At 69.3% G+C, this 57453-nt stretch carries 49 protein-coding genes, 1 tRNA gene, 1 pseudogene and 1 riboswitch (2 of these 52 only partly in view); of the genes and pseudogenes, 17 read left to right on the top strand and 34 right to left on the bottom strand.

Features of this window, described 5'->3' with window-relative positions; translation table 11 throughout:
* From FDZ84_RS15790 to FDZ84_RS15770, 5 genes are all read right to left on the bottom strand, one after another.
* Positions 1 to 471, bottom strand: the start of a protein-coding gene (locus FDZ84_RS15790) for an ABC transporter permease (RefSeq protein ID WP_168586529.1). The gene continues 489 nt to the left of window position 1, outside the view; the window shows 471 of its 960 coding nt (coding positions 1–471); its start codon is at positions 469 to 471; the stop codon falls past the left edge of the window.
* Positions 464 to 1390, bottom strand: coding sequence for an ABC transporter permease (locus tag FDZ84_RS15785; protein ID WP_168586528.1), 927 nt, complete (start codon positions 1388 to 1390; stop codon positions 464 to 466). The genes FDZ84_RS15790 and FDZ84_RS15785 overlap by 8 nt, the downstream gene beginning before the upstream one ends.
* 73 nt (positions 1391 to 1463) lie before the next feature.
* A complete protein-coding gene (locus FDZ84_RS15780; RefSeq protein ID WP_210435583.1) occupies positions 1464 to 3095 on the bottom strand; it encodes an ABC transporter substrate-binding protein in 1632 nt (543 codons plus the stop codon).
* Between the two features lie 206 nt (positions 3096 to 3301).
* Positions 3302 to 4255: a Ppx/GppA phosphatase family protein gene (locus tag FDZ84_RS15775; protein WP_168586527.1), complete on the bottom strand. Its 954-nt coding sequence runs from the start codon at positions 4253 to 4255 to the stop codon at positions 3302 to 3304.
* 206 nt (positions 4256 to 4461) lie between these two features.
* Positions 4462 to 6225, bottom strand: coding sequence for a lytic murein transglycosylase (locus tag FDZ84_RS15770; RefSeq protein WP_246869035.1), 1764 nt, complete (start codon positions 6223 to 6225; stop codon positions 4462 to 4464).
* A 312-nt stretch (positions 6226 to 6537) separates the two neighbouring features.
* On the opposite strand from FDZ84_RS15770, the pseudogene FDZ84_RS39995 reads away from it, so the two are divergent.
* Positions 6538 to 6690 (top strand): annotated as a pseudogene (locus tag FDZ84_RS39995) (acyl-CoA dehydrogenase family protein); the annotation flags it as partial.
* Positions 6691 to 6883: 193 nt separating this feature from the next.
* The gene (locus FDZ84_RS15760) at positions 6884 to 7720 is read left to right on the top strand and encodes a transposase family protein (protein WP_168584616.1); all 837 of its coding nucleotides are present in this window, start codon (positions 6884 to 6886) and stop codon (positions 7718 to 7720) included.
* 142 nt (positions 7721 to 7862) lie between these two features.
* Here FDZ84_RS15760 and FDZ84_RS15755 read toward each other — a convergent pair whose 3' ends face one another.
* The 3 genes from FDZ84_RS15755 to eno are packed head-to-tail and all read right to left on the bottom strand — an operon-like array spanning position 7863 to position 10192.
* Entirely contained in the window at positions 7863 to 8363 is a 501-nt protein-coding gene (locus tag FDZ84_RS15755) for a DUF501 domain-containing protein (protein WP_168590090.1), read from the bottom strand.
* A gap of 2 nt (positions 8364 to 8365) precedes the next feature.
* Positions 8366 to 8902, bottom strand: coding sequence for a septum formation initiator family protein (locus FDZ84_RS15750; protein WP_168586525.1), 537 nt, complete (start codon positions 8900 to 8902; stop codon positions 8366 to 8368).
* A gap of 3 nt (positions 8903 to 8905) precedes the next feature.
* Positions 8906 to 10192, bottom strand: coding sequence for a phosphopyruvate hydratase (eno, locus tag FDZ84_RS15745; protein ID WP_168586524.1), 1287 nt, complete (start codon positions 10190 to 10192; stop codon positions 8906 to 8908).
* A 275-nt stretch (positions 10193 to 10467) separates the two neighbouring features.
* Here eno and FDZ84_RS15740 point away from each other — a divergent pair, with 275 nt between their 5' ends.
* Positions 10468 to 10845 carry a tetratricopeptide repeat protein gene (locus FDZ84_RS15740; RefSeq protein ID WP_168586523.1) on the top strand — a complete coding sequence of 126 codons (378 nt, stop codon included), beginning with the start codon at positions 10468 to 10470 and terminating at the stop codon, positions 10843 to 10845.
* Between the two features lie 66 nt (positions 10846 to 10911).
* Here FDZ84_RS15740 and FDZ84_RS15735 read toward each other — a convergent pair whose 3' ends face one another.
* The 7 genes from FDZ84_RS15735 to mfd form a co-directional block, all read right to left on the bottom strand.
* Entirely contained in the window at positions 10912 to 11067 is a 156-nt protein-coding gene (locus FDZ84_RS15735) for a hypothetical protein (RefSeq protein ID WP_210435581.1), read from the bottom strand.
* 267 nt (positions 11068 to 11334) lie between these two features.
* A complete protein-coding gene (locus tag FDZ84_RS15730) occupies positions 11335 to 12120 on the bottom strand; it encodes a lytic transglycosylase domain-containing protein (protein ID WP_246869034.1) in 786 nt (261 codons plus the stop codon).
* Positions 12121 to 12238: 118 nt separating this feature from the next.
* Entirely contained in the window at positions 12239 to 13255 is a 1017-nt protein-coding gene (locus FDZ84_RS15725) for a MazG family protein (protein ID WP_168586521.1), read from the bottom strand.
* Positions 13256 to 13393: 138 nt separating this feature from the next.
* A complete protein-coding gene (locus FDZ84_RS15720) occupies positions 13394 to 14341 on the bottom strand; it encodes a SurA N-terminal domain-containing protein (RefSeq protein WP_168586520.1) in 948 nt (315 codons plus the stop codon).
* 92 nt (positions 14342 to 14433) lie between these two features.
* Complete coding sequence (locus FDZ84_RS15715) at positions 14434 to 14979, bottom strand: hypothetical protein (protein ID WP_168586519.1); 546 nt, start codon at positions 14977 to 14979, stop codon at positions 14434 to 14436.
* 181 nt (positions 14980 to 15160) lie between these two features.
* Positions 15161 to 16852: a BCCT family transporter gene (locus FDZ84_RS15710; protein WP_168586518.1), complete on the bottom strand. Its 1692-nt coding sequence runs from the start codon at positions 16850 to 16852 to the stop codon at positions 15161 to 15163.
* 139 nt (positions 16853 to 16991) lie between these two features.
* Positions 16992 to 20582 carry a transcription-repair coupling factor gene (mfd, locus tag FDZ84_RS15705; RefSeq protein ID WP_168586517.1) on the bottom strand — a complete coding sequence of 1197 codons (3591 nt, stop codon included), beginning with the start codon at positions 20580 to 20582 and terminating at the stop codon, positions 16992 to 16994.
* 155 nt (positions 20583 to 20737) lie between these two features.
* Between mfd and FDZ84_RS15700 the strand changes: the two genes are divergently transcribed.
* The gene (locus FDZ84_RS15700) at positions 20738 to 21934 is read left to right on the top strand and encodes a sorbosone dehydrogenase family protein (RefSeq protein ID WP_210435706.1); all 1197 of its coding nucleotides are present in this window, start codon (positions 20738 to 20740) and stop codon (positions 21932 to 21934) included.
* Positions 21935 to 22144: 210 nt separating this feature from the next.
* Here FDZ84_RS15700 and FDZ84_RS15695 read toward each other — a convergent pair whose 3' ends face one another.
* Both FDZ84_RS15695 and FDZ84_RS15690 read right to left on the bottom strand, forming a co-directional pair.
* Positions 22145 to 22738 (bottom strand): TetR/AcrR family transcriptional regulator, encoded by a 594-nt coding sequence (locus FDZ84_RS15695; protein WP_168586516.1) that lies wholly within the window; start codon positions 22736 to 22738, stop codon positions 22145 to 22147.
* Between the two features lie 173 nt (positions 22739 to 22911).
* Positions 22912 to 23880, bottom strand: coding sequence for an acyl-CoA desaturase (locus FDZ84_RS15690; protein WP_168586515.1), 969 nt, complete (start codon positions 23878 to 23880; stop codon positions 22912 to 22914).
* A gap of 417 nt (positions 23881 to 24297) precedes the next feature.
* Between FDZ84_RS15690 and FDZ84_RS15685 the strand changes: the two genes are divergently transcribed.
* The 4 genes from FDZ84_RS15685 (at position 24298) to FDZ84_RS15670 (ending at position 29087) form a co-directional block, all read left to right on the top strand.
* Positions 24298 to 24368, top strand: a tRNA-Gln gene (locus FDZ84_RS15685).
* Positions 24369 to 24445: 77 nt separating this feature from the next.
* Positions 24446 to 26206: a tetratricopeptide repeat-containing diguanylate cyclase gene (locus FDZ84_RS15680; RefSeq protein WP_210435580.1), complete on the top strand. Its 1761-nt coding sequence runs from the start codon at positions 24446 to 24448 to the stop codon at positions 26204 to 26206.
* A gap of 353 nt (positions 26207 to 26559) precedes the next feature.
* Positions 26560 to 28077 (top strand): bifunctional UDP-N-acetylglucosamine diphosphorylase/glucosamine-1-phosphate N-acetyltransferase GlmU, encoded by a 1518-nt coding sequence (glmU, locus tag FDZ84_RS15675; RefSeq protein ID WP_168586514.1) that lies wholly within the window; start codon positions 26560 to 26562, stop codon positions 28075 to 28077.
* Between the two features lie 38 nt (positions 28078 to 28115).
* Positions 28116 to 29087: a ribose-phosphate diphosphokinase gene (locus tag FDZ84_RS15670; protein WP_223840360.1), complete on the top strand. Its 972-nt coding sequence runs from the start codon at positions 28116 to 28118 to the stop codon at positions 29085 to 29087.
* A 152-nt stretch (positions 29088 to 29239) separates the two neighbouring features.
* On the opposite strand, the gene FDZ84_RS15665 is transcribed toward FDZ84_RS15670, so the two are convergent.
* Together FDZ84_RS15665 and FDZ84_RS15660 are read right to left on the bottom strand one after the other, a co-directional pair.
* Positions 29240 to 29854 carry a malonic semialdehyde reductase gene (locus tag FDZ84_RS15665; protein ID WP_168586512.1) on the bottom strand — a complete coding sequence of 205 codons (615 nt, stop codon included), beginning with the start codon at positions 29852 to 29854 and terminating at the stop codon, positions 29240 to 29242.
* A gap of 137 nt (positions 29855 to 29991) precedes the next feature.
* Entirely contained in the window at positions 29992 to 30627 is a 636-nt protein-coding gene (locus FDZ84_RS15660; protein WP_168586511.1) for an NAD(P)-dependent oxidoreductase, read from the bottom strand.
* 387 nt (positions 30628 to 31014) lie between these two features.
* On the opposite strand from FDZ84_RS15660, the gene FDZ84_RS15655 reads away from it, so the two are divergent.
* Together FDZ84_RS15655 and pth are read left to right on the top strand one after the other, a co-directional pair.
* Positions 31015 to 31617: a 50S ribosomal protein L25/general stress protein Ctc gene (locus FDZ84_RS15655; protein WP_168586510.1), complete on the top strand. Its 603-nt coding sequence runs from the start codon at positions 31015 to 31017 to the stop codon at positions 31615 to 31617.
* Between the two features lie 88 nt (positions 31618 to 31705).
* Positions 31706 to 32281 carry an aminoacyl-tRNA hydrolase gene (gene pth / locus FDZ84_RS15650; protein ID WP_168586509.1) on the top strand — a complete coding sequence of 192 codons (576 nt, stop codon included), beginning with the start codon at positions 31706 to 31708 and terminating at the stop codon, positions 32279 to 32281.
* Between the two features lie 254 nt (positions 32282 to 32535).
* On the opposite strand, the gene FDZ84_RS15645 is transcribed toward pth, so the two are convergent.
* Positions 32536 to 32817 (bottom strand): alpha/beta fold hydrolase, encoded by a 282-nt coding sequence (locus FDZ84_RS15645; RefSeq protein WP_371812859.1) that lies wholly within the window; start codon positions 32815 to 32817, stop codon positions 32536 to 32538.
* Between the two features lie 665 nt (positions 32818 to 33482).
* Here FDZ84_RS15645 and istA point away from each other — a divergent pair.
* The 5 genes from istA (at position 33483) to FDZ84_RS15620 (ending at position 36965) form a co-directional block, all read left to right on the top strand.
* Positions 33483 to 35126 carry an IS21 family transposase gene (gene istA, locus FDZ84_RS15640; RefSeq protein WP_246869033.1) on the top strand — a complete coding sequence of 548 codons (1644 nt, stop codon included), beginning with the start codon at positions 33483 to 33485 and terminating at the stop codon, positions 35124 to 35126.
* The gene (gene istB / locus FDZ84_RS15635; protein ID WP_246869018.1) at positions 35123 to 35938 is read left to right on the top strand and encodes an IS21-like element helper ATPase IstB; all 816 of its coding nucleotides are present in this window, start codon (positions 35123 to 35125) and stop codon (positions 35936 to 35938) included. The genes istA and istB overlap by 4 nt, the downstream gene beginning before the upstream one ends.
* A gap of 416 nt (positions 35939 to 36354) precedes the next feature.
* Positions 36355 to 36594, top strand: a complete 240-nt coding sequence (locus tag FDZ84_RS15630; protein WP_168586508.1) for a hypothetical protein — start codon at positions 36355 to 36357, stop codon at positions 36592 to 36594.
* The gene (locus FDZ84_RS15625; protein ID WP_168586507.1) at positions 36591 to 36758 is read left to right on the top strand and encodes a hypothetical protein; all 168 of its coding nucleotides are present in this window, start codon (positions 36591 to 36593) and stop codon (positions 36756 to 36758) included. Before FDZ84_RS15630 ends, FDZ84_RS15625 begins: the two co-directional genes overlap by 4 nt.
* A gap of 24 nt (positions 36759 to 36782) precedes the next feature.
* Complete coding sequence (locus FDZ84_RS15620; protein WP_168586506.1) at positions 36783 to 36965, top strand: DUF397 domain-containing protein; 183 nt, start codon at positions 36783 to 36785, stop codon at positions 36963 to 36965.
* A 303-nt stretch (positions 36966 to 37268) separates the two neighbouring features.
* Here the strand turns inward: FDZ84_RS15620 and FDZ84_RS15615 are convergent, their stop codons facing one another.
* The 12 genes from FDZ84_RS15615 to FDZ84_RS15560 all read right to left on the bottom strand — a co-directional run bounded on the left by FDZ84_RS15615 (position 37269) and on the right by FDZ84_RS15560 (position 52753).
* On the bottom strand, positions 37269 to 38921 hold the full coding sequence (locus tag FDZ84_RS15615) for a fatty acyl-AMP ligase (RefSeq protein ID WP_168586505.1): 1653 nt from the start codon (positions 38919 to 38921) through the stop codon (positions 37269 to 37271).
* Between the two features lie 77 nt (positions 38922 to 38998).
* Complete coding sequence (locus tag FDZ84_RS15610) at positions 38999 to 40780, bottom strand: ABC-F family ATP-binding cassette domain-containing protein (protein WP_168586504.1); 1782 nt, start codon at positions 40778 to 40780, stop codon at positions 38999 to 39001.
* A gap of 137 nt (positions 40781 to 40917) precedes the next feature.
* Positions 40918 to 41874 carry a 4-(cytidine 5'-diphospho)-2-C-methyl-D-erythritol kinase gene (locus tag FDZ84_RS15605; protein WP_210435579.1) on the bottom strand — a complete coding sequence of 319 codons (957 nt, stop codon included), beginning with the start codon at positions 41872 to 41874 and terminating at the stop codon, positions 40918 to 40920.
* Positions 41875 to 42105: 231 nt separating this feature from the next.
* Positions 42106 to 42918 (bottom strand): MetQ/NlpA family ABC transporter substrate-binding protein, encoded by an 813-nt coding sequence (locus FDZ84_RS15600; protein WP_168586502.1) that lies wholly within the window; start codon positions 42916 to 42918, stop codon positions 42106 to 42108.
* A gap of 62 nt (positions 42919 to 42980) precedes the next feature.
* Positions 42981 to 43664, bottom strand: a complete 684-nt coding sequence (locus FDZ84_RS15595; protein WP_168586501.1) for a methionine ABC transporter permease — start codon at positions 43662 to 43664, stop codon at positions 42981 to 42983.
* Positions 43661 to 44683, bottom strand: a complete 1023-nt coding sequence (locus FDZ84_RS15590; protein WP_168586500.1) for a methionine ABC transporter ATP-binding protein — start codon at positions 44681 to 44683, stop codon at positions 43661 to 43663. The genes FDZ84_RS15595 and FDZ84_RS15590 overlap by 4 nt, the downstream gene beginning before the upstream one ends.
* 244 nt (positions 44684 to 44927) lie before the next feature.
* Positions 44928 to 45015: riboswitch (SAM riboswitch) on the bottom strand.
* Positions 45016 to 45191: 176 nt separating this feature from the next.
* On the bottom strand, positions 45192 to 46061 hold the full coding sequence (gene rsmA, locus FDZ84_RS15585; protein WP_246869032.1) for a 16S rRNA (adenine(1518)-N(6)/adenine(1519)-N(6))-dimethyltransferase RsmA: 870 nt from the start codon (positions 46059 to 46061) through the stop codon (positions 45192 to 45194).
* Between the two features lie 123 nt (positions 46062 to 46184).
* A complete protein-coding gene (locus FDZ84_RS15580) occupies positions 46185 to 47681 on the bottom strand; it encodes a resuscitation-promoting factor (RefSeq protein ID WP_168586499.1) in 1497 nt (498 codons plus the stop codon).
* 576 nt (positions 47682 to 48257) lie between these two features.
* The gene (locus FDZ84_RS15575) at positions 48258 to 48614 is read right to left on the bottom strand and encodes a transglycosylase family protein (RefSeq protein WP_168586498.1); all 357 of its coding nucleotides are present in this window, start codon (positions 48612 to 48614) and stop codon (positions 48258 to 48260) included.
* A gap of 177 nt (positions 48615 to 48791) precedes the next feature.
* Positions 48792 to 49625, bottom strand: a complete 834-nt coding sequence (locus tag FDZ84_RS15570; protein WP_168586497.1) for a TatD family hydrolase — start codon at positions 49623 to 49625, stop codon at positions 48792 to 48794.
* 104 nt (positions 49626 to 49729) lie between these two features.
* Positions 49730 to 51523 carry a methionine--tRNA ligase gene (metG, locus tag FDZ84_RS15565; protein WP_168586496.1) on the bottom strand — a complete coding sequence of 598 codons (1794 nt, stop codon included), beginning with the start codon at positions 51521 to 51523 and terminating at the stop codon, positions 49730 to 49732.
* Between the two features lie 204 nt (positions 51524 to 51727).
* On the bottom strand, positions 51728 to 52753 hold the full coding sequence (locus tag FDZ84_RS15560) for a DUF4185 domain-containing protein (protein WP_168586495.1): 1026 nt from the start codon (positions 52751 to 52753) through the stop codon (positions 51728 to 51730).
* Between the two features lie 158 nt (positions 52754 to 52911).
* Here FDZ84_RS15560 and FDZ84_RS15555 point away from each other — a divergent pair, with 158 nt between their 5' ends.
* Positions 52912 to 54219 carry an aminodeoxychorismate synthase component I gene (locus FDZ84_RS15555; protein ID WP_210435578.1) on the top strand — a complete coding sequence of 436 codons (1308 nt, stop codon included), beginning with the start codon at positions 52912 to 52914 and terminating at the stop codon, positions 54217 to 54219.
* A gap of 128 nt (positions 54220 to 54347) precedes the next feature.
* Here FDZ84_RS15555 and rsmI read toward each other — a convergent pair whose 3' ends face one another.
* Positions 54348 to 55184: a 16S rRNA (cytidine(1402)-2'-O)-methyltransferase gene (gene rsmI, locus FDZ84_RS15550; RefSeq protein ID WP_168586494.1), complete on the bottom strand. Its 837-nt coding sequence runs from the start codon at positions 55182 to 55184 to the stop codon at positions 54348 to 54350.
* Between the two features lie 94 nt (positions 55185 to 55278).
* Between rsmI and FDZ84_RS15545 the strand changes: the two genes are divergently transcribed.
* Positions 55279 to 56853: a dolichyl-phosphate-mannose--protein mannosyltransferase gene (locus tag FDZ84_RS15545; protein WP_168586493.1), complete on the top strand. Its 1575-nt coding sequence runs from the start codon at positions 55279 to 55281 to the stop codon at positions 56851 to 56853.
* A gap of 204 nt (positions 56854 to 57057) precedes the next feature.
* Here the strand turns inward: FDZ84_RS15545 and lat are convergent, their stop codons facing one another.
* Positions 57058 to 57453 carry the end of an L-lysine 6-transaminase gene (lat, locus tag FDZ84_RS15540; protein WP_168586492.1) on the bottom strand. It continues 972 nt past the right edge of the window, so the window shows 396 of its 1368 coding nt (coding positions 973–1368); the start codon falls outside the window, past its right edge; it ends in the stop codon at positions 57058 to 57060.

Here is a 57453-nt window from a genome sequence, read left to right as displayed (position 1 = left end):
GAACGGCAGGCCCAGGAAGATCTCGGAGAACCGGGACAGCAGGTTGTCCACCCAACCGCCGAAGAAGCCGGCGATGATGCCGACGGCACCGCCGAACAGCACGGTCAGCAGCGTCGCCAGCACACCCACCGCGATTGATGCGCGGGTGCCGTAGATCGCGCGGGCGAAGATGTCCCGTCCGAGGTTGTCGTAGCCGAACCAGGCCTCGGCGGAAGGCGGCTGCCTGGACTTGGAGAGGTTCGTCCACGACGGGTCTACCGACGTGAACACGCCCGGGAACGCCGTGATGAACAGCAGCGCCAGGATGATCAGGGACGCCGCGATGAACAGCGGGCGGCGCCGCAGTTCCAGCCACGCGTCGCCCCAGAGGCCGCGGGGCTTCTGGGACTTGCCCCCTGTAGTCGAGGGGACCGGGTCCTCCGGTCCCACGGCCGGGCCGGTGACCAGGCTGGAAACACTTTGGTCAGTCATATCGGATCCTCGGGTCGAGAACCGCGTAGAGGATGTCCACGAGCAGGTTCATCAGCAGGTAAACCAGCACCAGCAGGGTGACGATCCCGGTCACCGTGGCGCCTTCCTTGGTCAGGATCGACTTGAAGACCAGGCCTCCGATGCCGTGGATGTTGAACACGCCCTCGGTCACGATCGCGCCACCCATCAGCGTGCCGAGGTCGGTGCCCAGGAAGGTGATCACCGGGATCAACGAGTTCCGCAGCAGGTGCACGCCGACCACGCGCTTGGGTTCCAGCCCCTTGGCGACCGCGGTCCGGACGAAGTCCGCGTGGCGGTTCTCCATCATGGCGGTCCTGGTCAGCCGCGCCACGTAGGCCATGGACAGCGAGCCGAGCACGAAGCCGGGCACGATCAGTTCCCCGATCGACGGGTTCGCGCTGACCGTTGGCTTGATGATGCCGAGTTCGCTGCCCAAGGTGATCTGCAGCACGAAACCGGTGACGAACACCGGCAGCGAGATCAGGAACAGGGTGGACACCAGGACCAGGTTGTCCAGGAATCCGCGGCCGCGCAGGCCGGTCAGGATGCCGGCCGCCAGGCCGATGACGCCCTCGATGACCAGCGCGACGACGGCGAGCTTGATGGTGGTCGGGTAGGCGTTCTGGATCAGCGTGCTGATCTGGATGCCCGCGTAGGTCTCCCCGAAATCACCCGTTAGGAGCTTCCCGAGGTACTTGAAGTATTGAACGATCAACGGATCGTCAAGGTTGTACTTCTCGTGCATCTCGGCGATATAGGCGGGCGGACAGCCGCGGTCGCCGCACTTTCCCGCGAACGGGTCACCCGGGATCGCCCAGACGAGCAAGTAGATGATCAGAGTTGTCCCGATGAAGACCGGGATCAGTTGCAGCAGCCGCCGCAACAAGTAGCGACCCATTCGGGCCTCCTAATCACAGCCAATGCAGGGCCCGGCCCGCCGGATCACGGCGGGCCGGGCTCCGGCTCGGTTCTTACTGCTTCAGGCGCACCGTGGTCAGGTCAAGTTCACGGTAAGCCTTGACCTCACCTTCAGCGATCCGCTCCGAGAAGCCGTACTGCACCGGCTGCGTCCACAGCGGGATCAGCGGCAGGTCGTCGGCGAGCAGCTTCTCCGCATCGGCGTAGGCAGCGGTGGCCGCCTCGATGGTGGGAGCCGCGTTCGCCTTGTCGAGGGCCGCGTCGAACGCCGGGTTGCTGTACTTGTAGTCGTTCGACGACGCGTTCGTGCGGTACAGCTGGGTCAGGAAGGTCTCGATGTTCGGGTAGTCGGCCTTCCAACCGGTCCGGAACAGGCCGCTGAACTTGTATCCGTTGGCCTTCTGCCGGAACTCGCCGAACGTCGGGGTCGGGACGAACTGCGTCTCGATGCCGAGGTTCTGCTTGATGCTCGCGGCCACCGCCTGCACCCACTCGTTGTGGCCGCCGTCGCCATTGGTCTCGACGGTCAGCACGCCCTGGAAGCCACCCGCCTGCTGCAGGTACTGCTTGGCCTTCTCCGGGTTGAACTCGCAGGCCTCACCGCACTGGTTAGGGTGGTAGCCGTCGACCGCCGCGGTGGCGAAGCCGTCCGCCGGGTCACGACCACCGGCGAACACCTGCTGGGTGATCGTCTTGCGGTCGATGGACATCGAGATCGCCTTGCGCAGCAAGGGGTTCTTGAACTTCGGGTCGTAGAGCGGGAAGCCCAGCGTCTGGGTCAGCAGACCCGGCTTCTGGTGGGCGTGCTCGCCGAGGTCCTGCTTCCACTTGTCACCGATCAGCGCGGAGACCGGGATCGCCCGCAGGAAGTCCAGGTTGCCCGCGGTCAGGTCCTGGTAGGCGCTGTCGAGCTGCTCGTAGACCTTGAACTTGGCGCCCTTGATGGCCGGCTTGTTGGCGCCCGCGTAGTTCTCGTACGCGGTGACGTTCAGCTCCTGGTTCGGAACGCGGGACTCGAACTTGAACGGCCCGTTTCCGATCGGGTGTTCCTCGAAGGCCTTCGGGTCCTTGAAGAACGAGTCCGGCAGCGGCATGTAGGCGGAGTAGCCCAGCACGACCGGGAAGATCGTAAACGGCGCCTTCAGCCTGACGGTGAAGGTGTTGTCGTCGACGACCTTGAGGCCGGACAGCTCCTTGGCCGCCGGCGGCGGGGCCTGCTGCGGCCCGTCCTTGCCGTCCGGGTCCTCGGACTGCATCTGGTCGTAGCCGTCGATCTGCTCGAAGAAGCTGGCGCCCTGGAGGCCGTTCGGACCGTATGCGTTGTAGTTCCAGGCATCCACGAAGTTCTTGGCCTTGACCGGGGTCCCGTCGTGGAACGTCCAGCCCGGCTTCAGCTTGATCGTGTAGTTCTGGTGGTCGGTGGACTCGATCGAGTCCGCGACCGCGTTCTCCACCTTCAGATCACTGGCCCGGTAGTCGACCAGGCCGGTGAACAGGGCATTGACGACGAAGCCGCCGTTTTCCTCGGTGGTGTTCGCCGGGACCAGAGGGTTCTCCGGCTCGCCCCAGTCGAGGGTGACGATGCCGTCGTCTCCGGAGCCGCTGCCGCCTCCACCGCAGCCGGTGGCGATCATCGCCACCGCCAGCGGGGCGGCGACCATTGCGGCCAAGCGTCCCTTTCGCATGTAGGTCCTCCCGCTTCCACGCGTGCCCCAAGTGTTCATTTCCGGGGTCACCACGCGCGGCGGATCATTCACCGCCGCGTCAGATGAGCGTAAACATAAGTGAGAACCTTTTCACAGCAATGCCCTGTCACAAAGCCGTCACCTTCTGAATCGTTCTAGTAAATTTGTCACCCAAAAGGCGGAATATAGCGTCCACATCCTGAGAACTAGCTGATAGACAGTGCTATCCCGTCCAGGATGTCGTGCTCACTGACAGTCATGACGGAAATGCCAGCGCGCTCCGCCAATTCGTCTGCCAACACCTTCACGACCAGCGCACCGCCGCCGATCACGTCCACTCGACCTGGGTGCATGGCGCCGATCGCGGCGCGTTCGTCATGCGTCATACGAAAAAGATCGTCGCTGATCTGTTCGACTCGAATCTGGGAAATATGGGAAAGATGAATTGCCGCCGGATCGTATTCGGGCAGTCGCTGTGCGATTGCGGACAAGGTGGTCACCGTGCCGGCCACCCCGACCCAGGTGCGCGCGCCCGAACAGTCCACCGCCGCGAACGCGTCGTCGAGGATCTGCCGGGCCACCTTCTCGGCCTCCCGGACCTCCTCGTCGGTGGGCGGGTCGCTGTGCAGGCAGCGCTCCGTCAGCCGCACGCAACCGACGTCGGCGGAGTACGCGGCGGTGATGTCGGCGCGCACACCGTCCCAGGTGCCCACGACTAGCTCGGTGGAGCCGCCGCCGATGTCGGTGACGACGAACGGCCCGTCCTCCGGGTCGAGGTCGCCGACCGCGCCGGTGAACGACAGCCGCGCCTCCTCGTCGCCGGTGATCACCTCGGCGTCGACCCCCAACGTTTCCCGCACCATGGCGAAGAAATCCTCGCGGTTGGACGCGTCCCGGGTGGCCGAGGTCGCCACCATGCGGACGCGCTCGACCCCCTTGCGAACGGCGATCGCGGCGTACTCCGCCAGCGCCGCCTGGGTGCGCTCCAGCGCCTCGTCGGCAAGCCGGCCGGTGGCGTCCACGCCCTGCCCGAGCCGGACGATCCGCATGCCGCGGTAGACGTCGCGCAGATCGCGCCGACCGTCGTCGTGCGCGGTCACGTCGGCCACCAGCAGGCGGATCGAATTCGTCCCGCAGTCGATCGCCGCGACCCGTGACATCTGCGTCCTCCTCGTTCGTCGGGTAGCGCCCACCGCGCCCCCACCGTTCACGCTACCGGCCAGGCACGAGCCGCCCAGCAGACCCGGAAACGCGAGACGCGCAGCGCCAGCCGGCGGTGGTAGCAGGTGATCGGCTTCAGCAGAACGCCGACCGTGAGCCTTTCGGGTTGCTATGAATTACCCGAATGGCTCACGGCCGGCGTGACTCACCGGATCGGCAAGAATCCCTCCGGGACGACGCAGGGCGCGAGCAGGCCTTGCGTTCCCGATTCGACGTAGACGGTCTGGCCCGGCACCGCGGCGTGCGGATCGCTCGCCCCCGGTTTCAGGACCGTGCCCGGCGACTGCTCTGAGGTGGCGAACTCCCCGCTGCTGAGCACTCCCGGGGCGCAGGACGTCGGCGCCTCGTCCGGCGTCGAGGACGGCGGCCTCGCCTCCACCGGCGGCGCGGGCGTGGACGGCGGCGGAACCGAAGCCCCAGTCGGAGCCACATCGGGCGGCACAGGCGCAGCAACCGGCGGGCTCGGCTGGCCTGAACCCGGCGGCGGCCCTGGCGGTGCCGAACCCGCTGGCGGACCGGGCTGCGTCGAGCCCGGCGGTAGATCCGGTTGGCCTGAGCTGGGCGGCGGTGCAGGCTGCGCCGAACCCGGCGGCAGGCCGGGCTGGGCAGAATCCGGCGACACGCCGGGCTGCGCCGAGTTCTGCGGTGGCGCAGGCTGATCCGAAATCGGCGGTGGACCTGGTTGGCTTGAGCTCTGCGGTGGCGCAGGCTGGCCCAAGCTTGGTGGCAGGCCCGGTTGGCCCGAACTCGACGGCGGCGCAGGCTGAACCGAACCCGGCGGCAGACCCGGTTGGGGCACGGTCGGTGTCGGGTTCGGTGGGGTGAGTTCCGGCGAGGACGGTTCCGGGATCTCCAGCGGCGGGACCCCGATCGTCGGCGGCTCCGCCGGGCGGGGCGTCGCATCGGGCGGCGGGCCGGTCGGTGCGGGCGTGGCCGGGGTGGGCTGCGGCGCAGGCGCTCCGGTCGGCGCTGGAGGCGCGGGCGGAACCATTGCCAGCACCTGCGGGCCGTCCGGCAGGCGCTCGCCTTCGAGCACGTCGCCGACCTCCGGCGCCAGCTCGGAAGGCGTCGGCGTGACTCCGTGCGCATATGCGGCCGCCCAGATCAGCACCGTCCGCACGTAGCTGTCGGAGTGGTTGTAGCGGAACACCGCCGCCGCGAGGTTCTGCGGACTGCGCAAGTCGCCGCCGCTGCACAGATACCGCGCAGCCGCGACGCTGGCGTCGTAGATGTTGTGCGGGCTCGCGACCCCGTCGTCGTTGCCGTCGACGGCGTACTTCTGCCAGGTCGACGGGATGAACTGCATGGGCCCGACCGCCCTGTCCCACACCGGGTCACCGTCGTAGCGGCCCGCGTCGGTGTCCGGGATCGCCGCGATGCCCGGGTCGCCGGACAGCCGAGGGCCGAGGATCGCCCGCACCGTCGTGCCGAGCACGTCGACGTTGCCGGAGCGAGCGTGGCCGGACTCGATCCGGCCGATCGAGGCCAGCACCGACCAGTGCAAACCGCAGTCCTGCCCACCGCGATCCATCTGGTTCGCGGCCCGCACGTAGGCGTTCAGCACCTCTCCCGGGATGCCCAGCGACCCGGTCGGCAGTTCCACCTGCGGCCCCGCGCCGGTGGCGAGTTGCCGCGGGTCGGCCGCCCGCGCCAGCACCTCGGGGCTGAGCAGCGGTACCTGCGGGAGGTTCCCGCTCACGCCGAGTTCGCGCGGATCGGGCTCCTCGCCGACAGGCTGCCGAGGATCGGTCAGGAACGAACTCGACGCCGCCAGCGTCGTCGGCAGCAGCAGCACCGGAGCCATCGCGGTCACGGCAACCCACTTGCGCGCCTTCCGCCGAGCCACCGCGCCGAGCCGCGGAGCCGATTTCCACTCGTGCTTGCCGCGGCGCTTGTTGCGAGCCGTCACTAGCTTCCATCCCCAGACGAACATCACCGGAAAAACCGAGATGGCTCCTTGGATACACCACCGGTTCGAGGAACGCCGGATGGCGAGCGGGCACGTCACCCGTCCGACTGGTGATCGAATGGGCTGGCCGGTCCGGTTGCTCCGAACAGGCGGCGCAATCACCGGAATCCCAGCTATTCGGGTGAGGTTAGCGCCTACCCTCCGAACATGGCGCTCATCGACGCGCCGCCCTCATTCAGCACCCACCCGGGTAGCCGAAAGCCGCCTCCGCTGGCCAGGTTCGATCCGCTCGCTACGGCAACCGGGTCGATGAAGGCCCCCACGGTGGTGGCGGAAGCGCTGGAATGCCTGGGTGGCAACGGATACGTCGAGGAATCCGGAATGATGCTGTACCGGGAAGCGCCGCTGAGCTCGATCCGAGAAGGCTCGGGCAACGTCACCGCGCTGGACCTGTTGCGCGCACTGGACCCGCCGACGCAATTTCCATTGAAATCGAAGGCCCAATTTCAATGAGGTGATCTCAGTAAGAAGTCTCTGGAGGGCGGCCTGCCGGAATGGGTGTGTGATCGGGTAGGGCTGGCCCGGGGAGAGTGGGACGTGGGGTCCCTGGTAGAAGAAGTTCGACCAAGAAAGGATCTTCGACCAGGGAGGGCCCCACGTGGTCACGTATTCTGCCAAACTCGATGTTCCCCGTGAACTGGTGGTCTTCCTCAGCCGGCTGTTGGCCGGTGAACGCCGCCGGAAAGGGACCCGCAAGGGGCGCCGGGCGTTGACCACGTTCTGGCAGGCTGTGCTGGTCCTGCGGTGGTTCCGGGACGATACCGACATCACCAAACTGGCTCGCGATCACGGTGTCGCCCGTGCCACCGGCTACCGGTATGTCGACGAGGGCATCAAGGCACTGGCCGCGCAGGCCCCGGATCTGCACGACGCCCTGCAACGGGCCAAAGACAACGGCGACGCCTATCTGATCCTGGACGGCAAAAACTTCTCCTCCGACCGTCTCGGCGAAAAGACCACCAGCGCCAAAGGCGCCGAGATCGACCTGTGGTACTCCGGGAAAACCCGCGAACAAGCCGGCAACATCCAAGCACTGACAGACCCGGACGGGTTCCCGCTGTGGGCCTCCGACGTCGAGCCCGGGTCCATCCACGACATCACCGCCGCTGAAAACCACGTCCTCGGCGCCCTGTACTGGGCTTACTCCCAGCTCAACCTACCCACCCTGGCCGACGGCGGCTACCAGGGTGCCGGAGCCGGGGTCCTCACCCCGATCAAACGCCCCAAAACCAGCAAAGGCCGCCCACTCGACGTCGACAACCAGACCTACAACAAACTGCTGCGCGGCCTGCGCGCCCTCGGCGAACGTGGATTCGCCCTGCTCACCGGCCGTTGGCGCGTCCTACGACACTTCACCACCAGCCCCCGCAAAATCGGCCTCATCGTCAAAGCCGCACTCGTACTCACCCAATTCGAACACGGCCGACTCGCATAACCCCCTACTGAGATCAATTCAATGGAAATCGCAGATCATCGGCGTGTCGCACTCCGACACGCCGATGGCTGTGGACAACTTCCGCAATTTCAATGGAAATCAGAGGTCCGATTTCCATTGAAATTGCGCCCCTCCCGGCGGGTCAGCGGTTGAGCAGGTAACGGTGCTCGGGCCAGCGTTCGGCGATCAGGTCGATCGCCTCGTCCCCGAACGGGTTGACTCCCGGCCCCTTGGCCAGGGCATGGGCGATGTGCACGTGGAGGCACTTGACCCGGTCCGGCATGCCGCCGGCGCTGACCTGGGTGCCCAGCGATTCGAGCGCGTCGCGTTCCGCGAGGTACGACTCGTGCGCGTGGCGGTAGCGCTCCGCAAGGTCCGGGTCGGTGGTCAGCCGCTCGGCCATCTCCCGCATCAGGCCCTCCGCCTCGAAGGTGGAGGCGTGCGCCACCAGCTGCGGGGCGGTCAAGTAGTACAGCGTCGGGAAGGGGGTGCCGTCCTCCAGCCGCGGCCAGGTCTGGACCACCGTGGGTTCTCCGGCCGCATCCCGCGCCGCGATCGCGTGCAGACCGCGCGGCGGCCGACCGAGCTGCCGGCGGATGCATTCCCGATCCGCGTCGCTGACCGTCGGCACGCCCAAGTTCACCGTCAAGATCCCTTTCCCATCACCGAATTCCAGAGGTCTTCGTACCACGGCGCGCCGTCTTCGGCGGGGGCGACCGGGGGCGGCGGCGCGGCCGGTTCGGTCGGCACCTCCACGATGTAGGGCGTCTCGCCTGGGCGCACGTAGCCCAGCCGGGCCCGCGCTTCCGCTTCCACCTGCGCCGGATCGGAGAGCTCCGCCTTGCGCTGTTCCAGCTCCCTGACCTGCTGGGTCAGCTCCGCTTGCTGCTGTTCCTGCTGGGCCAGCTCGGCGCGTTGGCTCAGGTAGGTGCGCAGCGGCACCGACACGCTCAGCGCCATCACGCAGACCAGCATCGCCAGGCCCGCGGCCCGCCTGGTCGAGGAGAGCTTGAACGCTCCCCCCGTGCTGGACCGCGGGCGGGACCGGGTCGACGCCTGCCGACCCGGTCTCCGGCCCGAGGTCCTGGTCCCGTCCCGGCGGACGCGCTCACCACGGCGCTCCGCCGGGGACTCGCCCCGGCGGTTGCGCCGCTGTGGATCCGATGCGCGCCCGACCGGCATGGCTCAGCTCTCCGGCGTGAACCGCGGGAAGGCCAGCTCGCCCGCGTAGCGGGCGGCGTCACCGAGGCCCTCCTCGATGCGCAGCAGCTGGTTGTACTTGGCGACGCGCTCGCTGCGGGCCGGGGCACCGGTCTTGATCTGGCCGCAGCCGGTGGCCACCGCCAGGTCGGCAATCGTGGTGTCCTCGGTCTCGCCGGAGCGGTGGCTCATCATGCTCTTGTAGCCGCACGAGGTGGCCAGGCTGACCGCGTCCAGGGTCTCCGACAGCGTGCCGATCTGGTTGACCTTGACCAGCAGCGCGTTGGCCGCGCCCCGGCTGATGCCGTCCTCCAACCGCTCCGGGTTGGTGACGAACAGGTCGTCGCCGACCAGCTGCACCTGGTCGCCGACCTGCTCGGTCAGGCTGGTCCAGCCGTCCCAGTCGTCCTCGGCCAGCGGGTCCTCGATGGACACCAGCGGATAGGCGCCGAGGAGTTCCTGGTAGTACGCCGCCATCTGGTCGGCGGTGCGCTTGGAGCCCTCGAAGTTGTAGGCACCCTCGGAGAAGAACTCGGTCGCGGCGACGTCCAGCGCCAGCACGATGTCGCGGCCCAGCTTGTAACCGGCCTTCTCCACCGCCGAGGCGATCAGGTCCAGGGCCTCGCGGTTGTTCGGCAGGTCCGGGGCGAACCCGCCCTCGTCGCCCAGGCCGGTGGCCAGGCCCTTGGCCTTGAGCACCGTCTTCAGCGCGTGGTAGGTCTCGGTGCCCCAGCGCAGCGCCTCGGAGAAGGTGTCCGCGCCGATCGGCGCGATCATGAACTCCTGGATGTCGACGCCGGTGTCGGCGTGTGCGCCGCCGTTGAGGATGTTCATCATCGGCACCGGCAGCACGTGCGCGTTCGGTCCGCCGACGTAGCGGAACAGCTCCAGCCCGGAGGTCTCCGCAGCGGCCTTGGCTACCGCCAGCGAGACGCCGAGGATGGCGTTGGCGCCCAGCCGGGACTTGTCCGGCGTGCCGTCCAGGTCGACCAGCTTCTGGTCGACGACGCGCTGCTCGGTGGCGTCCAACCCGGTCAGCTCCGGGCCGATCTCGTCCAATACCGCCGCGACCGCGTTCTCGACACCCTTGCCGCCGTAGCGGGCGGCGTCACCGTCGCGCAGCTCGACGGCCTCGTGCTCGCCGGTCGAGGCACCTGAGGGGACCGCAGCGCGGCTGAGCGTGCCGTCCTCCAATGCCACTTCGACCTCGACGGTGGGGTTCCCGCGCGAGTCGAGGATCTCGCGGGCTCCGACCTGTTCGATGATCGCCACGTGTGCTCCTAACCAGCCTTTGAACTATGGACGAAGCGGGCCGTCCCGGCGTTCCCGCGCGCGGCGAACCGGCCGAACGCCCGACGACCGACTACGAGCCTAACGGGGCCGGTGAGGCCGCCGCCGCAGGCTCGTGCGCTGCCGACGGGCCCGGGTTTTTCGACCCCGATCGGCAAGCCCCCGTCCGGCCGGTGTTCGAATCACGGACACCAGCTGGAAGACCATCCGGACGGAGGTCTCGGAACAGTCGATCGGCACGTAACGTTGTCCACGCCATGACGACCGAAGGCACCGTCGAAGCGTTCCGCCGGGCAGAAGAACTGCTCGCGCAGCGCCGCCCCCTGGAAGCCATCCGTGTCTTAGAACCGGTCCTCGACATCGCCGCCGACAAGCCGAGCGTGCAACTGCTGCTCGGGCGGGCTTACTTCTTCTCGGCCCAGCTGCGCCGCGCCGAGCGGGCGTTCCTGCGCGTGCTGGAGTTCGACCCGTCGGACCACTACGCGCGCCTGGTGCTGGGCCGCACCCTGCAGCGCCTGGGCCGCTTGAACGAGGCGCGCGCCCAGATCAGGCTGGCCGCGACGATGCACCCGGTGCCCGCGTACCAAGAAGCGCTGGGCGAGATCAACGCCCACATCGCCACCCGCGACATCTGACCCGGCGCTGCCCTGGGGGCTGGAACCGCGCTCCGTCGCCCTCCGGCCCGCGATTTCGATGCGAAATCAGCGTTCGCCGGGCGGCGGTTCGGCCACCGGCGCGGTCGGGGGCTTGCCGAACACGCTGACCAACCCGACGCCGACGACCATCGCGGCCAGCGACGCAACGGCGACCACGAGCCGCCCGAAGGCGGCCGACAGCGGCGACGTGGTCTTGATCACGCCACTCAGGCTACTCGCTAGCAGCTCCGGCCCCCAGCGGCCGATCAGTCGAGTCGAGAGCAACCGCCCCCGATCACTCCACCAGTGCGAAGGTCCCCGCAGGCAAGATCCCCGCAGGCAGGTCCCCAACACCGGGTACCGGCCGCAATTTCAATGGAAGTTGCGGTTCTCCGGCGTGTCGGACCACGACACGCCGGAGGGTGTGGACAATTCCCGCAATTTCAATGGAAATCGGACCTCTGATTTCCATTGAAATTGCGGACGACGTCAGCCTTCGACCCCGAGGGCGCGGCTGGCCTTGCCGTAGTAGTCGGCGTAGTCCAGGACTTCCTGGCCGTAGCTGCGGCTCTTGTTGTAGGCCAGCAGCGCCGCCCAGAACCGCTCCGGATCGTTCAGGTCACCGCCCACGCTGCACAGGTAGTTGCCCGCAGCCAGGGCAGCATCGTCGATGTCCTGCGGATCCCGGACCCCGTCGCCGTCGGCGTCGATCGCCCAGGCGCGCCAGGTGCTCGGGATGAACTGCAGCGGCCCCACCGCGCGGTCCCACACCGTGTCGCCGTCGAACTCGCCGTCGTCGGTGTCCGGAATGCGCTTGACGCCGGAGCTGCCGTCCAGAGGTAGCCCGATGATCGGCTTGCTCGGCCGCCCGGTCTCGTCCAGCCGCGCCCCGCCGAACCGGCCGTGGCTGGACTCCACGGCACCGATCCCCGCGAGCAGCGACCAGCTGAGCCCGCAGGTCGGCGACTTCGCCTCGATGGCCTGCTGCGCGTAGCCGTAGGCCTGGAGCGCGGCGCGCGGGATGTTGAGCTCGTCGGCCATCGACTCGGCCCAGCCGGCGAGCTGCCGCTGCGGCCGGGCGCTCGGCGGTATCGGCGGACCGCCCGGCGCGAGCAGCTCCACCATCGGCGGGGCGACGCCGGGATCGGGCGGCGCGACCGCCGACGGCGGCGTGAACTCGGTGCTTCCTCGCGACGACGAGACCGGCGGTGCGCAAGACGCCAGCAACGTGAGCACCGGGGCCAACAGCAGCCATAACCGACGCGGCAAGAGCATCCTCCCTACTACACCCCCAGATGCACAGGGGCGCCGATTTCAGCAGAGCGTGCCCCCGTGGAGAAATATCGCCGCGAGACGTGTTTCGTCAGCCGATGCCCGCGACCAGTGTGCGCCACTACTCCGAACGCACACCCGCCGGGTCCGGCAAATCGGACACCAGCTCCCGCCAGTCGGCCGCCGAGAGCTCCGCCGGCTCCCGGCCGGACTCGCGGGCCCGCCGTTCGGCCGAACGGATGCGCTCGGCGAATGCCAGCGCGACCGCGCGCAGCTGGTCCTCCGGGTCGTGACCGGCCAGCTTCGCCTGCGCGGCGCTGTCGAACAGCACCTCACCAGGGGTCTCGCCGCGCGGCATCGCGTCCGCAGGAATCCCGGCGCGGTTCGCGCGCTGCACCAGCTTGGCGGCCAAGGCCACCGCCGGCTGCCCCAGCGCGACACCATCCACAATGGACTCCCGCTGCTTCTCCTGCTGCTTCAGCTCCTCCCAGCGGGCGTGCTGCGACTCGGCGTCCAGCAGCGCCGGTCCGTCGGCGAAGACGTGCGGGTGCCGCGACACGAGCTTGCTGACAAGGCCCGCGGCGACCGCGTCGATGTCGAACGGATCGGCCGGATCCTCCGTCGCGACCCGCGCGTGGAACAGGACCTGCAGCAGCACGTCCCCCAGCTCCTCGCGCAGCGCCTCCCGGTCGCGGTGCTCGATCGCGTCGAGCAGCTCGTAGGTCTCCTCGACGAGATACTTGCGCAGCGTGTCGTGGTCCTGCTCGGCGTCCCACGGGCAGCCGCCGGGCGAACGCAGCCGGTCCATCACCGTCACCGCGTCCAGCAGCTCGATCCCGGCCGGCGCCGGGGCGGCGATCAGCCGCGCACCCGCGGCGCGGAGCGCGTCGGCGTCGGCGCAGCCGAGTGCGCCGACGATCAGCACGACAGGCTCCCGAGCCGCCTGCGCCAGCAGATCTGCGGCCGCAGGCGGCGCGGGGGCATCGAGCGCCGCGCGCGTAGCGGGCGCGAGGCCGGGTTCGGCGTAGACGGCGGCAGCGCTGCGCAGCAGCGGTAGCGCCGCTGCCGGTAGAACGTCGCCAAGCCGGTCGTCGACCACGACGACCGCGGAACCTTCCTGCACCCGGACCTCGCTCATGCTGCGATTGTCCCAACCCGCAACACCCGCCGTGGCCCCGGGCGCGGAGTCGTTGGTCACGTCGACAGCAGTTTCAATTGAAACCGCAGCGGAACCACAGGTGTCCGCAGTTTCAAATTGAAACTGTCAGCTCGCCGGTCAGCCAGCCGCCGGGGCTGGGACTGGGGCTGGGGCTGGGGCTGGGGCTGGGGCCGACAAGCGGAAGCCGGCGGTTTCGCCCTCGCTCGGGACCGCCACCAGGTTCACGCGGTCCCAGACGCCGTAGCGCGGGCTGAGCCGCACCCCGACGCGGTCCGCCGTGATGCCAAGCAGGCCGATGCCGAGGCTTTGCAGCATCTGGTCGCCCATCCCACCCGAGGATGCCGTCGGGGGCGCATCGGTGCGGCGCTCCTTGATCCGCGCGATCAACCACTGGCCGGAGTTCGTTTCCGGCTCGAACGCCAGCACCGTGCCGGGCTGCGCGCCGAACAACGGCGCGAGCTTCGGATCGTCGCTGGGGCGCAGCTTCTGGTCGAGCACCGCCAGAACGCCGGCCTTGGCGTCCTCCTGGACGAGCGCGGCGGCCTCCGCCGGGCCCTGCGCCATGCGCTTGGCCTTCTCCTCCGCCTCGCCGCGCGTGCTCGCCCGGCTGTAGTCGAAGGTGATCGCCAGCCGGTCGACGTACTTGCGCCCGAGTTCCGTTTCCAGCAGGTAGGTTCTGACCACGTCGCGGAGGCCCTCCGGGGTGTTGATCCCACCCTCGGTCGCCGTCTGCGGCCCGCCTACCTGGTTGATCAGGTCGGCGACCTGCTGGTCGGTGACGGTCAGCCCCTCGTCGCGGGCCGCCTGCGCGACCAGCTCCTGCAGGACCAGCTGCGAGGCCAGTTTCCTACCGAGGTCGTCGAGTTGCCCCTGCTGCTGCCACTTCTCCCTGAGGCCCGGTTCCTTCGCAAGCACCTCACCGAACCAGGACTGGACATCGGAGACCGGGATGCGGTTGTCGCCGACGATCGCGGCTGCGCCGACCTGGCTGGGGCCGGAACCGCAACCGGCGAGCAGCAGCCCGGCTGCGGCGATCGATGCGAGAAGGCGCCCGTGGCGCGGCATGCGGAACCTCACAGCGGGCACCCTCTCACGAAGACACGTTCCGGTGAAGCATCGGCGCCGTCCGAAGTCGACCCCCGCGACACCAGTTCGGCTCAACGGCCCAACGAACCCTGAGCCATGTTGACAATCACCTTCTCGCCTTCGACCAACACCTCGTAGTCGACACCCTCGGACAGCCCGATGGTCAGCTCGCCGGTGCCGTGCGAGTTGTCGTTGACGACCGCGCTCTGCGCCAGCTCCTGGCCGAACTGCTCGGGTCCGGCGGTGCTGCGGTCCTGGTCGGCGATCTCCACGTAGACGTGCAGGAGCACCTTGCCGGTCATGCCTTCGACCGGCTCGCCGGAGCCGCCCCAGACCGGCGCCGTCTCGTTCAGCTCGTGCTTCATCACCTTCAGCCCGCTCGCGTTCGGCAGCTTGCTGAAGTCGAACACGACCCGCTCCTCGCTGCCGTGCACGCCGGCACGGATTTCCGGCTCGGCGGCGGAGGAGGTCAGGTTCGACGCGGCCCCGGACTGCACGGCGCCACCGGCCGAGGGGGCGGGAGCCGGCGCCGGGCCGCCCGTGGCGCATCCGGTCAGCGCCAGCGCGGACAGCGCGATCGAGCTGGTCGCCAAAATCAGCTTGGTGCGCATGGACATCGGTAGAACCTCTCGCCAGGGGAGCCTTTACCCCTAAAGACGCACTGCGCCGCACGAGGTTCCGAACCGCATCAAACTGATCTTCCGGACAGCTCACACCCGATCGCCAACCCGGAGATCACCAACGACAAATCCACTGTGGAGGATCCGGGTCGGCAGTCACGAATCCACAGTGGATAGTTCAGTACGGCTTCAAATCCCCTGCGGTCGGGCCGACTTCCAGTTGGAAGTCCCCGCCGTGGCGGTCGGTACCGGCGATTACCGCCCGCTCCAGCACCTGCGCGCCCTTCTCGCCGCGCTGCATCAGCGGGTCCTCGCGCAGGTCCTTCATCAGCGCCACGCACAGCAGCACCATCACCACCGCGAACGGCGCCGACGCCAGGAAGGTCAGGTTCTGGATGCCGCTGAGCGCGTTCTCCCCACCGATGATGAGCATGATCGCGGCCACCGCACCCGTCGCCGCGCCCCAGAACACCACCATCCACCGCTTCGGCTCGATCGAACCACGCTGCGACAGCGTGCCCATCACCACCGACGCCGCGTCCGCGCCGGAGACGAAGAAGATCGCGACCAGGACCATCACCAGCACCGTGGTGATCACCGACAGCGGCAGCGTCTCCAGCACCCGGAAGGTCTGCGCCTCCTCGCCGCCGCTGCGGAACACGTCGACGCCGCTCTGCTGCACCCGGATCGAGCTGCCGCCGAAGATCGCGAACCACACCAGGCTCACCGCGCTGGGCACCAGGATCACGCCGGCGACGAACTGCCGGATCGTGCGGCCGCGGCTGATCCGCGCGATGAACATGCCGACGAACGGCGTCCACGAGATCCACCACGCCCAGTAGAAGATCGTCCAGCTGGACAACCAGTCGTTCATCGCCGCACCGCCGGTGGCGCCGGACCGGGAGGCCATCTCGCCGAAGTCCCTCAGGTAGGCGCCGATCGAGGTGGGCAGCAGGTTGAGGACGAACACCGTCGGGCCGACCACGAACACGAAGATCGCCAGCAGCGCGGCCAGCACCATGTTGATGTTGGACATCCACTGGATGCCCTTGGCCACGCCCGACACCGCCGAGAAGATGAAGCAGATCGTCAGCACCAAGATGATCAGCACCAGCACCGTGTTTCCGGCGCCGTTGATCCAGCCGGCCGACTGCATGCCGCTCTGGATCTGCAGCGTCCCCAGCCCAAGCGAGGCCGCCGAGCCGAACAGCGTCGCGAACAACGCGAGGATGTCGATCAGCTTACCGATCGGGCCCTCCGCGCCGCGCTTGCCGATCAGCGGCGTGAACACCGCGCTGATCAGCTGCTTGCGACCGCGCCGGAAGCTGCAGTACGCGATGGACAGCCCCACGACGGCGTAGATCGACCACGGGTGCAGCGTCCAGTGGAACAGCGACGTCGCCATCGCGGTCTCCACCGCCGCCTCGCTCAGCGGTTCCACGGTGCCGGGCGGCGGTTCGGCGAAGTGGGCCAGCGGTTCTGCGACGCCGAAGAACATCAGGCCGATGCCCATGCCGGCGCTGAACATCATCGCGATCCACGACACGGTGCGGAATTCCGGCTGCTCGCCGTCCTGCCCAAGCGGGATCGCGCCGTAGCGGCTGATCGCCAGCCACAGCGCGAACACCACGAACCCGGTCGCGGCGAGCACGAAGCCCCAGCCGATGTTGGTCACCAGCCAGGACAGCGCGGCGGACGAGACCCGCGCCAGCGAATCGGTGGAAAACACGCCCCAGCAGACGAAGAAGATCGTGATCGCGGCGGTGACCCCGAAGATCACGAAGTCGGTGCGGGCCGAGTGCTCGGCGGCGAACGCGGCGGGCGACTGCGGTATGCCCGCCTTCTCAGGTTCCGAGGCCTTCCTGTTCATGGTCCTCCGCCTCCTCGTCACGCACTGCGAAGCCGGGTTAACGGTCACGCCGGGTCGGTATCTCGGCAACTCAGAAGCACGACGTCCCGGCTGGTCAGCCCCCGTGAGCACTTTCAGGTGCTATGACACCCAAAAGCGCTCACGGTTTCACGGGAGCGGTGGTGAGGTCCTCCAGGAACTTGGCGCACCAGTCCAGCAGCGCCTCGTCGCGCAGCGGCGGTGCGCCCATCCGGCCTCCTGCCGCGCCTTCCGTCGGGCGCGGCACCGACACCGTGCGGACCGCGGGCTTGTACAACGCCTTCGGATACAGGCGCTTGAGCCGGACCTGCTTCGAGTCCGGCAGCTCCAGCGGCGCCACCCGCAACGAAGCGCCCTGCAACGTCGCCTCCCTGACCCCGTGCTCCCGGCAGACCTGCCGGAACCGGGCCACCTTCAGCAGCCGCTCCACCGGCTCCGGCAATGGCCCGTAGCGGTCGACGAGCTCGGCGCGCACCGCGTCCAGCGCCTCGACGTCGACGGCCGCCGCGAGCTTGCGGTATGCCTCCAGCCGCAGCCGCTCCCCCGGCACGTAGTCGTGCGGGATGTGCGCGTCGATTGGCAGGTCGACCCGGACCTCGGTGAGCTCCTCCTCGGTCTCCCCCGGCTCCGCGCCCGCGTGCCGCCGGAACGCATCGACCGCCTCGCCGACCAACCGCACGTACAGGTCGAAGCCGACGCCCGCGATGTGCCCGGACTGCTCGGCGCCGAGGATGTTGCCCGCGCCGCGGATCTCCAGGTCCTTCATCGCGACCGCCATGCCCGCGCCGAGCTCGGAGTTCTGCGCGATGGTCGCCAGCCGGTCGTGCGCCATGTCGGTCAGCGGCTTCTCCGGCGGGTAGAGGAAGTAGGCGTAGCCGCGCTCGCGGGCCCGCCCGACGCGGCCGCGCAGCTGGTGCAGCTGGGCGAGGCCGAGCAGGTCGGAGCGATCCACGATCAGCGTGTTGGCGTTGGAGATGTCCAACCCGGTCTCGACGATCGTGGTGCACACCAGCACGTCGTGCTCGCGCTCCCAGAACCCCTGGATGATCTTCTCCAGCCGGTCCTCGTTCATCTGCCCGTGCGCGGTGACGATCCGCGCCTCCGGCACCAGTTCCCGCAGCTGGCGCGCGACCTTCTCGATGTCGTGCACCCGGTTGTGCACGAAGAACACCTGGCCGTCGCGCAGCAGCTCGCGCCGGATCGCGGCGGCGACCTGCTTCTGGTCGTACGCGCCGACGTAGGTCAGGATCGGGTGTCGCTCCTCCGGCGGGGTGAGGATCGTCGACATCTCCCGGATGCCGGCCATGCTCATCTCCAGCGTCCGCGGGATCGGCGTCGCGGACATCGTCAGCACGTCCACGTGCGTGCGCAGGGCCTTGATGTGTTCCTTGTGCTCGACGCCGAAGCGCTGCTCCTCGTCGACGATCACCAGGCCCAGGTCCTTGTACCGGATCCCGGTCTGCAGCAGCCGGTGCGTGCCGATCACGATGTCGACCGAGCCGTCGGCCAGGCCCTGGATGGTCTCCTCGGACTCCATCTGGTCGGTGAACCGGGACAGCCCCTTCACGGTCACCGGGAACGACCGCATCCGGTCGGTGAAGGTGTTCAGGTGCTGCTGGGCGAGCAGCGTGGTCGGCACCAGCACGGCGACCTGCTTGCCGTCCTGCACCGCCTTGAACGCCGCGCGCACCGCGATCTCGGTCTTGCCGTAGCCGACGTCGCCGCAGATCACCCGGTCCATCGGCACCGGGCGCTGCATGTCGGCCTTCACCTCGTCGATGGCGGCCATCTGGTCGCCGGTCTCGGTGTAGGGGAAGGCGTCCTCCAGCTCCCGCTGCCACGGGGTGTCCGCGCCGAAGGCGTGCCCGGGCGAGGACTGCCGGGCCGCGTACAGCTGCACCAGCTCGGCGGCGATCTCCTTGACCGCCTTGCGGGCCTTGGCCTTGGTGTTCTTCCAGTCCGAGCCGCCGAGCTTGTTCAGCGTCGGCACCTCGCCACCGACGTAGCGGGTGACCTCGTCGAGCTGGTCGGTCGGCACGAACAGCCGGTCTCCGGGCTGGCCGCGCTTGCTCGCCGCGTACTCCAGCACCAGGTACTCACGGGTCGCGCCGCCGACAGTGCGCTGCACCATCTCGACGTACTTACCGATGCCGTGCTGCTCGTGCACCACGAAGTCGCCGGTCTTGAGCGCCAGCGGGTCGACCGCGTTACGCCGCCGCGACGGCATCCGGCGCATGTCCTTCGTGGACGTTCCGCCCCGGCCGCCGGTCAGGTCGGCCTCGGTGAGCACCACCAGTGCGACCTCGGGCGCGGCGAAGCCGTCCTCCAGGCCGCCGCGGACCACCGTCACAACGCCGGATTCCGGCTCCGCCGCCAGCCCGTCCTCCGCCAACCGCGCGGGCAGCTCCGCTTCGCGCAGCTGCTGCACGGCGCGCTGCGCGGTGCCCGCACCGGCCACCACCAGCACCGCCGCACCGCCTGCGGCGGTGTGCGCGCGCAGGTCGGCGAAGGCGCGCTCGATTTCGCCGTGGTAGGCGTCAACCGGCTTGAGAACGAGCCGGATAACCTCGTCGTCCTCGCCTTCCTCGCTGGTCAGCTGGGTCAGCGGCCACCACGGCAGGCCGATCGAGACGGTGTGCTCGGCGACCTCGGCCAGCCTGCGGTAGGCCGACGCGCCCAGATCGATGGGTGCTTTGCCGCCGTCGGCGGCGACCATCCAGGAGGCCTCCAGGAACTCCTGGCCGGTGCGCACCAGGTCGGCGGCCCGCGCGTGGATCTTCTCCGGGTCGGCGAGCAGCACGTGCGTGCCCGCCGGGACCAGATCGGTCAGCAGCCGCATCTCTCCTTCGCACAGCGCTGGGATCAGCGCCTCCATGCCTTCGACCGGCGCGCCCGAGGCGATCTTCTCCAGCATCTCGGCGAGGTGGGTGTCGGTCTGGTGCTGCTCGGCGAGCTTCGCGGCGCGCTCGGCGACCTGCTCGGTGATCAGCAACTCCCGGCAGGCCGGGGCGAACAGCTCGGTGCTCGGCGCGTCCGGTAGCGAGCGCTGGTCGGCGACGGCGAACGGGCGGATCTCGGTGACCTCGTCGCCCCAGAATTCGACCCGCAGCGGGTGTTCCTCGGTCGGCGGGAACACGTCGACGATGCCGCCGCGCACCGCGAACTCGCCGCGCTTCTCGACCATGTCGACGCGGTCGTAGGCCAACTCCGCGAGCCGCTCGACCAGTTCCTGGAAGTCGTGCTCGATGCCGACCGCGAGCCGCACCGGGGCCAGCTCGCCCAACCCGGGCGCGATCGGCTGGATCAGGCTGCGCACCGTCGTCACCAGCACCTGGATGGCGCCGTGCGCATGCTCCTCGGGGTGCGCGAGGCGGCGCAGCACCGACAGCCGCCGGCCGACGGTGTCGGCGCGGGGCGAAAGCCGTTCGTGCGGCAGGGTTTCCCAGGACGGGAACACCTCGATTCGGGCCGGACCCAGCAGGTCCGACAGCGCCGCCGCGGCTTCTTCCGCTTCCCGGCCGGTGGCGGTTACCAGCAGCACCGGCCGCCCGCCGCCGCCCTCGGCGGCCAGCGACCCCGCGGTCAGCGACCGGGCCGCCGGGGGGCCTTCCAGCACCAGGCGCGGCCGCCCGGCCGCCGCCACGACCCGCCGGATGGCTGGATCGCGCAGCACGATTTCGAGCAGTCCGCGCAGGGGACCGGCCTGGCTCATGGAGCTACCTCGCAGCAAGACATGGCGAATGCGGGCACACCCCTGCCCGGGACCAACGCCAACACCGGGAGGGGCATCGGGTTCCAGACTACGACCCGGGTGCGACACGAACGCGATGGCCCGAACGGACCACAGGCGGATGTCACACTGTGCGCATGCTGCCGCGCCGGTCCGCCGCGTTCGCCCTGCTGCTGCCGCTGATCAGCGGCTTGATCGGGTGCACCGGCGCGGACAGCACCGATCGGCCCGCACCGGCGAGCACGGCGGCCCCGGCACCGTCGGCGCTGCGCGTCGAGATCGTCGCGGCCGGGCTGGAACACCCCTGGGACATCGGGTTCCTGCCGGACGGCACCACGCTGGTCAGCCAGCGCCCCGGCAGGCTCGCGCTGCTCGCCGATCACCGACCGGGCGCGCTGGTGCGGCCGGTGCGGGCGGACTTCGGCGACGTGCTCGCGGAAGGCGAGGGCGGACTGATGGGCCTGCTGGTGCACCCGTCGTTCGCCGCCAACCGGCGGTTCCTCACCTGCCAGACGCACCAGGAGAACGGCACGCCCGTGGACATCCGGCTGATCACCTGGCGGCTGTCCGAGGACGGCTCGCGCGCGGATCGGGTCGGGAATCTGCTCACCGGACTGCCGGTGAACCGCAGCGGACGGCACTCCGGCTGCCGGCTGGCGCTGGCCGAAGACGGAGCGCTGCTGGTGAGCACCGGGGACACGGCGCGGCCCGCGATCGCGCAGGACCGCGGCTCGCTCGGCGGCAAGGTGCTGCGGGTGAACATCGACACCGGCGCTCCCCTGCCGGACAACCCGTTCATCGCCTCGCCGAACCCGAGCGAGCGGTTGCTCTACACCTACGGGCACCGCAACCCGCAGGGCGTCGCGCCGCGGCCCGGTGGTCAGGTGTTCGTCGCGGAGCACGGGCCGGACGTCGACGACGAGATCAACCTGCTGCGGCCGGGCGGGAACTACGGCTGGGACCCGTCGCGCGGCGGCACCGAATCCTCTTACGACGAGTCGGTGCCGATGACCGATCTGCGCCGGTTCCCGGACGCCGTCAAAGCGGTCTGGTCGTCGGGAGACCGAACGGAAGCCGTTTGTGCCGCGACGTTCCTGATCGGTCCGCAGTGGAAGCGCTTCGACGGGATGCTGGCGGTCACGGCGCTGAAGGGCCGCAAGCTGCTGCTGTTCGGGGTCCAGCCGGACGGCTCGGTCCACCAGGTCGAGATCCCGCCCGAACTCGACGACACCCACGGCCGGCTCCGAGCCGCCCGCCAAGGCCCCGACGGTGCCCTCTACATCACCACGTCCAACGGCACCGACGACAAGGTCCTCCGCATCACGGCATCCTGAACGCAAGTTCCCGGCGTCCTGAACCGCAAGTTCCATGGAAATCGGACCTTCGATTTCAATGGAACTTGCGGCCCTCCGGCGCGTCAGCCCCCGACACGCCGGCAGCTGTGGACAACTTCCGCAATTTCAAATGGAAATCGGACCTTCGATTTCAATGGAACTTGCGGGAGAACAAGCGCACCGGGGCGTCTGGGTGGGGTCGGTGGTGGGTCACTTCGTCGAGAGGCGGGGTTTGTGCTCCAGGTGGGACAGGCCGTTCCAGGCGAGGTTCACCAGGTGCGCGGCGACCTCTTCCTTCTTCGGCTTGCGCGCCTCCAGCCACCACTGGCCGGTCAGCGCCACCATGCCCACCAGCGCCTGGCTGTACAGCGGGGCGAGCTTCGAGTCGTAGCCCCGCGCGCTGAACTGCAGGGCGAGGATGTGCTCGACCTGGCTCGCGATGTCGTTGAGCAGGCTGGAGAACGTGCCGCTGTTGCTGGCCACCGGCGAATCCCGCACCAGCACCCGGAAACCGTCGGTGTTGTTGTCGATGTAGTCCAGCAGCGCCCGCGCCGCTTGCTCCAGCAGCTTCCGGGGATGTCCCGCGGACAGGGCGGAGACGACCAGGTCCAGCAGGTTGCGCATCTCGCGGTCGACCACCACCGCGTAGACGCCTTCCTTGCCGCCGAAGTGCTCGTAGACGACCGGCTTGGACACCCCGGCGCGGTGCGCGATCTCCTCGATCGACGTGCCGTCGAAGCCCTTCTCCGCGAACAAGGCCCGGGCCACGTCCAGCAGCTGCTGCCGGCGTTCCTTGCCCGTCATCCTGACCCGTGCGGTGCGTCCCTTCGGTCGCGCCTCCGGTTCGGGCGCAGTCCGCCCGCGTCGCCGTGATACCACTCACACAACCCTAAGGTGCGGGGCCGGCACCGAACTGCTGGCCCGATGAAAAGTGCCCGCGCGACCACCGCCGCGCGGGCACTGCTGAAGCCGGGCGGTCAGCCCTTGTACTCGGTGACCGAGATGCGGGCCAGCCGCTTCTCGTTGGACCAGCGGACGTTCCAGGCCCAGCCGAGCTTCTCGAAGATCCAGATCACCCGCGCCGAGATGTCGATCTGGCCGCGCAGCACTCCGTGCCGGGCGCAGGTCGGGTCGGCGTGGTGCAGGTTGTGCCACGACTCGCCGAAGGACAGGATCGCCAGCGGCCAGAAGTTCGCCGCCTTGTCCCGGCTCTTGAACGGCCGCTCGCCGATCATGTGGCAGATCGAGTTCACCGACCAGGTCACGTGGTGCAGGAAGGACACCCGGACCAGCCCGGCCCAGAAGAACGCGGTGAACGCGCCCCACAGCGACCAGGTGAACAGCCCGCCCAGCACACCGGGAAGCACGAGGCTGAGGGCCGTCCACAGCGGGAACAGCCGGTTGACCTTCACCAGCGCTTCGTCCTTGAGCAGGTCCGGCGCGAAGCGGTCCTCGTTGGTCAGGTCGCGCTCGAACAGCCAACCCATGTGCGCATGCCAGAAGCCCTTCGCCAGCGCGGCGGGCGAGCTGCCGAAGCGCCACGGCGAGTGTGGGTCGCCCTCGCGGTCGGAGAAGGCGTGGTGCCGGCGGTGGTCGGCGACCCAGGTGATCGCCGGGCCCTGCACGGCAATCATGCCGAAGATCGCCAACGCGATCTTGACGCCGTGCTTGGCCTTGAACGACCCGTGCGTGAAGTACCGGTGGAAACCGACCGTCACACCAAGTCCCGACGCAACGTAGAAGACCAGCGCCAAGCCGATGTCGACCCAGCCGAGGCCCCAGCCCCAGGCCGCCGGCACCGCCAGCACGAGAGCAAGGAACGGCACCAGGACGAACACGTACACCGCCAGCTGCGCCACCCAGGGTCGGGTGCCCGCGGTCAGCGGCTTCGGCCCGGACTCCGCGCGGGCCTCTGTAGGGGCAACGCGCTCGGTTGCTGCGGTCATACTCAATACCTCGAATGGCGTTGGGGAGGTGGGAAAACTGCGGTCAGCGCCGGGCATCACGGCCCCGCAACACCTCCACCCTACGGGACCGTAACCTACGCAAGCGTAAGTTCTTTGATGCCGAATCGTCACCCCCCAGCGCCAAAATTGCGGCGTGTCGCACCCGCCCGGGCGTGTCCGAATCGCCTTGTTCACCCGAACAGCGGTGATCTTGAACGCAACCCGGCGACAGCTCGGTGCGTCACATACACGTGCCTGCCCTCGACGAAACCCGCGAGCCGACCAGCCCGACGCCGACCCGGCAGCCGGGGCATGCCACGATGTCGGCGGGGTACAACCGCCTGTCAGCCCGGGCCGGTAAGCTCGGGCAGCGGTGCCAGGAGTCACATGCCGGCACTGCGGGACAACAGCACCCGATCCGCCGTGGTGTAAAGGCAGCACCTCGGATTTTGGTTCCGATGGTCCAGGTTCGAATCCTGGCGGCGGAGCGAGCGGTCCCCCCAGGTCCGATGCGGCGCGCGGCCGGCAACACCGCGCAGCGCGCCGCGCGGGCTGCCGGGGTGGAATGGTGAACAGGGGGTGTGCGCCGCTGCGCGACGACACGACCGCCGTGCGCGATGACCCGGTGGCCACGCTGAGCGAGGTGTCCGACGCGTGGCTGGTGGGACGCGCACGCGAACTCAACGCAGTCGGCCAGCACAGCGACACTGCCAGTCAGCGCGGCACCATCCGCGAAGCCGACAACCTGCTCGCCGAGGCCCAGCGACGCGGCGAACCGCGCATCGTCGGCCAACTCCTGCGGCACTGTGCCTCGATGCGGCTGGTGACGCCCGGCCTCGTCGACAGCGCCGACCCACTGCTCGACGAGCTTCTCACGCACACCCGGCGACACGGACTGGATGTCCTGCTGGCCGATGCGCACGCGCTGCGCAGCCGACGCGCGCTGCTCGGCGGCAGCGAGGACAACGCACTCACCGAGGTCGCGCACGGCCTGGCGATGCTCGACGACGAGCTGGTCCCGGACCGCACGCTGGGCCGCCGGTCGTGGGAGCGACTGCTGGCCACCTCGCTGATCGACATCGGCCTGGTCCTCACCCAGCTCGGCGTCTACGAGACGGCCGACGAGGTGATGACCCGCGCCCACCAGCGGATCCGGGAGAGCGGCGGCCCGCACGAGATCGCGGTGCACATGATCAACCGGTGCCGGATGCTGCTGGGCTGGGGGCTGCGGCTGGAGCGCATCGGCCAGCACGCGGAGGCGACCGCTCGGTTCACCACCGCGTCGGCGATCGCGGTCGCGGTGGAGGGCCCGTGGCGCGAGTCGCTGTTCCCCCGGGTGTCCGACCGCCCCGCCGCCGAGCAGGTGCCGGTGCTCGGCGCCGCCCACGCGCTGGCGCAGCCGCACGTGGAGCACATCAAGCGGCTCGAGGTGCTGCGCGCCCTGGACCGGGCGATCCACCCGCGGGAGAAGATCATCGTCGCGATCGCGCTGTCCCGGTGCCTGACCCGCGCGGACCTCGGCGAAGAAGCGGTGCGTGTGCTGTCGGACACCCGTGAGGAAACGGCCAGCGACACGTCGGAGCCGACACTGCGCATCTCGCTGGCCCGCGAGTACGCGCAGCTGATCGAAGTCGGCACCGGAGGTGCCCACGACGCGCTGCGGGACTACGCGCTGGAGCTGGAAACCGAGCTGTGGACGATGCGCCAGGCCCGACTGTCCACTTTGGTCACCAGGTTGGAGAACTCCCGGCTGATCCACAGGCACGACGCGATCACCAGGCAGGCCCTGCAGGACCCGCTCACCGGCCTGTCGAACCGCCGCGCACTGGACGACCGGCTGGAGACGCTGCTCAACGCGCCCGATGCGCAGCCGCTGGCGGTGGCGCTGGTCGACCTCGATGGGTTCAAGGGCGTCAACGACCGCTGCTCGCACGCGGAGGGCGACGACGTGCTGCGCACCGTCGCGATGACCCTGCGCGACACCCTGCGCACCGATGACTTCGTGGCCCGCTACGGCGGTGACGAGTTCGTCGTGCTGCTGCCTGGCGCGGCCCTCGGCGCCGCGGAGGCTGCGCTGCAGCGCACCGCCGAGGCGGTCGACCGGCTGCCCGGCGAGCGCTCGCGCGGCGTGACCCTGTCGATCGGCGTCGTCGCGATGCGCCCGCAGGAATCGGCCGCGCAGGTGCTGGCGCGCGCGGATGCCGCGATGTACCAGGCGAAGCGCGACGGCGGCAACCGCGTCTGGGCGTTCTCCGGCGTGACCAACGACCCACCGGACACACCGGCCGAAGATCACTCGGTGTGGATCCCCCCGGACGCCGTCTGACTCGTTCGAATGGTGAGTGAGGGCCCCTTCAACCGGCGTAGTCGACCGGAGGGTCCCTCGCCCATGTCAGATTCCCTGGTTCATCAGGCGTGTGATCGGCCACAACGGGCAGCGCCGCGGGGGCTCCGCAAGTGCAGGGAAGATCACAAAGCCGCAGCTAGAGGGCTGACTCCGCACACGGAATACCGCCGGTCAGCGGTACCATCACACCCGCCGGACAGGCGCGCAGGGGCACCGGAGCCGAGGGGGCGGCGGGCCGGTTACCCTTCACCCGCTTGGACGCAACAGGCATTGTCGGCCCGACGGCTGATCGACGCCGCCGAGCCGCTTCTAGAGATCAAGGGAGAGCGCTGATGCTCCAGGGCGACACCGCCCAGCCCTCCTCCCGCAGCGATGCGTCTCCGGAAATCGTCAGCACGATCGTGCTCGCCGCTGGCGAGGGCACCAGGATGCGATCGGCGACGCCGAAGGTGCTGCACCGGCTCGCGGGCAGGCCCCTGGTCGAACACGCCGTGCGCGCTGCGGCCGGTGTCGACCCCGATGCGTTGGTGGTCGTGCTGGGGCACGGCCGCGACGCCGTCGCTGAGCACCTGAAAGGCCTGGCCGGCGTTCTCGACCGCCCGATCGGCACCGCGGTGCAGGAAGAGCAGCTCGGCACCGGGCACGCGGTCTCGTGCGGACTCTCCGACCTGGCCGACGGCCTCACCGGCACGGTGCTGGTCAGCTACGGCGACGTGCCGCTGCTCGACAGCGACACCCTGCGCGCCCTGCTCGCCGAGCACCGCGACTCCGGCAACGCCGTCACCGTGCTGACCGCGGTGGTCGACGAGCCGACCGGCTACGGCCGGATGCTGCGCGACGCCGACGGCCGGGTGACCGGCATCGTCGAGCAGAAGGACGCCACTCCCGAGCAGACGGAGATCACCGAGATCAACTCCGGGGTCTACGCCTTCGACGCGGAAGTGCTCACCGACGCGCTCAAGCGGCTGTCCACCGACAACGCCCAGGGCGAGCTCTACTTGACCGACGTCCTGTCGATCGCGCGCGACGACGGCCGCCCGGTCGGCGCCCTGGTCTGCGCCGACCCGTGGCTGGTGGAAGGCATCAACGACCGGGTGCAGCTGGCCCGCCTCGGCGCCGAGCTCAACCGCAGGCTGCTGCTGCGCTGGATGCGCGCGGGCGTCACGATCATCGACCCGAACTCGGTGTGGCTGGACTGCGACGTGGTGCTGGAGCGCGACGTCCTGCTGGAGCCGGGAGTGCAGCTGCGCGGCGGCACCACCGTCGGCGAGGGCGCGACCGTCGGCCCCGACACCACGCTCACCGGCTGCGTGATCCACCCCGGCGCCTCCGTGGTGCGCACCCAGGGCGAGGGCGCCGAGATCGGACCGGACGCCAAGGTCGGGCCGTTTGCCTTCCTGCGCCCCGGCACCCGGCTCGGCACGAACGGCAAGATCGGCACCTTCGTCGAGACCAAGAACGCCGCGATCGGCGACGGCACCAAGGTGCCGCACCTGAGCTACGTGGGCGACGCGACGATCGGCGAGCAAAGCAACATCGGCGCCGCCACGGTCTTCGTCAACTACGACGGGGTGGCCAAGCACCACACCGTGATCGGATCACACGCCCGGACCGGCGCGGACAACATGTTCGTCGCCCCGGTCGAGATCGGCGACGGCGCCTACACCGCCGCCGGCTCCGTGATCACCCAAGATGTCCCGCCAGGGGCGATGGCGGTCGCCCGCGGGAAGCAACGCAACGTCGAAGGCTGGGTCGCCAGACGCCGCCCCGGCACCGCCGCAGACCAGGCCTCGCAACAGGCTTTGTCGAAAGCAGAACCAACCACCAATCCGACGAACGACGCCCGATGATGGACGTCTTACGGGGAGGGACGATGACCGTGAGTGCCATGTCTGCGACCCCGAAGAAGAGCCTCAAGCTCTTCTCCGGTAGCAGTCACCCGGAACTGGCCGAGGAGGTGGCCAAGCAGCTTGACGTAACGGTCACGCCCCAGAGTGCCTACAAGTTCGCCAACGGCGAGATCTTCGTGCGCTACGACGAGTCGGTGCGCGGCTGCGACGCCTTCGTCATCCAGTCGCACTGCAACCCGCTCAACGACGCCATCATGGAACAGCTGATCATGGTGGACGCGCTCAAGCGGGCCAGCGCCAAGCGCATCACCGTGGTCATGCCGTTCTACGGCTACGCGCGCCAGGACAAGAAGCACAAGGGTCGCGAGCCGATCTCGGCGCGGCTGATGGCAGACCTGTTCAAGACCGCCGGCGCGGACCGGATCATGGCGGTGGACCTGCACACCGACCAGATCCAGGGCTTCTTCGACGGCCCGGTGGACCACCTGATGGCCCAGAAGCTGCTGGCCAGCTACATCCGCGACACCTACGCGGGCGACCAGATCACCGTGGTTTCCCCCGACTCCGGCCGGGTCCGGGTGGCGGAGAAGTGGGCCGATGACCTCGGCGGCACGCCGCTGGCGTTCATCCACAAGACCCGCGATCCCAGCAAGCCCAACCAGGTGGTCGCCAACCGCGTCGTCGGTGACGTCGAGGGCCGGCTGTGCGTGCTGGTCGACGACATGATCGACACCGGCGGCACCATCACCAAGGCCACCGAGCAGCTGCTGGCGGCCGGCGCGAAGGACGTCATCATCGCCGCCACCCATGCCGTGCTGTCCGGCCCGGCGGTGGAGCGGCTGTCGTCCTGCGGCGCGAAGGAGGTCGTGCTGACCAACACGCTGCCGATCCCGGAGGAGCGCCGGTTCCCGAACCTCACGGTCCTGTCGATCGCCCCGCTGGTCGCGGAGGCCATTCACCAGGTCTTCGAGGACGGCTCCGTCACCAGCCTCTTCGACGGCCGCGCCTGACCGAGCGAGGTCGAACGGCCACGAACCACGAGCGGCCCCGGTCCACTTCGGACCGGGGCCGCTCGCTGCCTCAAGGCGCCGCAATTTCCATTGAAATTGGACCTTCGATTTCAATGGAAATTGCGTGGGGATCCGATGGAAATTGCGTGGGGTCAGATGGTAATGACGACCTCGTCGTAGTCGAGGCGGGGCAGGCGGTCGAACCAGGGGTTCTCGCCCGGCTTGCCGATGTTCACGACCACCAGCGACTGCCGCTTGCCCTCCGGGAAGAACTCCGCGTTGATCCCGGCCGCGTCGAACCCGGTCATCGGGCCCGCGGCCAGCCCCGCGGCGCGCACGCCGAGGATGAAGTACGCGATCTGCAGGCTCGCGTTGAGGTTCGCGTGGTTCAGGCGGAGCTCGTCGTTGGCCGCGAACATGTCCTTCACGCCTTCCGCGTGCGGGAACACCTGCGGCAGTTTCTCGTGGAAGTCGGTGTCGGCGGCCAGGATCGCCACCAGCGGGGCCTTCTCGGTCTTGGCCCGGTTGCCCTCCATCAGGTGCGGCAGCAGCCGCTGCCGGCTCTCCTCGGAGCGCACCAGCACGATCCGCAGCGGCTGCTGGTTCATCGACGTCGGGGCCCACTTGACCAGGTCGTAGATTGCCTGGACCTGCTCGTCGGTGACGGGCTCGTCGCTGAAGCTGTTGGCTGTGCGGGCGTCGCGGAACAGCAGGTCCTGGGCGTCCGCGCCGAGCACCAACTGCTCGGTCTGGTCGATCGCGGTCATGAACTAACTCCTGGAGCCGTCGGGTGGGATCGGGGGGCTCGCACCGGACGGCGCGAGCCCCCAATCTCAACATTATTGATCCTTCAAGTATTTCAGTACCGGCTTTCTGTGACTGGAATCACCGATCCCGAGGCTGCTCAGTAGCCGACCGTGAAGCGCTGCCGCCGGTGCGTGGGCCTCTCCAGCTCGTCGACGAACGCGATCGCGTAGTCGTCGCCGCTGATCGAGGAGTCGCCGTCCGCATCGGTCACCAGCACGTCGCCGCCGAGCCGGTAGGACCCGGTCCGCTCGCCCGGAGCGTGGGCACCGAAGTTCGCCGCAGGACTGACGTAGAACCAGTCCACCCCGGCGGGCGCCTCCTGGAGCGCCGCGAGCACCTCCGCGTGCGCGCCCGCCTCCGGCTTGAACTCCTCCGGGAATTCCGGGGTGTCGATCAACCGCGGGCCGCCATCGACGACCCTCAGGCTGCCGGCACCGCCGACCACGCCGATCCGCAGGCCGCGCCGCGCGGCCGCGGCGAACAGCGTTGGCACCGCGTCGAACAGCTTCGTGCCGTCGGGCATCGGCCGCCCCGGGATCGCCACGATCAGCGCGTCCGCACCCGCAGTCGCGTCGAGCACGAACTTCTCGTCGTGCAGCGAGCCCGCCTCCTTCGGCTCGGCCAACGACTCGACGTGCCGCGCCACGCCGACCACCTCGTGCCCGCGCTGCCGCGCTTCCCGCAGGATCTTGCCGCCGGCGAAGCCGGTGGCGCCGAACAGGACCAGTCTCATCGCATCCTCCTTCTGTGCTGGTCACCGACGCTAACCATTAGTTACTGGTGACTTCAACGTGCGCTGAGTTCCTGGCGGTAACCATCGAGCTCGGACGCCCGCACCGAAACCCGGGAGCGACCTGAACCGGGTGGGGTCACCCATGCGAAAACGACTGTGCAAGCACCGTTTAGACTATTCAGGTTGCCTCGGCGAGGTCGGGACGTTCGCCCGGCGTGATCGGCGCGGTGGCACGGTGGTCGCCGACCATTCGGTTGGCGCACTGATGTCGCTCACACCCCGGGTGCCCGTTCGGCACCGCGTCGTAATCACGCCAGTAGCGCGCCCCACCGCCGCAGGCCAGCGACCAATTCACGTTCCGCCCGACGTCATGAGGAGTGCACCACCGTGTCCGAGGTACGTATCGCCGTCGAGCAGCGCACCGAGTTCGGCAAGGGGGCGGCCCGCCGCACCCGCCGCGCCGGCAAGATCCCCGCGGTGCTCTACGGTCATGGCTCCGACCCGAAGCACCTGTCCCTGCCCTCCGTGGAATTCGCCCGCGCGATCCGCGAGAACGGGCACAACGCGGTGCTGACGCTTGATGTGTCCGGTGGCGACAGCGAGCTCGCGCTCACCAAGACCATCACCACGCACCCGATCAAGAACTACATCGAGCACGTCGACCTGCTGCTGGTCAAGCGCGGCGAGAAGGTCACCGTCGCGGTTCCGGTCGTGCTCTCCGGCGAGGCCGGCCCCGGCGGCCTGGTCAGCCAGGAGATCACCGTGGTCGAGATCGAGGCCGAGGCGCTGCACATCCCCGAGCAGCTTGAGCTGTCGATCGCCGGTGCCGAAATCGGCACCCAGTTCCACGCCTCCGACATCCAGCTGCCCGCGGGCGTGACCCTGCAGGCAGACCCCGAGGCCCTGGTCGTCAACGTCACCGAAGCCGCCGCGGCGATGGCCGAAGAGGCCCCCGCCGAGGCCGCCGAGGGCGAGGCCGAAGGGGCCTGAGCCCCCGACGTCGGGCGCACCGCGCGCTGTCCCCCGAACTGAGCGGGACAGCGCGCCGCGTGCCATCTAGAGCAGGAGACTTCTTCCCGTGAGCACTCCGGACTCGGTCGCGCTGATCGTCGGGCTCGGCAATCCCGGTCCGCGCTACGCCGGAAACCGGCACAACATCGGTTTCCTTGTCGCCGACGAGCTCGCCGACCGGATCGGCGGGAAGTTCAAGGCGCACAAGGCCGGTGCCGAGGTCGTCGAGGGACGGCTGGCTGGCGCGCGCGCCGTGCTGGTCAAGCCGCGCTCGTTCATGAACCTCTCCGGCGGCCCGGTGGCCGGCGCGGTGAAGTTCTACAAGGCGCCGCCGGAATCCCTGACCGTGATCCACGACGAGCTCGACCTGCCGTTCGGCACCATCCGGCTCAAGCGCGGTGGCGGCGAGAACGGCCACAACGGGCTGCGCTCGATCAGCAAGTCCCTGGGCACCCGCGACTACGTGCGGGTCCGCTTCGGCATCGGTCGCCCGCCCGGCCGGATGGACCCTGCCGACTATGTCCTGAAGGACTTCTCCGGGACGGAGCGCAAGGAGCTCGCCTACTTCATCGACGTCTGCGCGGACGCGGTGGAAGCTGTGGTCACCAAGGGCCTCGAAGCCGCCCAGAACCAGTTCCACTAACACCCGGAACGGCGATTTCACACGAAAACGCCGCCCCCCTGCCTGCTCCCAGATCACTGCGCCCCGCTTCAATGGGTGGATCTTTCCGCATGAAGGGCACCTTCGTCCCGCGCGGAGGTGCTGGCGCGCCACGGTATCCTAGATGATTGATTCCGTGAAGATCACGTGAAGGGAGGGGTCGGTAAGTGGGTAGCGGAGAAGGGTGTTCAAGATCAATGTGTGAATAAAGAACTAAACACCCTCCCGACTGCACTCTACGTGCTCGTCGACGACCACGTTGTTCCCGCCCGCACAGGGACTCGGACGCTCGCGACGACCTCTGGGCGTCGTTCGTGCGTCGGGCTTCCCAGCAGATTCGGCAGGGTGCTCTCCGCGAGCCAGCGCGCGGTGCCCTCGCGTCCCGCTCGATCCGCGACCGTGAGGCGGTTGGCACGCTGCACGTCGTTGTCGGCGACAGCCCTGGTGTCGACGAGAAACAGACCCGCGACCCGTTGCGGCGCGGCCCGCAGCACCGCCATCGCGACGGAGCCGCCCATCGAGCATCCGACCCGACCAGGACGACCTGCGGCAGCTCCAACCGGTTCAGCAGGGCCAGGATGTCGGCGGCCGCGACTTTCCGCTACCAACCCCGCGTGCCGCCGGGGCGAAGGTCGCCACCTGGCCGTGAGTGATTTTGGGCGCCATAGCACCGAAAAACGCTCACGGGCCTTGGTCCTGCACCGCGCACACCCAACCATCCGATGTGGACCGCACGACCGGCTGCCCAAGACGTCGCGACCGCTTCCGCCGGCGGTGCGGCGCGGAGCCCGGAATCAATCATCTAGATGATTGATTCCGTGAAGATCATGTGAAGTGGCCCCGAGTCGAGGGCATGAGCGGAGCGAGTCAAAGATCAATGTGTGATAGCAAAGAACTGGACACCCTCCTGACCGCACTCTATGTGCTGATCGACGATCACGTTGTCCCGCCCCGAGCGGGACGCGGCCGCCGCCCCTTACTCACTGACAGTGAGCTGCTGACCTTGGCGGTTGCCCAAGTGTGTCGCCTGCCAGGTTGATGGGACCGCCCTGAGCGGATTTCTGCCAAGGGGATGGGGCCACCCTGGTTGCCAATAGTGGGACCACCCGGCGTGTCGTCGGGGGTGGTCACCCGACGTCCATTTTGGATCATTTCAAGTCGGTCGACTTGGAGGTCCGTTGGCATGGCATTCCGGGAGGCCAGAGTGATCGAAGTACGCGAGGTGCTGCGGGCGTGGCTGTCGGGGGCGGGTCTGCGGGTGGTGGCCGAGCGGGCCGGCGTGGACCGGAAAACGGCCCGACGCTATGTGGAGGCCGCCCAAGAGGCGGGGCTGACCCGCGATGGCGGGGACGACCAGTTGACCGACGGGCTACTCGGCGAGGTGGTCGAGCGGGTCCGTCCGGTCCGCCCCAGCGGGCGCGGGGGCTCCTGGCAGGTTCTGGAGGCCCAGCGCGAACAGATCACCGAGTGGGTCGCCGCCGGGCTGTCGGTGGTCAAGGTCGGGGTGAAGCTGGAGCGGATCGGCGTGGTGGTGCCGTATCGGACGCTGCACCGGTTCTGCGTTGAGCGTTGCGGATTCGGCCGCACGGCAACGACAACGCGACTGGCCGATGGTGAGCCCGGCGCTGAGCTGCAGATCGACTTCGCCCGTATGGGGCTGGTCAACGACGCGGCGCGGGGCCGTCGTCGGGTCTGCCACGCGCTGATCCTCACCGCCGTGTTCTCCCGGCACATGTTCGTGTGGTTGACCTTCTCCCTGAAGCTGGACGCGGTGATCTCGGGCTGTGAGGCCGCATGGGCCTACTTCGGCGGGGTGTTCAAGGTCGTCATCCCGGACAACATGGCCGCGATCGTCGCCGACGCCGACCCGGTCAATCCGCGCTTCACCGCTGGGTGGCTGGACTACGCCCAGCATTGCGGCTTCGGAACAGACGCCACCCGTGTTCGCCATCCTCGTGACAAGCCGAGGGTCGAGCGGATGGTTCAGTACGTGCGCGGGAATTTCTTTGCGGGAGAGTCGTTTCTGGACCTGGCCGACGCCCAAACCCGCGCTCGATCGTGGTGTTCGACCACGGCCGGGCAACGCATGCACGGCACCATCCAGGCCCGCCCGCTGGAAGTGTTCACCGAGGCTGAGGCGCCGGCATTGCTCGCGTTGCCCGACAAGGCCTACGACGTCCCGATCTTCACGAAAGTCAAAGTGCACAAGGACTTCCACGTCGAGATAGCCAAGGCTCTCTACTCCGCCCCGTCGCAACTGGTGGGGCAGCGGCTGGAGGTGCGCGCGGACTCCGTGCTGGTCAAGCTGTTCCACCACGGCCGGCTGGTGAAAGTCCATCCTCGGCAGCGGCCCGGTGGGCGGTGGACCGATCCGGCCGACCTGCCCTCGCAGACCTCCGGCTACGCGATGCGCGATCTCGACTCGCTGGTGCGCGCCGCCCGCCGCCACGGCCACCACGTCGGCATCTACGCCGAACGGCTACTGCGGGTCGATCTGCCGTGGACCAGGATGCGGCAGGCCTACCGGTTGTTGGGCCTGGTGCGCCGCTACGGGCCCGGCCCGGTCGAGACGGCCTGCGCCAAGGCCCTGGAGGTTGACGTGGTGTCGGTGTCCAAGATCGCCTCGATGCTGGAAAAGGCCATCGAGACCACCCCGACGCTCAGTCCGCGCCAGGCGGCCGGAGGCCCGACCCGGTTCGCCCGTGACCCGTCCGAGTTCTCCAACCGGCGGCTGATCGTGCTGCGCGGCGGCCAGGACCCCGATCTCCCCGGCGTCGCCGGGGGTTGTGAACACGACAGCAGCGAACAGGACGGAGAACCCCAGTGACCACACCAAAAACCAACGGAAGGGCCACCTCCAAGGCGGCCCCGGCCGCGCCGGCGGTGATCGGCCCGGAACTCAAGCAGGCCCTGCGGACCCTCAAGCTCGGCCGGATGCTCGACACCCTTCCCGACCGGCTTTCCCTGGCCCGCCAACAACAATTCACCCACGTTGACTTCCTCGAACTCGTCCTGGCCGACGAGGTGGCACGGCGAGAGAACACCTCCGCCGGGCTGCGCGCCCGCGCCGCCGGTTTGGACCCGTCGATGCGCCTGGACACCTGGGAGGAGACCGGGGCGGTCCGCTACGACCGGCAGCTGTGGAACGAGCTGGTCAGCCTGCGGTTCCTCGACGGCCCGCACGGCGCCCTGGTCCTGGGAGCGGTGGGCGTTGGAAAGACGCACCTGGCCACCGCGCTCGGGCATATCGCCGTCCGCCGGCGCCGCTCGGTGCACATGGCGCGGGCGGACAAGCTGTTCAAGCGGCTCAAGGCCGCCCGACTGGACAACTCCCTGGACGCCGAGATCCGCAAGCTGGCCGCCGTTGAGCTGCTGATCATCGACGACTTCGCCCTCAAACGACTGGACGCTACCGAGACCACCGACTTCTACGAGCTCTGCGTCGAGCGCCACCAGAAGGCATCGACGGTGATCACCAGCAACCGGGACGCCAGCGAGTGGCTGGCCATGATGGATGACCCCCTGCTGGCGCAGTCCGCGGTCGACCGGCTGACCTCCACCTGCCACGAACTCGTCGTCGAAGGCGAGTCCTACCGGCAGCGCCAACGCCCCCGGGCCAGCGGCGGCGACCACGCCTGAGTTGACGATCAGGGCATCGACACCGATGCTCGATGACAGCCACGGGTGGTCCCTTGCTCTTGGCAACTCGGTGGTCCCATCACGTCGGCAAGCGACACAAGTGCTGTTGCGATATCACGATGAGCGTCGCTGGATTCGGCATATCCACAGTGATCAGCAATGGCGTGCCCTGTTCCCGTATCTGCCACAGCAGTCCGCCAGGATACGAGTTCTACCCCCAGAGATGGAGCGTCATGGCCGGCCGCAACACAGAACTAGCGCCACCGACGCAACATCCGATGTCTTCCGTCCGACGCGACACGTCGACAGGCGACCGCGTGGCGCGCGGCGGAACGGTGGGGCCGGTTCGTTCCCCGGCCACGAAGACCGGCCCCGCCCCTAGGCGTGCATGAGAGTTTCGAATGACGGGAGTTCTTATGCCCGAGACACAGGCACAGCAGCGCTACTTCTGGCTGCCAGTACCGGACGAGTCCAGCGACTACGGCCTTGTACGGCATGCCTTCGCCGGTACCCGTCTACACGCGGGCCCAGCCGATGACTCGTTCTGCGGCAACACCTTCGCCTTGGCCAACTCATCCGAAATGGACCGGATTCACGCCAAAACGTGCCAGGAATGCAACGCGCTGCTCAAGGAAATGAAGGGGTGGCCGATATGACCTTTCCCCTGAGATGGCCGGACGGCACACCCGTCGGCCCCGGACCCGACAACGCGCCGACTCCTGAAGAGCACCTCCGGCTGTTCAACGAGTCGATCATCTGGACACGGATCAACCCACAGCTCAAAGACCGGATCCTCCAGCAGGCGAAACCCGATCCATAATCGAAAGACGCGTGGAGGAACTAGATGTTTAAGTGGCGCAAGTCTTCGCGCAGCGGTTCTCAGGAGTGCGTCGAAGTGGCGACGAATGTAGAGAACGTACGCGCTATCCGCGATAGCAAGGAACCCGGCGGGGCGCACTTGCGGTTTGATCCGGATAAATTCGCGGAATTCATGATGAACGTGAAGCGCGGACGATTCGACGCGTGATCAGATCCGATGCCCCGGCGCTCCCGCCGGGGCATCGTAGAGCGAGCCGACTCTCTCGGTCTAAAGATCCGGGCTTCACGCTCCGCGTGCACACCCATATGCTGCCGTTCTCGCCCAACCGGGCACGTGCCGGATCGACGACTTCTGCGCACAATTCACCGCCAACGATCAGCTCGCAGCCTGACACAGTCTCCACGCGACCGGACAAGATCCACAAACTTTAAACCCACTGGTCAGGGCTCAGATTCTCCCAGACGGTGCCCTTCACCCATCGCACGAACGGGTTCCGCTTGTCCACATTGGTCAGTTGCTGGGGACCAGGGACACGGTCGCGGCTCGCTTGAGCTTCCCGGACGGGGTTTTCGGCAGCGAACCCGGAGCCAGCACCACGACCGCCGACGGGCGGACGCCCACGGCGTCGACGATGCGGGCCGCGACCTCCTTGCGCAGCGCCTTCTCCGCGTTCTCGTCGCCCGCCAAGCGCGACTCCAGCACCACCGCGAAGCGTTCGCGGCGGCTCCCGGCGTCCTGCCGGACCGCGGCGGCGTTGCCCGCGCGCACCCCCTCGACCTGGCAAGCGGCCCGCTCGATGTCCACCGGGTAGATGTTGCGGCCGCCCATGATGATCACGTCCTTGCGGCGCCCGCAGATCACCACCTGCCCGTCGACCAGGTACCCCTCGTCCCCGGTGTCCAGCCAGCCGTTTTCGTCCTGTGTGGACAGAGGCCCGTCGACGGTGAGGTAGCCCGGCGTCACCGCCGCGCCCCGGATCCGCAGCCGCCCCACCTGCCGCTCCCCCAGCTGCTGCCCGGCGTCGTCGACGACGTCGACCTCCAGCCCCGGCAGCGGGTGGCCCAGCAGCGCGAACTTCCGCGCCCGCTTGGCATCCGGCGATACAGGCTCCGCCCGGTGCTGCTGCTCCAGCGCGTCCGCATCGATGACGTCGACCTCCAAACCCCGGTCCAGCGGGGCAAAGGACACCGCGAGCGTTGCCTCGGCCATCCCGAAGGCGCACACCATGCAGTTCGGGCGGAGTCCGAACCGCGCGCCCTCGTCGGTGAACGACTGCGCCGCCGACGGATCGATGGGTTCGGCGCCGTTGAGCGTGAACCGCAGGCTCGACAGGTCGAAGTCGCCGTCGTCGGCGCGAGCCATCCGGCGGGCCACGATGGCGTAGGCGAAGTTCGGCGCGGCGGTCACGGTCGCGCGGTATCGGCTGATCAGCTCGGGCCACAGCAGCGGCCGGGCCAGGAAGTCCGCCGGGGTGACCTTGACCGCCGACATCCCGATGGCCATCGGGACCGTCAGGCAACCGACCATCCCCATGTCGTGGAACAGCGGCAGCCAGGACACCGCGACGTCGCGCTCGGGAGTGAGACCGACGGCCTCGACCATCGCCCGCAGGTTCACGTAGAGGTTGCCGTGCGTGATCCGCACCGCCTTGGGCTCGGCGGTGGAGCCGCTGGTCAGCTGCAGCAGGGCCGTCGCGTCCTCGTCGACCGCGACCGGCTCGGCGAGCGGTTCGCCGCCGGTGAGGCCGCCCAGGTCCCGGTAGACGATCGCGCTCTCCTCGAGCACCCCGGCCAACTGCTCGAAAGGAGCGCCCAGCAGCACCAGCCGCGCACCGATCATCTTGAGGACCCGAACGGTGTCCTCGGCCCAGTGCGCGAGGTCCGTGCGCGGCGTGGGCTGGTGCAGCATGGTCACGCTGCCGCCGCCGAGCCACACGGCTTGCACGGCGGGCGCGATCAGCCCCGGATCTGCGGCGAGGATCGCGACGACCCGCCCGGGCCCGAGGTCGTCGCCCAGCGCCCCGGCCATCCGCAGCGCATCGGCGTGCACCTCAGCCCACGTCCGGAACCATGGTTGTTCGGGCTCGCCCGTCGTGAGCCCCCGCGCCTGCGCACCGGAGTTCTCCCGGGCGGACGCCACCAGTGTCTCCACGAACCGACTCATGTGACGCAGCTTACGAGCACCGTGATCGGCCGCACAGCGTCCGCCACTCGGGTGGGTGCCGGTCTGACGACTTCCGGTCAGCCGAGCTGGTCGGCGAGTTCCATCCAGCGGGTCTCGATGTCGTCCTTCTCCTGGTGCAGCGCCCGCAGCTCCACGTTCAGCTCAGCCAGCCGCTCCGGCTCCGTCGCGGCCTCCGCGAGCTTCTCGTGCAGGCCCGCCTCGCGCTCCGAGAGCTTGTCGAGCTGACGCTCGCACCGCGCGAGCTCCTTGCGCGCCGCGTGCTCCTCCGCGCCGGAGAGCCCTCGCGGCTTCGCCGCATCGGTCGCCTGCTTGCCGACGCTGTCTTCGGCGGCGTCCAGCAGCGACTGCCGCCGCTCCAGGTACTCGTCGATACCGCCCGGCAGGTGGGTGAGCCGACCGTCGCCGAACAGCGCGCGCACGCTGTCGCACACCCGCTCCACCAGGTAGCGGTCGTGAGAGACGACCACCAGCGTGCCCGGCCAGCTGTCCAGCAGGTCTTCGAGCTGCTGGAGCGTGTCGATGTCGAGGTCGTTCGTGGGTTCGTCGAGGATCAGCACGTTCGGCTCTGCCATCAGCAGCCTCGCGAGCTGCAGGCGGCGGCGCTCCCCGCCGGAGAGGTCCTCGACGGGCGTCCACTGCCGCCCCTTGCCGAACCCGAAGCGCTCGCCGAGCTGCGACGCGGACAGCTCGTACTTGCCGAGGGTGACCCGCTCGGCGACGTCCTCGATCGCTTCCAGCACCCGCCATTGCCCGGGCAGGTCATGCAGTTCCTGGGTCAGGTGCGCCAGCCGCACCGTCTTGCCCTCGACGCGCTTGCCCGCGTCGGGTTCGCGTTCCCCGGCGAGCAGCTTGAGCAGCGTGGTCTTGCCGGAGCCGTTGACGCCGACCAGGCCGATCCGGTCGCCCGGGCCGATGCGCCAGGTGACGGCGTCCAGCAGCGCGCGGTCCGCGATCCGGAGGTCGACATCCTCCAGCTCCAGCACCGTCTTGCCGAGGCGCCGCTTGGCGAACGCGACCAGCTCGACGGTGTCGCGAGGGTCCGGCACGTCGGCGATCAGCGCCTCGGCGGCCTCCATCCGGTACCGGGGCTTCGAGGTGCGGGCCTTCGCACCGCGCTGCAGCCACGCGAGTTCCTTGCGGGCGAGGTTCTGTCGCTTCTCCTCGGCCTGCTGGGCGATGCGGGCACGTTCGGCGCGGGCGAAGATCCAGTCGGCGTATCCACCCTCGTACTGCTCGACACGGCCCTGGACGACCTCCCAGGTGCGGTTGCAGACGGTGTCCAGGAACCAGCGGTCGTGGGTGACGATCACCAGCGCACACTTGCGCTCCAGCAGGTGGTCGGCCAGCCAGTGCACGCCTTCGATGTCCAGGTGGTTGGTCGGCTCGTCGAGCACCAGCAGGTCAAGGTCGCGCACCAGCGCGGCGGCCAGCGCGACGCGGCGGCGCTCACCGCCGGAGAAGTCGGTGACCGGGGTGTCCAGGCCGAGGCGGGTCATGCCGAGGCCGGTGAGCACCGACCGCACGCGCGGGTCGGCGGCCCATTCGTGTTCGGCGCTGAAGCCGTGCGGGTCGAGCACCGCGTTGCGCACGGTCGAGTCCGCGGGCAGCTCGGTGCGCTGCGTGACCACCGCCATCCGCAGGTCGCGGGACTGGCTGACCCGGCCGCTGTCGGGTTCGGTGATGCCGGAGAGGACCTCCAGCAGCGTCGTCTTGCCGCCGCCGTTGAGCCCGACGACCCCGATGCGCTCGCCCGCCGAGAGGCCCAGCGAAACTCCGTCCAGCAGAGGGCGCACGCCGTAGCTCTTGCTGACCGACTCCAGATTGACCAGGTTCACCATCGGGTGCTCGTCTACTCCATCAACTGCGTTGCGTGATCACGGGCTGGGGTCGTCCCGGCGCAGTTTCAATTTGAAACTGCGTCACCGGATGTCCTAGGCGTCCAGTTTCAGCGTCCAGCTTCAATTGAAACTGGACTTCAGGCGTGGACCTGAGGCGGGGTCGGGCGGTGCGCGGGTTCCTCGGAAACGATCCGCGCGCCCGGGACCGGGCCGTGCGCGACGCGGACCGTGCGGCACACCCCCGCGCCGGAGAGCTCGGCCGCCACGTGGACCGCCGCGTCCGCGTCGGTGCAGAGGAAGGCGCAGGTCGGGCCCGAGCCGGACACGATTCCCGCGAGCGCTCCCGCCTGCACGCCCGCGCGCAGCGTGCGCCGCAGCCCGGGCCGCAGCGAGACAGCCGCTGCCTGCAGATCGTTGCCCAGCAGCAAGGCAAGCTGCCGCGGGTCGCCGGACGACAGCGCCTCCAGCAGCGGCTCGACCTCCCCGACCCGGTTCGGCCTCGACTCCGCCCGCAGCCGGTCGAGCTCGGTGTAGACGCCGGGCGTGCCCAAGCCACGGCGATCCAGCGCGATCACCCAGTGGAAGGTGTGCCGGGCCAGCACCGGCACGAGCCGCTCGCCGCGGCCGGTGCCCAGCGCCGTGCCGCCCTGCAGCGAGAACGGGACGTCGCTACCCAGCTTCGCGGCGATCTCGCTGAGCTCATCGCGGCCCAGCTCCAGCCGCCACAGGTGGTTCAGCGCCAGCAGCGTCGCCGCCGCGTCGGCGCTGCCCCCGGCCATCCCGCCGGCGACCGGGATGCCCTTGCTGATCGACAGCCGCACCCCGGGTTCCTCCGGATCCCGCCCGCTGTGCTCGGCGAGCAGCTGCACGGCCTTCCACGCGAGGTTGCTGGGCCCGGTGGGCACCGAATCCGCGCCCTCGCCGTGCACGTCGATGCCCGGTTCCCCGGCGACCAGCACGGTGACCTCGTCGGTCATCGACAGCGCCTGGAAGACGGTGACCAGCTCGTGGTAGCCGTCCGGGCGCGGGTCACCGACCGACAGGTGCAGGTTCACCTTGGCCGGGACGCGAACGGTGATGGGGGTAGGAACCACGGAGAGCACTCTTAGAGCGTACGTGTCCGCGAACGCCCACCGCTTGCTTCCCTGCGCCTTTTGGAGCTTTCCAGGCTCGTTTTCCGTAGCGGTGCGGGTGGCGGCTCTCCTGCGGGATTACGGTCGCCGCCTGGACTGCGGGATCCCCCTCCAGCTGGCCACAGAAACGGTGAGGGGCACCCGTGCCCCAGAACTGGGTCATGGGTGCCCCTCGCTTCGGGGAAACTCCGGTCAGGACGCCGGGATGACGGCGACGCCGCCGTACTTCTGGTTGATGAAGTCCTTGACCTGCTGGGAACGCAGCAGCTCGGCGAGCTTCAGGATCCGCGGGTCCTTGGCCAGCGCCGGGGTGGTCACCAAGCCGTTGGCGTACGGGTTGTTCTCCGGGCTCTCCACGGCGATCGGGTTCTGCAGGTTCGCCTTGATCGCGTAGTTGCCGTTGACAACTGCGGCGGCGGCGTCATCGACCGAGCGCGGCAGCTGGTCCGGCGACAGGTCCTTGAGCTGGATGTTCTTGGGGTTCTCGGCGATCGCCGACTCCAGCCGGGTGCCCACCGCCGCCTCCGGCTTGAGCTTGAGCAGGCCGCCCTGCTCCAGCAGCTTCAGCCCGCGGAACTGGTTGGCCGGGTCGTTGGACAGCGTGACCGTCGCGCCGTTCGGGATCTCCTGCAGCGACTTGAACTGCTTGGAGTACACCGCCAGCGGCTCCAGGTGCACCGCCTGGATCCAGACGAAGGAGCCACCGCGCTGCTTGGTGTACTCCTCCAGGTACGGCTGGTGCTGGAAGTAGTTCGCGTCCAGCTCACCGTGCGCGACGGCTTCGTTCGGCCGGTTGTAGTCGTCGAACTTCGTGATCTCGATGCCGATCCCGGCCTGCTGCGCCAAGTTGTCCTTGACGTACTGCAGGATCTCGCCGTGCGGGGTCGGGCTGACCGCGATCCGCAGCGGGGCGTTCGGGTCCTCGGCGGCCGAACTGCCGCCGCTCCCGCACGCGGCCAGCGCCAGGCCGGCCGCGGCCACCAGGGCAGCAAAACGCAAACGCATCAGGGTTTGTCCTTTCTGGACAGAGTGGAAAGGTCCCCAGGCAAGGGGTGGTTTCAGGGGTGTCAGCTGGTCGCGGTTCGCCGTCGGTCGACCAGCTTCGCGGTGCGGTCGGTGATCAGCTGCATCGCGAAGGCCAGCACGCCGAGCACGACCACGGATCCCCACAGGATCCGGTCGTCGTAGCCCTGGTAGCCGTCCTGGATCGCGGTCGTGCCCAGCCCGCCGCCGCCGATCGCGCCGGCCATCGCGGCGTAGCCGATCAGCGCCACGGCGGTGACGCCGACCGCGCCGACCAGCGCGGCCCGCGCCTCGCCGAGCAGCACCGTCCACACGATCCGCAGCCGGCTCGATCCAGTCGTGATCGCGGCCTCGACCACGGTGAAGCTGACCTCGCGCAACGCGTTCTGCGTCAGCCGCGCGAAGAACGGGACGGCGCCGATGGTCAGCGGCACGATCACCGCGGTGCTGCCGATCGAGGTGCCGATCAGCAGCCGGGTGAACGACGCCAGGACCACCAGCAGCACGACGAACGGCACGGACCGCACCACGTCGACGACCGCGCCGAGCACCCGGTACAGCGCGGGTTTCGGGCTCAGGCCGACCGGCGAGGTCAGATGCAGCAGCACCCCGAGCGGCAGGCCTCCCAGCACCGCCAGCAGGGTCGACACCAACACCATGTAGAGCGTGTCGATCGTCGCTTCACCAAGTATTCCAAGGACCTCCGACCAGGGGGTCACATCGCTCACGCAGCAGCTCCGTCAACGCAAACCGGGGCACGTCGCACATGCGCGTCCCGCTCGACCATCCACTTCAGGGCCGCCTCGGCGCGCTCGCCGCTCAGGCCGACCTTGAATTTCGCTACCGGCGTGTCCCCCAGCCGGGTCAGCCCGCCGCCCAGGATCGCGAGGTCGACCCCGAACTGGCTGGCGGCCTCCGGCAGCAGCGCGCCGACCGCGGCGAAGCCGACCAGCACAACCTCGGCGACGACGTCGTGCCGACGGCCGCCGGCCGGCCGGAACGACTCGGCCTGGTCGGTGTCCGGCAGCAGCGTGGCGCCCACCCGGCTGCCGGGCTCGGCGACCAGGTCGATGACCTTGCCGTGCTCGACGACCCGGCCGTTCTCCAGCACCGCGACATCATCGGCGATCTTGCGCACCACGGCCATGTCGTGGGTGACCACCAGCACGGTGACACCCAATTCAGCGCGGGCACGGTCCAGCACGGTGAGCACCGAGTCCGTGGTGCCCGGGTCGAGCGCCGAGGTCGGCTCGTCGGCCAGCAGCACCGAAGGCTTGGCGGCCAGCGCACGCGCCACCGCGATCCGCTGGCGCTGCCCGCCGGAGAGCTGGTCGGGGTAGACCGAGGCCTTGTCGGTCAGGCCCACGAGATCCAGCAGCTCGCCGACGCGGGTGCGCCGCTGCGGGCCGCTGATACCGGCCGCTTCCAGCGGCAACGCGACGTTGCCCGCGGCAGTGCGCTGCCGCAGCAGCGAATCTCCTTGCGGCACAACGCCGATCTGCCGGCGCGCGGCGCGAAGGGACTTGCCGCCGAGGGAAACCAGGTCGGTGCCGTCGACGCGGATGGCGCCGCTGTCCGGCTTCTCCAGCAGCGCGATGCACCGGGCCAGGGTGGACTTGCCGGCCCCGCTCGGACCGACCACACCGCACACCGCGCCGGCCGAAACCTCCATCGTCACGCCGTCGAGGGCGCGGACGGTTCCGTTGTTGTACTGGAAAGACTTGGTCAGGTTCTCGACTGTGATCACGATCGGCTCCACATCAGCTCGCGACGGCCGCGCACGCGAAAGGGCGACAGGCCAAGGAACTTCGGAAAGGGAGGAAGGGCTGGGTCACATCTCGCGACGACAGGCGGTGGTGGTGCGGCGCCCGTGGTCGATGACGCGACGCTGCGTCAGCAGCCTCCGGATGTGGTTTCGCCGGGGTCGGACCAGCTGGGTCCGGGTCTGACCCGCAAGCGGGCTGGCCGGCAGCGCGTTGGATTCCACAGCAACTCCATCGGTCCTGGCGTTAGCACCTGCCCACCGGGTGGTTGCTGCGGCTTCGCGGAGCCAGGTCTCTCGGCCGCTCGGGATGGATTTCCCGAATAGTAGACCCCACTGGCGGATTCCAGCGCAAGTTGATAGTCGTCACTTTCCGAAATCGTTTGCCAAATCACACACCCGGACGAGAGGGAATTTTCCCGCCACACCAGGTGTTATCGGTGACTCCGCGTAGCGGGCCGATCTCGGGATGGCAAGCGTCCGGACGGGTGGTTCAGCGACCGCTCTCGGTAGCCGCGGCCGCTGCGATGCGCGCGAAATCGCCGATCTCCAACTGCTCGCCGCGGACGGCCGGATCCACCCCAGCGGCGCGGAGAACCTCCTCCGCCCGGGCCGCGGACCCGGCCCAGCCGGACAGCGCGGCGCGCAACGTCTTGCGCCGCTGGGCGAACGCCGCGTCCACCACGCGGAAGACGTCCTGGCGCGGCTCGGTCGACGGCGGCTCGATGCGCCGGAACGACACCAAGCCGGAGTCCACATTGGGCACCGGCCAGAAGACCTTGCGCGGCACCGGACCCGCGCGGCGCACGTCGGCGAACCACGCGGCCTTGGCGCTCGGCACGCCGTAGACGCGGCTGCCCGGCTTGGCGGCCATCCGGTCGGCGACCTCGGACTGCACCATGACCAGGCCGTGCGCCAGGCTCGGCAACTCGGCCAGCAGGTGCAGCACCACCGGCACGGCGACGTTGTACGGCAGGTTCGCGACGAGCGCGGTCGGCGGCGCCGGGAAGTCCTCGGCGCGGACCCGCAGCGCGTCGCCCTCGATCACGGTGAGGCGATCGGCCAGGGCCGGGGCGAACTCGGCGGCGGTGCGCGGCAGCCGCGTCGCGAGCACCGGATCGATCTCGACCGCCGTCACGGCGCCCGCAGCGGGCAGCAGCGCGAGGGTCAGCGAGCCCAGGCCGGGGCCGACCTCCAGCACGACATCGTCGGCGGAGACCGACGCGCCGGCCACGATCCGGCGCACGGTGTTCGGGTCGTGCACGAAATTCTGGCCGAGCTTCTTCGTCGGTCGGATGTCGAGTTCCCCGGCCAGCCGGCGCACATCGGCCGGGCCGAGCAGCGTCGCCTGCTGGTCGTCCACACCGAAAAAACTACCCGCGCCCTAACTCATCACCCCGACCAGGTGACGAGGGAGGGGCACCCGTGGCGTCCACGGGTGCCCCTCACCTGACGAAATGGGCTTGGTAAACCCTGCTAGGTCAGCTCACAGGCCGAGCTTCGAGGAGCAACCCGGCCAGGCGCCGTAGCCCCCGCCCCGGGCCGCGCGGACCTTCTCCGCCACCGCGATCTGCTGCTCGCGGCTGGCCTGGTGCGGGTACGGCGCGTACTGGTCGCCGCCGTAGGCGTCCCAGGTCGACTTGTTGAACTGCAGGCCGCCGTAGTAGCCGTTGCCGGTGTTGGCCGCCCAGTTCCCGGTGGCCTCGCACTGCGCCAGCTTGTCCCAGACCCCGGAGGTCGGGGGCTGCTTGCCGCCGACCCGCACGACCTTGGGCTGGGCTTCCTTGATGATCTTCTCGCCGACGGCTTCCCGGCCGGTCTCCTCGCCGTTGCGGGTGTTGACCCGGGTGAACACGATCTTCTCGCCGGGCATGCCGGGGAACTCGACCCGCTCCTCGCCCTTGAACATCGTGTTGTCGACGACCTCCTGCACCGGGGGCGGGACCGGCACGGTCATGTTGATCACCGTGCTGCCCGTGCGGTCGATGCGCACCTCGGCACCGCTGGCGAGCCGCTGGTCGCCGCCGGGGGTGATCGCGTCCTCGGGGCCGAGTTCGAGCTGCTGCTCCCGGACCAGCTCGTCGATGTCGACGGCGGTGGTGGTCAGCTGCCGCGGCTCGTTCGCCCCGTCGATGATGGTGATGTTCTTGCTGGTCTTGACGACCAGGTCCATGCCCTGCTCGGGCACGGCCATGGTGCGGTCGGCGGAGACCCACGCGCCGTCGGCCTGAACGCCTAGCTGGCGCAGCGCCTGGTCCACCGTGACCGAGCGGACCCATTCCTCGCGCTGCTCGCCATCGACGGTCAGCTTCAGCAGCCGTCCGCGGTCGAGGGTGATGGTGTCGCCGTGGCTGACCTTGGCCTGCGGGGAGGGGCTGAGCGCGTCGTGCTGGCCGACGGTGATGCCCTCGTCCTCCAGGACTTCACCGACGGTGCCCTCGTAGGTGCTGATGGTGCGCTCGTGCCCGTCGATCTCGACGGTCACCGACTTGTCCATCGCGGCAGCCGCGCCGCCGGTGCCGGTGAGGGTGAGCAGCACGCCGGCCACCGTGCCCTTGAGAAAGCGCCGCTTCCAGGTGGTGATCGCCTCGACGACTTCCTGCGGCGGGGCGTCGCTCTCCGCGCCCTCCGGCAGCGCGTCCGGGAGGACCAGCGGCGGCAAGACGGTGGTCTCGGCGCTGATCAGCCGGATGACCTCGTCGACGTCGATCTCGGCGGTCGCGAGCATGTCCTCGGCGTCCGGGCCGAGCACCTCGTAGATGTCCGCCGGCGTGATCTCGAGCGCGCCCGGCGGGAAGCTCGGGTGGTCCTCGGCCGGGTAGCGCTGCGGCTCCGGGCGGTCCAGGAGTCCGACAGCGGTGTGCTGGTCGGCCGGAACCGGGGTGAACCAGTCCGTCGCAGGTTCGAAGGATTCGGCCCAGTAGCCGTCGTCGTCCGGCCGATGGGCATGGCCGGGATAGCTGGGCTCGCCGCGTCCGTTCACAGGGTCGTTACCTCCCGAAGGCGGAAGTCGCGCTCGCACGGTGCGGAACGGGGGCGGCGTCGGGCGAGACCCATGTCGTCGCTCAACTCCCTCGGTCCTTGCGGGCACACAACCTTCGTGCTTCGTGTCTGTATCCGACTCCCGTAGCCAAGCGCCGCCCTCGCCGACCGCGAGCACCGCTGCCCGTGGCCCGCTTCCCCGACGTACACCGGCGAGACTAACGGGTGTTCCCCATGACTGGTTGTCATCGGTTACGAGGCCGAGACTCTAGCGTGATCAATGGCGGGAGCCAAGAACCCCGATCACGCATGTGATCTGCGTTACGACGCCTTGCCGCGCAACCGAGCACGATCAGTAAGCGAAATCGCCCCACTTTGACCCATTCGGGGGTACCGCCGACGGTCCGTTTACTGAGCCACCGCGCGCCCTGGTGACATATCACACGTCCCCGACACCAGCGGTTTCCATGATCGGCTCGGGCCGGAACATGAGTCCGGCCCGAGCACGCAACGCGCTCGGGCCGGTCCCGCCCTCCCCTCGCCCGTGGGGTCGGGCCCCCGAGTCGAGTTGATCACCTCACCTCGGCAAGCCCAACTTACGCGCGCACGCGGGCCAGGCGCCGAATCCGCCGCGGGTGCTGCGCAGCGCTTCCGCGACGACGATCTGCTGCTCCCGCGAGGCCCGGTGCGGATATCGGTTGTACTTCTCGCCGCCGTGGGCCGCCCACGTTCGGCGGTTGAACTGCAGGCCGCCGAAGTAGCCGTTGCCGGTGTTGGCGGCCCAGTTCCCGCCCGACTCGCACCTCGCCAGCCGGTCCCAAACGCCCGCTCGTGCGGCTGGCGGCACACTTGGAGACGCCACCACCATCGGCGCGCCACCGCAGACCACGATGCTCGCCACTACCGTCGCCTTCGCGAACAAACCGAACTTCATCGCAATCCTGACTGCCGTGCCTCCGGGCAGGAGGACCTCCGTCCAGCGGGCGAAGTTTCGGGGTTGTCCCCATCCCGGCTTCCAAAGTGGACGGTAGGGACGGCGTCACGGACCGCAAGCGGGCGCGGCTCAGCACCCGATATCAAAAGACAGCGGGTGAGAACCGGCGGGGCGGGATTACGCCTGATCGAGTCGGAAGACTCGCTCGGCAGTGGCCGTTGTCGCTACGACCAGTTCTTCGAGCGTCATGCCACGGAGTTCGGCGAGATCCCGGAGGACGTAATTGACGCAGTACGGCTCGTTCGGGCGCCCCCGGAACGGGTGCGGGGTCAGGAACGGCGCGTCGGTCTCCACCACGAACTGCTCCAGCGGCACCAGCTGCGCGGCCTCCCGGAGCGCCTTGGCGTTGCGGAAGGTCGCCGTCCCGGCGAAGGACAGCACGTAGCCGGCGTCCACGCAGGCCCGGGCGAACTCCGCGTCCCCGGAGAAGCAGTGGAAGACCACCGTTTCCGGGGCGCCCTCCGCGGCCAGGATCCGCAGAATGTCCTGGTGCGCCTCGCGGTCGTGGATCATCAGCGGCTTGCCGGCGCGCTTGGCCAGGTCGATGTGCCAGCGGAAAGCTTCCTGCTGCGGCGCCGGCGGCGAGTAGTCCCAGTAGTAGTCGAGCCCGGTCTCACCGACCGCTACGACCCGCGGGTGCTCGACGAGCTGCTCCAGGACCTCGCGATCGGCGTCGTCGAAGTCCTTGGTCCGGGTGGGGTGCAGCGCCACCGCGGCGAACACCCGGTCATCCCAAGTGGACGCCTCGACGGCCCACTGCGCGGAGGCGATGTCGTCGGCGACGGTCACCACCCGGCCGACCCCGGCGGCCTGCGCGCGATCGACGATCGCGCGCACCTCATCGGGCGTCTTCGCACCGCACGCGTCGAGGTGGGTGTGCGCATCGACCGCCGAGGCGGGCAGCGCCTCCGGCACCGGCGGCAACTCCCGCTTCTTGTCACGCTTGCTCATCACACCTCCCACGTGCCTGCGCAATTTCCATTGAAATCAGGGCTTCGATTTCAATGGAAATCGGGGCTTCGATTTCCATTGAAATTGCAAACCACCTCGGTGGGTCAGCTTTCGATCGGGGCCCACTCGGGGCCGGTCTCGCCGAGCTTCGGGTCCAGCTTGGCGAACAGCGGCGTCGGCTTCTGCAGCGGCCGCCCGGCCTCGATCTCGGTGGACCGCCACGACGCCTGCTCGGCGGCGTAGTCGCCCATCAGCACCGGGTACTCGATGCTCGCGTCGTCCAGGTCGGTGACCTCGCGGATCTCCGGCTGCGCCGACCATACCCCGGTGCCGCCGAGCAGCTCGTGCACCTTCTGCGCCGAGTGCGGCAGGAAGGGGGTGAGCAGCGTGTTCGCGTCGGAAACCACCTGCAGCGCCGTGTGCAGCACGGCGTCCCGGCGGTCCGGGTCCTCCTTGAGCTTCCACGGCTCCTGGTCGGACAGGTACTTGTTCGCCGCCGACACGACCCGCATGGCCTCCTGCGCGGCGGCCTTGAACCGGGACCGCTGCAGGTGCCCGCCGACGGTGTCGAAAGCGTTGCGGGACAACGCCTTCAGCTCCTCGTCGGCGGCCTGCGGCGCGGCCGGCGCGGGCACCGCACCGTTGTTCTTCGCGGCCATCGAGATGGACCGGTTGACCAGGTTGCCCCACTCGTTGGCCAGCTCGAAGTTGGTGCGCCGAACGAACTCGTCCCACGTGAAGTCGGTGTCCTGGTTCTCCGGCCCGGCGACCGAGATGAAGTACCGCAGGGTGTCCGGGCCGAAGTCGCGCAGGAAGTCCCGCACGTAGATCACGGTGCCGCGGGAAGTGGAGAACTTCGACCCGCTCATGGTGAGGAACTCGCTGGAGACGATCTCGTCCGGCAGGTTCAGCTCGCCGTACGGGCCGACCTCGCCACCGCGGTCGCCCTGGCCGTTGTGGCCCATCAGCAGGGTCGGCCAGATCTGGGCGTGGAAGGTGATGTTGTCCTTGCCCATGAAGTAGTAGCCCTGGGCGGCCGGGTCGGTCCACCACTGCTTCCAGGCGTCCGCGTCACCGGTCCGGCGGGCCCACTCGACGCTGGCCGACAGGTAGCCGATAACCGCGTCGAACCAGACGTAGAACCGCTTCATCGGCTGGTCGCGCCAGCCGTCCAGCGGGATCGGCACACCCCAGTCGAGGTCCCGGCTGATCGCCCGTGGCCGCATGTCCTCGACCAGGTTCTGGGCGAACTTCAGGACGTTGGGCCGCCAGCCGGTGCGGGTGGACAGCCACTTGCCCAGCGACTCGGTGAACGCCGGCAGGTCCAGGAACAGGTGCTCGGTCTCGACGAACTCCGGCTTCTCGCCGTTGATCCGGGACACCGGGTTGATCAGGTCGGCCGGGTCGAGCTGGTTGCCGCAGTTGTCGCACTGGTCGCCGCGCGCGCCGTCGTAACCGCAGATCGGGCAGGTGCCCTCGATGTAGCGGTCGGGCAGCGTGCGGCCGGTGGACGGGCTGATCGCGCCGGTGGTGGTCTTTGGCACGATATAGCCGTTGCGGTGCAGCGCCAGGAAGATCTGCTGGACCACCTGGTAGTGGTTGCCGGTGGTGGTGCGGGTGAACAGGTCGTAGGACAAGCCGAGGCCTTGCAGGTCCTCGGCGATCACCCGGTTGTACTTGTCGGCGAGCTGGCGGGTGGTCAGGCCCTCCTTCTCGGCCTGGACCGAGATCGGGGTGCCATGCTCGTCGGTACCGGACACCATGAGCACCCGGTTGCCCGCCATTCGCTGGTAGCGCGAGAAGACGTCCGAGGGCACACCGAAACCGGAAACGTGGCCGATGTGCCGCGGGCCGTTCGCATAGGGCCAGGCCACAGCGGTCAACACAGAGGCACTCATAGTGGTTAGCCTACGGTTCCGGAGGACCTGATCTCGAACGGGTTCTGGTTAGTGGAGATGTTCGCGCAACGGTGCCGTGACCAGGCGTCGAACAACCGGCCCGCCGCGGTAGCCGAACCCTAGAGACATCTCGGCTGCGGGGTCCCCTGGTTGATCTGTGAGTGTTTTTGGGCGCTGCGGCACCCGAAAACGCTCACGGACGTATCACGCCAAATCAGCACGAAAAAAGGCAACGTTGTACGGACCCCACTGGGTCAGGGTGAAGTAGATCGCCGGCCGGTCCGCGGCCCACGGATGCTGGAAGCCCCCGTAGAGCGCCGGGTAGTCGGCGCCGGACACGATGACCTCGCCGTCGGTCCACGGCCCGGTGAGATCCGGCGCGGTGCGCAGCACGATCGCCGCCCGGTGCTCGTCGAGGTGCACGGCGAACCACAGGCCGAAGTGCCGGTTGTACTGCACCGAGAGCTCGGCGACCGGGCCCGGTAGCACCGGTTCGGCGGCGAGCGGGTCGGCGCCCCAGCCCGCCCCGGTCCAGTACTGGTAGGCCGCCGGCTCGAGCAGGTCATCGGCGCCGACGCGGGCGAGGTGCCCCGCGCCGAACCGGCCGCTCGGGGTGCCGAGCAGGTACACGCGGCGGTCCAGGACGCCCGCGAAACCGATCATCTGGAACGGGTGCCCGCCCTGGTCGCGCCGCCGGAACCGGCTCAGCCAGGACTGCCGCCGGTTCGGCCACACCGCCGTCTCGGACTTCGTCCAGGTGGTTCCGCCGTCGTCGGAGTGCGCGAGCGCGCCGTAGTTGGTGTGCCACACGCCCGGCGTCCCCCAGTGCCGGACCGACATGTAGTGCAGGTAGTTCCGGCCACCCACCGAGATACCGGAGGTGGGAATCACGGTGTGTTCGGGCACCCCGGTCCGGTCGCCGGGCAGCACCTGCCCTGCCATGCCATCCTCGCGCTGCAGTACCGAGTCGAACTTCAGGCCGGCGTCGAGATCGGTGTTGGTGGACCGGGCGATCACGTTGTACCGCCAGTCGGCATGCCCGGGGCCTGCGCCGTGCCCGCCCCAACCATCGCCGTAGGTGTCGCCGAACGCCGCCAGCACGCCGCCCCGGCGGTCGTCCCACATGATCCCGAGGTCGGTCGCGCGGATGCCGAACCGGCTGGCCGTGCGGTTGCAGGAGTCCTCGCCGGTGATCCTCGTGAGCCTGGTCGCAGAGAGCACGCGCACCATGCCGCCACCGTACAGAACGGCGCCCGGCGGCAGCTTCGGGCGGACGGCTCTGATCAGGAGGAACAGCTGGCCAGGGCGGGGGCGCGCGTGATGGGGCGCGTCCCCGGCAACGCGGATGCCGGTCCGGAGCAGGCGTTGGGCGTGGTCATACTGTCGGCGTGCCGGTCTTCACCCGACCGATTGACGGCGACGCGAGCGCGGCCCAGGTGCTGCGCCGCCTCGCGGCTCGCGCGCGTCGCCGCGGGCTACCGCCGCCGGCGGCACTGACCGGCGACTGGTTCGGCGGCTCCGCCGTCCTCGCCCCATCTGTGCAGATCGCCGCGACCCCGCCAGAGCTGGCCTTCACCACCCCGGACCTGCCAGGCCCCTCCGGCGACGCGAGCGGCTCGGGCCCGCCAAACGGCCCTGGCCAGGCGGAGCCGGGGGCGGTCGGCGGCGGGTGGATCGGCTACCTCGGCTACGGCCTCACCGACCCCGGGCAGCACACCCGCCCCCGACGCCTGCCGCCGGCCGCGTGGGGCTGGGCCGATCACGTGCTCCGCCTCGACTCCGACGGGCAGTGGTGGTTCGAGGCGCTCCGCGCCGCAGAACCGGACCTGGTCGCAGAGCTCGCGAGGGTGGTCGCCGCAGGCGATCCGCCGACGGCGACCTGGGAGGCGGGTCCGGTCGGCAGACCGGACGCCGACCAGCACGGCAAAGCCGTGCGCGGCTGCGTGGAGGAGATCGCCGCAGGCGAGATCTTCCAGGCCAACATCTGCAGCCGGTTCGAGGTGCCGTTCCGGGGCGATCCGCTGGAGGTTTTCGCCGCCGGTAGTGCGCGGTTGCGGCCCGCGCGGGCCGCTTACGTCGCCGGATCGTGGGGCGCGATCGCGTCGTTGTCGCCGGAGTTGTTCCTGGCCCGGCACGGTCGGGTGGTGCGCTCTAGCCCGATCAAGGGCACGTTGCCGCGCCGGGGTCCGCACGAGGACGGCAACGCCGAGCTGCTGCGGTCGTCCACCAAGGACATCGCGGAGAACGTGATGATCGTGGACATGGCGCGCAATGATCTCGGGCGGGTCGCCGAGGTCGGCCGGGTGACGGTGCCCCGGCTGCTGGACGTGCAGCCGCACCCCGGCGTGTGGCACCTGGTGTCGGACGTGCGGGCGGAGGTCCCCGCCGGCCTGCCGCACTCGGCGCTGCTGTCGGCGGCGTTCCCACCCGCCTCGGTGACCGGTGCGCCGAAGGTGCGGGCGCTGGAGCTGATCGCGGAGCTGGAGTCGCAGCCGCGCGACGCGTACTGCGGCGCGGTCGGCATGGTCTCGCCCGTCGCGGGCATGGAGCTCAACGTGGCCATCCGCACCTTGGAGTACGCCGACGGCGTGCTGCACCTGGGTGTCGGCGGCGGGATCACCGCGGATTCCGACCCGGACCGGGAGTGGCAGGAAGTGCTCACCAAGGCCGCCCCGGTGCTGTCGCTGCTCGAATAGATCCCCGCTGGTGAGTCTTCTGGGCTGCTATCGCTGAAGCCCTCGGGCTCGATCACGTTGACCTGCCGATGCAGGCCCAGCACGGCACCACGCATCTCGCGATCTAGCCCCGAAACCCGCGCGGACCGCTACCTCCGGGCGGCGAGCACCGCGTCGTACAACTCCTTCTTCCGCACGCCCGCGAGCTCCGCGACCTCCGCTACCGCGTCCTTCAACCGCACGCCTTCGGCGGCGCGCTCCTCGACCTGCGGCACCAGCTCCGCCGGATCGGCGGCTGCCGCCGGCTCGGCTCCGCCGAGCACCACGGTGATCTCGCCGCGCACGCCTTCGGCGGCCCAGGCGGCGAGCTCCGCGAGGCTGCCGCGGCGGATCTCCTCGTAGGTCTTGGTCAGCTCGCGGCACACCGCCGCCCGCCGTTCGCCGCCGAGCACCGAGACGGCGTCAGCCAGGGTGTCGGCGAGCCGGTGCGGTGCTTCGAAGAGCACGCAGGTGCGTTCCTCGGCGACCAAACGGCCGAACCAGCGGCGCCGCTCCCCCTGCTTGCGGGGCGGGAAGCCTTCGAAGCAGAACCGGTCCGAAGGCAGCCCGGACACCGCGAGCGCGGTGGTCACCGCGGACGGCCCGGGCAGGCAGGTCACCGGGAGTTGTTCGGCGACGCAGGCCGACACGAGCCGGTATCCGGGGTCGGACACGCTCGGCATCCCGGCGTCGGTGACCAGCAGGACGGTGCGGCCCTCGCGCAGCGCGTCCAGCAGCATCGGCGTCCGCGACGATTCGACCGCCTCGTAGTAGCTGACCACCTTGCCGCCGGGGTTGACGCCCAGCGCGCTGGCGAGTGCGCGCACCCGCCTGGTGTCTTCGGCGGCGATGACGTCTGCCGAGCCGAGCGCGTCGACGAGGCGCGCCGAGGCGTCGCGGGCGTCGCCGAGCGGGGTGGCGGCGAGCAGGAGCGTGCCGGTGTCCATAACCGCACAGCGTATTTCCGCAAGCCGTCGAGGTGTGGGCCACCCGGGGCGGCGGGCCACCCGCTTCGCGGCTGGTCTCCTACGATCGGGGGCTGTGAGCGTCCTCGTCCCCAATCCCGGTGGCCGCAGCGCCGACGAACTCGTCAACGTCGGCCGCAGGCCTCCGGCCCGGCAACCGGGCGAGAGCGATCCGCGTCCGCTGCTCGACGTGACGATGCCCACCGACCGGCTGCGCGGCTGGCTGGTCACGATCACGATCACGATCGTCGCAGGTCTCGTGCGGCTTTGGGATCTCGGGCACGCCACCAACGAGGGCACCCCGGTCTTCGACGAGAAGCACTACGTGCCGCAGGCGTGGCAGATGCTGCGCAACGGCGGCTACGAGGACAACCCCGGGTACGAACTGGTCGCACACCCGCCAGTGGGCAAGCAGCTGATCGCGGCCGGCGAGTGGCTGTTGGGCTACAACCCGTGGGGCTGGCGGATCATGGCCGCGCTGTCCGGCACGCTGATGGTGCTGCTCATCGTCCGGATCGCCCGCCGGATGACCAGGTCCACGCTGCTGGGCGCGATCGCCGGCGTGCTGCTGATCTGCGACGGGCTCAGCCACGTGCAGTCCCGGGTCGGGATGCTCGACATCTTCCAGGCGATGTTCCTGCTCGCCGCGTTCGGCTGCCTGCTGGTCGACCGTGACGAGGTGCGCAGCCGGATGTGGCAGGTCTGCGTCGACGGCCGGTTGGACGCGAGCAAGTGGGGTCCGCGGCTGGGGTTCCGCTGGTGGCGCTTCGGCGCCGGGCTGATGCTCGGGCTGGCCTGCGGCGTGAAGTGGAACGGCATCTACTACATCATGGCGTTCGGCCTGCTCAGCGTGATCTGGGATGCGCTGGCGCGACGCGCGGCGGGGGTCCGGTACCCGTGGCGGGGCGCGCTGGTGCGCGACACCGCGCCGGCGTTGTGGTCGCTGGTGTCGATCCCGCTGCTGGTCTACTTCGCGACGTGGGCGGGCTGGTTCGCCAGCGAGACGGCGACGGATCGGCACGCGACGCTGGTCTCCGAGGACGTGGGCTTCGGGTTCCTGCCCGACCCGCTGCGCTCGCTGCTGTACTACCAGCTCAACGTGCTGGACTTCCATACCCACCTGGTCACGCCGAAGAACCCGCACCCGTGGGAGTCGAAGCCGTGGGCGTGGCCGATGGGCATGCGCCCGATGCTCTACTACTACGAGTCCGGGGTGACTGGCTGCGGCCGGGCGAGCTGCGTCGAGGCGACGATGCTGATCGGCACCCCGGCGATGTGGTGGCTGGCGCTGCCCGTCGCGGGCTGGGCCGTGTGGCGGGCGACCAGCAGGATGGACTGGCGCTACGCGGCGGTCCTGGTCGGCTACGGCGCGGGCTACCTGCCGTGGTTCACCAACCTGGACCGGCAGATGTACTACTTCTATGCGACGCCGCTGGCGCCGTTCCTGGTGCTGGGGATCGTGCTGGTGCTGGGAGAGGTCCTCGGCACGGCGCGGGACCACTTCGAGCGGCGCCAGACGGGGCTGCTCGCGGTGGCGCTGTACGTGGGGCTCGTGGTGGCGAACTTCGTGTGGCTGTGGCCGATCCTCAACGGGGAGCCGATCACCCAAGAGCACTGGCAAGCAGAGCTCTGGCTCCCCTCCTGGCGTTGAGGGTGGAGCGCATACGGCAGAAAAAAGGCTGTGAGCGGTTTTGGGGGCTATGGCACCCAAAACCGCTCACGGGCCTTTTACTGCGGGAACTGTCAGACGCGGGGTTCCCAGCGGAACCAGGCTCGGGCCAGCAGCGTCCCACAGACACCCGTCGTGAGTGACTGTTCCGGTAAGAACCGGCAACACCACTCACGAGTCCTTCCCTCAGCCCAGGTCGGCCAGGGTCTTGCGGAGCGCCGCCACAGCGTCGACGATCTCCTCCGGTCGGGCCGAAAGCGGCGGGCGGCAGCGCAGCGAGTCCGGTCCCGAGGGCAGGAACAGCGTGCGGTAGCTGTCGCGGGCGACGGCCAGCGCCAGGTCGCGCTTGGCTGGGTCGTTGAAAGTGATCGCGCACATCAGGCCGCGGCCGCGCGGGTCGCGGATCACCGACGGAAATTCCGCCGTCAGGTCGCGGAGCTCACCCAGCAGCAGTTCGCCCATCTGCCGGCTGTGCTCGAACAGGCCCTCGCACTCGACGACCTCCAGGATCCTGGTCGCGCGCACCATGTCGACCAGCGAACCACCCCAGGTGGAGCTGATCCGGCTGGCCTCGCGGAAGGC

The sequence above is a fragment of the Saccharopolyspora sp. ASAGF58 genome, assembly GCF_012277335.1.
Classification (GTDB): Bacteria; Actinomycetota; Actinomycetes; order Mycobacteriales; family Pseudonocardiaceae; genus Saccharopolyspora; species Saccharopolyspora hattusasensis.
This window is presented reverse-complemented; position numbering and strand designations above follow the sequence as displayed.

Excerpts from the sequence above, each read along its gene's own strand:
- FDZ84_RS15570 (WP_168586497.1), bottom strand. The coding sequence starts at position 49,625 with ATGAGCAAGCGTGACAAGAAGCGGGAGTTGCCGCCGGTGCCGGAGGCG.
- FDZ84_RS15670 (WP_223840360.1), top strand. The coding sequence starts at position 28,116 with ATGTCTGCGACCCCGAAGAAGAGCCTCAAGCTCTTCTCCGGTAGCAGT.
- FDZ84_RS15625 (WP_168586507.1), top strand. The coding sequence starts at position 36,591 with ATGACCTTTCCCCTGAGATGGCCGGACGGCACACCCGTCGGCCCCGGA.
- FDZ84_RS15730 (WP_246869034.1), bottom strand. The coding sequence starts at position 12,120 with ATGCTCTTGCCGCGTCGGTTATGGCTGCTGTTGGCCCCGGTGCTCACG.
- FDZ84_RS15610 (WP_168586504.1), bottom strand. The coding sequence starts at position 40,780 with ATGGTGAACCTGGTCAATCTGGAGTCGGTCAGCAAGAGCTACGGCGTG.
- FDZ84_RS15785 (WP_168586528.1), bottom strand. The coding sequence starts at position 1,390 with ATGGGTCGCTACTTGTTGCGGCGGCTGCTGCAACTGATCCCGGTCTTC.
- FDZ84_RS15615 (WP_168586505.1), bottom strand. The coding sequence starts at position 38,921 with ATGAGTCGGTTCGTGGAGACACTGGTGGCGTCCGCCCGGGAGAACTCC.
- FDZ84_RS15700 (WP_210435706.1), top strand. The coding sequence starts at position 20,738 with ATGCTGCCGCGCCGGTCCGCCGCGTTCGCCCTGCTGCTGCCGCTGATC.
- FDZ84_RS15620 (WP_168586506.1), top strand. The coding sequence starts at position 36,783 with ATGTTTAAGTGGCGCAAGTCTTCGCGCAGCGGTTCTCAGGAGTGCGTC.
- rsmI (WP_168586494.1), bottom strand. The coding sequence starts at position 55,184 with ATGGACACCGGCACGCTCCTGCTCGCCGCCACCCCGCTCGGCGACGCC.
- FDZ84_RS15725 (WP_168586521.1), bottom strand. The coding sequence starts at position 13,255 with ATGAGCGAGGTCCGGGTGCAGGAAGGTTCCGCGGTCGTCGTGGTCGAC.
- glmU (WP_168586514.1), top strand. The coding sequence starts at position 26,560 with ATGCTCCAGGGCGACACCGCCCAGCCCTCCTCCCGCAGCGATGCGTCT.
- FDZ84_RS15690 (WP_168586515.1), bottom strand. The coding sequence starts at position 23,880 with ATGACCGCAGCAACCGAGCGCGTTGCCCCTACAGAGGCCCGCGCGGAG.
- FDZ84_RS15665 (WP_168586512.1), bottom strand. The coding sequence starts at position 29,854 with ATGACCGCGATCGACCAGACCGAGCAGTTGGTGCTCGGCGCGGACGCC.
- istA (WP_246869033.1), top strand. The coding sequence starts at position 33,483 with ATGGCATTCCGGGAGGCCAGAGTGATCGAAGTACGCGAGGTGCTGCGG.
- FDZ84_RS15750 (WP_168586525.1), bottom strand. The coding sequence starts at position 8,902 with ATGCCGGTCGGGCGCGCATCGGATCCACAGCGGCGCAACCGCCGGGGC.
- metG (WP_168586496.1), bottom strand. The coding sequence starts at position 51,523 with ATGAGTGCCTCTGTGTTGACCGCTGTGGCCTGGCCCTATGCGAACGGC.
- FDZ84_RS15710 (WP_168586518.1), bottom strand. The coding sequence starts at position 16,852 with ATGAACAGGAAGGCCTCGGAACCTGAGAAGGCGGGCATACCGCAGTCG.
- FDZ84_RS15680 (WP_210435580.1), top strand. The coding sequence starts at position 24,446 with ATGGTGAACAGGGGGTGTGCGCCGCTGCGCGACGACACGACCGCCGTG.
- FDZ84_RS15720 (WP_168586520.1), bottom strand. The coding sequence starts at position 14,341 with ATGCCGCGCCACGGGCGCCTTCTCGCATCGATCGCCGCAGCCGGGCTG.
- FDZ84_RS15775 (WP_168586527.1), bottom strand. The coding sequence starts at position 4,255 with ATGTCACGGGTCGCGGCGATCGACTGCGGGACGAATTCGATCCGCCTG.
- FDZ84_RS15715 (WP_168586519.1), bottom strand. The coding sequence starts at position 14,979 with ATGTCCATGCGCACCAAGCTGATTTTGGCGACCAGCTCGATCGCGCTG.
- FDZ84_RS15575 (WP_168586498.1), bottom strand. The coding sequence starts at position 48,614 with ATGAAGTTCGGTTTGTTCGCGAAGGCGACGGTAGTGGCGAGCATCGTG.
- mfd (WP_168586517.1), bottom strand. The coding sequence starts at position 20,582 with ATGAGCCAGGCCGGTCCCCTGCGCGGACTGCTCGAAATCGTGCTGCGC.
- FDZ84_RS15645 (WP_371812859.1), bottom strand. The coding sequence starts at position 32,817 with ATGGGCGGCTCCGTCGCGATGGCGGTGCTGCGGGCCGCGCCGCAACGG.
- FDZ84_RS15780 (WP_210435583.1), bottom strand. The coding sequence starts at position 3,095 with ATGCGAAAGGGACGCTTGGCCGCAATGGTCGCCGCCCCGCTGGCGGTG.
- FDZ84_RS15740 (WP_168586523.1), top strand. The coding sequence starts at position 10,468 with ATGACGACCGAAGGCACCGTCGAAGCGTTCCGCCGGGCAGAAGAACTG.
- FDZ84_RS15660 (WP_168586511.1), bottom strand. The coding sequence starts at position 30,627 with ATGAGACTGGTCCTGTTCGGCGCCACCGGCTTCGCCGGCGGCAAGATC.
- FDZ84_RS15695 (WP_168586516.1), bottom strand. The coding sequence starts at position 22,738 with ATGACGGGCAAGGAACGCCGGCAGCAGCTGCTGGACGTGGCCCGGGCC.
- FDZ84_RS15560 (WP_168586495.1), bottom strand. The coding sequence starts at position 52,753 with ATGGTGCGCGTGCTCTCTGCGACCAGGCTCACGAGGATCACCGGCGAG.
- FDZ84_RS15600 (WP_168586502.1), bottom strand. The coding sequence starts at position 42,918 with ATGCGTTTGCGTTTTGCTGCCCTGGTGGCCGCGGCCGGCCTGGCGCTG.
- FDZ84_RS15630 (WP_168586508.1), top strand. The coding sequence starts at position 36,355 with ATGCCCGAGACACAGGCACAGCAGCGCTACTTCTGGCTGCCAGTACCG.